This is a genomic window from Mesorhizobium sp. LMG17149 (assembly GCF_024518695.1).
In the GTDB taxonomy this organism is placed as follows: Bacteria; Pseudomonadota; Alphaproteobacteria; order Rhizobiales; family Rhizobiaceae; genus Mesorhizobium.
The window spans coordinates 112,724-168,246 of the sequence record NZ_JANIFL010000011.1 but is presented as its reverse complement, the minus strand read 5'-3'; the positions used below and the strand labels follow the sequence as shown (position 1 = coordinate 168,246).

Genomic DNA, 55,523 nt, shown 5'->3' with positions numbered 1-55,523 from the left:
GCCTCGTTGCGCTTGCCTTCGCCGAGCACCGGGACGTGGTCGATGAAAATGGTTGAGAAGCGCCCGGCGATCGCCAGGAAATCGCGCGCGCCAAGCGGCTTCTCGCAGAGATCGGCGAAGGAGAACCGCGCCGCATCGCCCGCCGCACGCGGCACGATCACCTGCCGTCCTTTGAGGGCAATCGATGTCTCGGCGGTCGGCGCGCCCCGCGTCATGGCTTGCCAGGCCTCGTCGAGTAGCTGGTCCGCCGCCGCATCGGCCGGCGTGACATAGACCGGTGTCCGGGCGAGCTTTTCCAGCCGGTAGTCTTTGTCGGCATCGAGCGCCAGCACCTGTGTGTGCCGCTCCAGTATGCCGATAAAGGGCAGGAAAAGCTGGCGGTTCAGCCCGTCGCTGTAGAGGTTTTCCGGCGCCACATTCGAGGTGGCGACCAGCACCACGCCGCTGGCAAACAGCGCCGAAAACAACCTGGACAGGATCATCGCGTCGGCAATGTCGGTGACCGAGAACTCGTCGAAGCACAGCACCCAGGCTTGCTCGGCAAGGGCCTTGGCCACCGGCGGGATCGGATCGTCTTCCCTGACGTCGCCATTCTTGCGCGCCTGCCGGTGCTTCTGGATACGGTCCTGCACGTCGGCCATGAAGTCGTTGAAGTGGACGCGGCGCTTGCGCCGCACCGGCAGCAAGTCGAAGAACATGTCCATCAGCATGGTCTTGCCGCGACCGACGCCGCCATGGATGTAGAGGCCTTTGACGGCCTCATGCGTCTCGCGCTTGCGGGCGAACAGCCAGCCCAGCGCGCTCGACTTATGCGCCAGCCGCTTGGCCGAAATCTCATCGGTCAGCCGGTCGAGTGCCGCAACGATCCGTTCCTGCGCCGGATCGCGGTCGATCGTACCGGTTTCCACCAGATGGTCGTAGCGCTGCCTGACGGTCGCATGGGTCTGGAGGCCGTCACGCAGATGCATCGGTCACGTCGTTCTGGAGCAATTCCGGGAACCGGAATTGCGTAAAACAAAAACTATCTCGTAAGCGAAATCGGCTGGCCGTTGGAAGTCTGGCCGTCGAATTTCGAGCCGCCCGAGGAATAGAGCCGCGCCAGCGCACCGCCGCTCTCGTCATAGAGCGTCAGCTGTTTGCCGGCGACGTTCCACGACTTGATGCCGTCCATCGGCGCCGGGCAATGCAGCGGCCCGGCGCGGAAGCCGGCGCCGAATTTGGTCTGCGGTGTCGCCACCTTGCAGCTCTGGCCCGCAACGCTGGCGTTCCAGACACCGGCGACGCTGGCGGCGGTCACGTCCGAAGCGCCGGCCGGCGCCGAGCCGTCCGAAGGCAGCGCGGCGACCTGGGTGTTCGCCGGCGCGGTCGGGAATTGCGAAGGGTCGGTGGTGCCGGGCGATGCCGGCGGCGGCAGTTGGTTCGCCGTCACCTTGCCGGCGGGCGCGGCCTCCAGCGGTGCCGGCTGCTGGTCATCCATCGAGGAAAAACGTGAGGTCGAACAGCCACTCGCAACGAGCGCCGCCAGCGATACGGCCACCAGACCGGTTTTCGAAAAAGTCATTCCAACCTCCGTCGGATCCGGCTGGGGGGAAGCCGTCCGCACAATCTCACCCCCACCAAGATGGAGAAGGTGGCGAAATTTCAACCCGATATGGTTAAAATACAGTTTGCAGCAAGAATTGTTGCAAATTTATCGCAATCACGACGGCTGAGCGTTTGTCGCGCGTCGCTTGGGAATTCCGGTCAACACTTCGTCGGTGGACGCTTGCGCGAACCGCCTCAGCGCCTATGTCTGGAAAGCGAAACCCTGCTGGAGCCGCAAATTGGCCGCGAGAAAGACTGCCGCCAATCGCTATTACAGCGGCCCGCCCAGCGACCATTTCGACGGCGCATTGTTCTTCAATCCCGACGGCCAGCCACCCGGCCGTTTCGCCGACCTGCTGAAATGGCAGTTGAATGGCCAGCGCTCGAAATGGCCGGCGAGCGATGCAAGCCCCTTTCCGCAGGTAAAACCGGCGACAAGGGTCGAGGGCGCCGCGCTGGAAGTGACGATGGTTGGTCATTCCACCTTGCTGGTCCAGACGGCCGGTCTGAACATCCTCACCGATCCGGTGTGGTCGCTGCGCGCATCGCCGCTTTCCTTCGCCGGACCAAAACGCATCAATGCGCCAGGCATCGCCTTTGCCGACCTGCCGCCGATCGACTTCGTGCTGGTCAGCCACAACCACTATGACCATCTCGACCTCGCCACGTTGAAGCGGCTGAAGGCCGGCCACGACCCGCTGGTGCTCACTCCGCTCGGCAACGACGCCATCATCGAAGCTGCCGTGCCCGGCATGCGACTGTCGGCGCATGACTGGGGCGACAGGGTCGAGATCGGCAATGGCGCCGCCGTCCATGTAGAGCCGGTGCATCACTGGTCGGCGCGTGGCGCCCGCGACCGGCGCATGGCGCTGTGGGCCGGCTTCGTCGTCGAAACGCCTGACAGCAAGCTCTATTTCGCCGGCGACACCGGCTTTCACAATGGCATCAACTACCGGCTGATGGCTGAGAAACATGGCGGTTTCCGCTTCGCCATCCTGCCGATCGGCGCCTATGAGCCGCGCTGGTTCATGGCGCCGCAGCACCAGAACCCCTGGGAAGCCGTGCAAGGCATGACACTGTGCAATGCCGCCCATGCCGCCGGCTGTCATTGGGGAACTTTCCAGCTCACTGACGAGCCGATCGACGAGCCGGCGCGCAAATTGACCGAGGCGCTTGACGATCAAGGCATCCCACGGCAGCGCTTTCGCGCCTTGCGGCCGGGCGAGGTATGGAATGTACCGGAGCACATAGTGCCCTGATCCGCATCGGTTTCGACGGAACCCCAGCGCGGCAACAGCGTTTCATGCGGTTGAAAAATCTGTCGAGTTGCGAGGCATCGCCATGCTCAAATGGATCATCATCCTCCTGATCGTCGCCGCGGCGGCGAGCCTGCTCGGCATGCCGGCGCTGGCAGGTGCTGCCGCCACCGGCGCGCGCATCCTTATCGGCATCGTTCTGATCATCTTCCTGCTGGTGGTGCTGGGCATTTTCGCCGTCACGTGAGTCCGGCGCTTTCGCCGTGACCAAGCGGCTGCGCACTGGTAATTCCTGCCCGTTTCCGCCATATAGCGCCAAACGGACACGGAATTTCCGGAGCAATGGCCAGCACTGCCCCTTTCGCCAAGATGAACGGCATCGGCAACGAGATCATCGTTGCCGATATGCGCGGCCGTGCCGATCGAGTGACGGGGGCGGCGGCGATTGCGCTGAACGCCGATGCCGCGACCAGCTTCGACCAGATCATGGCGATCCACGACGCAAGGACGCCGGGCACCGCCTTTTTCATCGACATATTGAATTCCGACGGAACTGGCGCGCAGGCCTGCGGCAATGGCATGCGCTGCGTCGTCCAGGCGCTCGCCGCCGAGACCGGCCAGAAGATCTTCACCTTCGAAACCGTGGCGGCCATCCTCAATGCGCGCGAACATGCCGACGGCTCGATCTCGGTCGATATGGGCACGCCACGCTTCGGCTGGCAGGATATCCCGCTGGCCGAGGAATTCCGCGACACCCGCATGATCGAGCTGCAGATCGGCCCGATCGACGCGCCGGTGCTGCATTCCCCCTCGGTCGTCTCGATGGGCAATCCGCACGCCATCTTCTGGGTCGACAATGACGTCTGGTCCTATGAGCTCGACCGCTTCGGCCCGCTGCTCGAGAACCATCCGATGTTCCCCGAGCGCGCCAACATCACCATCGCTCAGGTTACTTCGCCCGAAACCATGATCATCCGCACCTGGGAGCGCGGCGCCGGACTGACCAAGGCCTGCGGCTCGGCCGCCTGCGCGGCCGTGGTGGCCGCGGCCCGCACCAACCGGACCGGCCGCAGCGTTAGCCTGTTGACGCCAGGCGGCGGTACGCTGCATGTCGAATGGCGCGACGATGACCATGTGGTGCTGACCGGCGCCGCCGAATGGGAATTTTCCGGCAGCTTCGACCCGTCGAACGGGACATGGGCCCGCGACACCGAAAGCGCGGCCTGATGTCCGCTCTGCCCAAGAGCCCGGTGTCCAAGGGCATCGATGTCGTCACCTTCGGCTGCCGGCTCAACACCTATGAATCGCAGGTGATGCGGCGCGAGGCCGAAAGTGCCGGTCTGGGCGCGCTGGAAGGCGGCGCTTTGATCTTCAACACCTGCGCCGTGACAGGCGAAGCAGTGCGCCAGGCCAAGCAGGCGATCCGCAAGGCCCGCCGCGACAACCCACGGGCACGCATCATCGTCACCGGCTGCGCCGCGCAGACCGAGCCTGAAAAATTCGCCGCCATGGACGAGGTCGATCTCGTGCTTGGCAATGAAGAGAAGCTGAACGCCAATTCCTATCGCGCGCTGCCGGATTTCGGCGTCAACGACACCGAGAAGGCGCGCGTCAACGATATCTTTTCGGTGCGTGAGACCGCAGGCCACATGGTCGACGCCATCGAGGGCCGGGCGCGCGCCTTCGTCCAGGTGCAGAATGGCTGCGACCACCGCTGCACCTTCTGCATCATTCCCTACGGCCGCGGCAATTCGCGCTCGGTGCCGATGGGCGCCGTGGTCGAGCAGGTCAAGCGGCTCGCCGGCAACGGCTATGCCGAGATCGTGCTGACCGGCGTCGACATGACATCATTCGGCGCCGATCTGCCGGGGGCGCCGAAGCTCGGCAAACTGGTGAAAACAATCCTGAAACAGGTGCCCGACGTGAAGCGGCTGCGGCTGTCGTCGATCGATTCGATCGAAGCCGACGGCGATTTGCTCGATGCCATCGCCACCGAGCCCAGGCTGATGCCGCATTTGCATCTGTCGCTGCAATCGGGCGACGACATGATCCTGAAGCGGATGAAGCGAAGGCACCTACGCGATCAGTCGATCCGCTTCTGCGAGGATGTGCGCAAGCTGCGCCCCGGTATCGTCTTTGGAGCCGACATCATCGCCGGCTTCCCGACCGAGACCGACGAAATGTTCGAGAACTCGGAGAAAATCGTCGAGGAGTGTGGCCTGACCCATCTCCACGTCTTCCCCTTCAGCCCACGCGAAGGCACGCCCGCCGCGCGCATGCCGCAGCTGCGCCGCGAGGTGGTCAAACTGCGCGCCGCCCGGCTGCGTGCCGCCGGTGAAGCTGCCTATGTCAGGCATCTGTCGTCGCTCACCGGAACGCGCCAGTCGATCCTGATCGAGCGCGACGGCGTTGGCCGCACCGAGGGTTTTACGCTTGCCGCACTCGGCACGGGCGCACCGGGTGAGATCGTCGAGGCTGAGATATCAGGCCACGATGGCAGCAGGCTGATCGCGGCGCCCCTTGCCGCCCGCGCCGCCTGAGAAACGCAAAGCATGGCTGGTTTTTTCAAGAAGATATTTTCGTTCGGCAAGAAAGAGGTTGTCGAGGAGCGGATCGACGAGACCGCCCCGCTGCCGCCGATCAAATGGGAAGCACTCGATACGCTGAAGCCGGCGGCCGAACAGGTCGTTCCGGAGTTCTTGAAGCGCGACGAGCCGCGGCCCGAGGCGGGAACGACGCCCGCGCCGGTAGTCGAGCCGGAGGTAATTCCTGCGCCGCAACCGGCGCCTGTCGAGGAACCGGCGCCCGAGCCGGAGCCAACCATCCCGCCAGTACCGGAGCCGGCTGTTCCCTCAGAGCCAGAACCTCTGCCGGAGCCCGAGCCGGAAGAAGAACCAGCGCCCGAGACGCCAGCCGAGCCGCCGGCGCCCGAGGAGATACCAACACCTCCCGCCGTTCCGGAACCCACGCCCGAACCGCAGCCGCAAGAAGTCCCTGCTCCGGCGCCGGCCGAGCCGGAGATCGTCCCGTCGCGGCCGGAAAAGCAGCCGGAGCCGGCCCCGGTCGAAGTGCCGACGCCTGTCGAGGTTCCGGCAGAAACACCAGCGCCGATCGAGGTGCCGACACCGGCGCCGTCCCCTCTTCAGCCGTCTTCAGAGGCCGGCACCGCCCCTCATCCGCCTGCCGGCACCTTCTCCCCGTATAGAGACGAGGAGAAGGGGGCTAGCGGTGAAGCTGCGTCTCCTCTTGCAAACATCGAAGACGAAGCCTCAACGCTGACGCCCCCCTCTCCCCGTCCTTCACGGGGAGAGGGTAGGGGTGAGGGGCAGCACGAACTTGCGAAAGATTCGGCGCCACCCGTGGAAGCCATGCCGGCTGCTCTCGTGGCCGAAGCGCCCGCCGCCGAAATCGCACCTCCCATTCGCCAGCCTGCGCCGATCGAATCGCAGCCGGTCATTGCGGAAATCGCGCCCGAGCCGCAGTCTCTTCCACAACCCGCGCCGGAGCCAAAGCCCGCTCCCGGCAAGGTGACCGTCACCAAAAAGGTCGAGCAGAAGGCCGAGCCGCAGAAGGCGCCGGAGCCGGCACCGAGGCGCTCCTGGTTCCAGCGCATGAAGGACGGGCTTGCCCGCTCCTCCAAGGAGCTCACCGGCAACATTGCCGGCGTCTTCACCAAGCGCAAGCTGGACGAAGAGACTTTGCAGGACCTTGAGGATGTGCTGATCCGTGCCGATCTCGGCATGGAGACGGCCTTGCGCGTTACCGACGCGCTGGCCGCCAGCCGCTACGGCAAGGACGTCTCCGACACCGAGGTCCGCGCCATCATGGCGGCCGAGGTGGAAAAAGTGCTGACCCATGTCGCCATGCCGCTGGAGCTCGATCTCTCGCACAAGCCGCATGTCATCCTGGTGGTCGGCGTCAATGGCACCGGCAAGACCACCACGATCGGCAAGCTCGCCGCCAAGCTCACCGATGGCGGCCTGTCGGTGATGCTCGCCGCCGGCGACACCTTCCGCGCCGCTGCGATCGAGCAGCTGAAGATCTGGGGCGAGCGGACGAAATCGCCGGTCATCGCCTCCAAGATCGGCGCCGATGCCGCAGGGCTCGCCTATGACGCCTTCGAGAAGGCCAGGGAGGCCGGTTCCGACGTGCTGATCATCGACACCGCCGGCCGCCTGCAGAACAAGACCGAACTGATGGCGGAGCTCGAAAAGATCGTCCGCGTGCTTGGCAAACTCGACCCGGAAGCGCCGCACACCGTGCTGCAGACAGTCGACGCCACCACCGGCCAGAACGCGCTCAACCAGGTCGAGATCTTCCGCAATATCGCCGGTGTCAACGGCCTGGTGATGACCAAGCTGGACGGCACGGCACGCGGCGGTATTCTGGTGGCGATCGCGGCAAAGCACAAATTGCCGGTTTATTTCATCGGCGTCGGCGAACAGGTCGACGACCTCGAACCGTTCTCAGCAAGCGAATTCGCCAGGGCGATCGCTGGAGTAGCCTAACAAGCATGTCCCAAAAAGGTGCAGACTTTTTGGATCAGATCATGCGCAAGAAAGAGATTCCATGAACCCACCCATTCTCGAACGCGATCCGTCGGACCCGCAGAAGCAGAAGAAGGAAGGCGTCAATCCGCTGCTCAAGCTGGTGCTGGAGCTTGGGCCGTTGATGGTGTTCTTCTTCGCCAATGCGCGCAGCGGATGGCTGGTGCAGAAACTCCCTGTTCTGGCCGAGTTCGGCGGGCCGATCTTCGTTGCCACCGGGCTGTTCATGGCCGCCACGGCAATCGCGCTGATCGCCTCGTGGCTGCTCACCCGCACCTTGCCGATCATGCCGATGGTGTCGGGCGTCGTCGTCTTCATCTTCGGCGCGCTGACGCTCTATCTGCAGGACGACATCTTCATCAAGATGAAGCCGACCATCGTCAACACGCTGTTCGGCGGCGTGCTGCTCGGCGGCCTCTACTTCGGCAAGTCGCTGCTTGGCTATGTCTTCGATTCAGCCTTCAGCCTCGACGCCGATGGCTGGCGGAAACTGACCTTCCGCTGGGGCCTGTTCTTCCTGTTCCTGGCCATCGTCAATGAGGTGGTGTGGCGCAATTTTTCCACCGACGCCTGGGTTACTTTCAAGGTCTGGGGCATCATGCCGATCACGCTTCTGTTCACCTTCAGCCAGATGCCGCTGATCCTGCGTCATTCACTCGAGGACAAGGCCGGCAAAGAAGAGAAGGCCGGGAAATAGAGCAACTCCAGGAAAAGTGTCCGGAGCTGCGTCAAAACAAAGGGAAACAGCGGTTCTGCGTTCGTGAGACAATGAACCGTTCTGGGGAGAGGGACATGGAATTTATCACCACGCACGACCAGTTGAGGACGATCTACAAGACGCCACGGCCGACCGACGGTTCTATCCGCAAGGAGCTGAAAAAACTTGACGGCCATTGCCGCTCCTTCATCGGCAAGAGCCCGTTCGTGCTGATCGGCTCGTCCGACGGTGCCAGCAACGCCGACGTGACGCCGAAGGGCGACAAGCCGGGCTTTGCCACCGTTCTCGACGACACCACCATCGCCATTCCCGACCGGCCCGGCAACAACCGGCTCGACACGCTGGAGAACATCCTCCTCAATCCCTCGGTCGGGCTGCTCTTCCTCATTCCCGGCATGAACGAGACGCTGCGCGTCAACGGCGATGCCCGCATCACCGTCGACGCAAATTTGCGCGAACGGCTCGCCGTCGACGGCAGGGAGCCGCAAAGCGTCGTCGTGGTCAGCGTCAAGGCCGCCTACATGCACTGCGCAAAAGCCTTCATGCGCTCGGATTTGTGGAAGCCGGAAACCTGGTACGACCGCGCGACGCTGCCGACGCTCGGCCAGATCATGCGCGATCAGCTGGCGGTTGCCGATTCCGCCGAGGCGACCGATCGCTGGCTCGACGAGGAATACAGGAAGACGATGTGGTAGGTTTCCGAACGCGATTCGCGTCTGGACCGATTCCATACATTGCTGAACATCCTTGCCATTTCCGGCAGCCTGCGCGCGGCCTCCACAAATTCGGCGCTGATCGCCGCACTGGCGCGCGAAGCGCCGTCCGGCTGCCGCGTCACCGTCCGTGACGGGCTCGGCCGTCTACCGATCTTCAATCCCGACGATGAAGGCGAGCGGACACCGCTCGAAGCCTCCAAGCTGATCGATGCCGTCAGCCGAGCCGACGGCCTGATCGTTTCCTGTCCGGAATATGCCCATGGCGTGCCGGGCGGGCTGAAGAACGCGCTCGACTGGCTGGTCTCGCGCGATGCCGCTGTCGCCAAGCCCGCCATGCTGGCACACGCCTCGCCGCGCTCGCTGTTCGCCCGCGCCGCACTGGCCGAGATCATGCGCACCATGTCGTTCGCACTTTGCGACGACGTGCTGGAGATTGCCCTGCTCGGCAAGAAGCCGCCGGAGGTGGCGGGCATCCTCGACGAGCCGGGGAACCGGCAGGCGATGCATGATGCGCTGAATGCCTTCGCGGAGTTTATCCGCTCGCGTTGAGCGGCGGCCACCCCAGACCTTCGAGCTAGCCCTTTCGCAGCGTCTCCACATCAGTCTTCCCAACGTACCAATCGCGCGCGTTGACCTCTTCAAAAACCACCCAGACATCGTCGTTGCTCAGCCCGGTGGCGTCCATGATGGCCGCCGTCACCTTTTTGGCGATGTCCGCCTTCTTGCCTGCCGGATCGGCTGATATCACTTCCTTGACGATGCGGATGTTGACGAATGGCATTTTTGTCCTCCCGGGATGTTCGTGCGCGCGACCCGCTTCGATGAAACCGTCGAACGGCCGCCAGTGCTCCAGTCTCAGCCAGTGCTCCAGTCTCAGCCAGAGCTCCAGTCTCAGTATGTCTTGGCGCCGTTGACCATGAGCCGCACCATGTAGAGCGACGTGGTGCCGGCGATGTAGAGGCAATTCAGCTTGTTGCCGCCGAACACGCAGTTGGCGGTGACTTCCGGCACCTTGATCTTGCCGATCAGCGTGCCGTCCGGATCGTAGCAATGGATGCCGTCGGCGGCACTCGTCCAGATGCGGCCGTCCTCGTCGAGCCTGAAGCCGTCGAACAGGCCGGCCGTGCAGTCGGCGAAGACTTTCTCGCCCGAAACCTTCTTGCCGCCCTTGCCGACATTGAACACCCGCATATGTGCCGGATTCTGTGCGCCATGCGTGCGGCCGGTATCGACGACATAAAGCTTGCTCTCGTCGAGCGAGAAAGCCAGGCCGTTGGGCCGGACCATGTCGGTGATGACGGCTTCGACCTCGCCGGTGCCGGGATCGACCCGGTAGACATGGCAGGCGCCGATTTCGCTCTCGGCCCTGTCGCCCTCATAATCCGTATCGATGCCGTAGCTCGGATCGGTGAACCAGATCGAGCCGTCGGATTTCACCACCGCGTCGTTGGGCGAATTCAGCCGCTTGCCCTTCCATTTGGACGCGATCGTGGTGACCGAGCCGTCGAACTCGGTGCGGCTGACACGGCGGCCCGAATGCTCGCAGGTGATCAGCCGGCCCTGCCGGTCGACGCTGTTGCCGTTCGAATTGCCGGACGGCTGGCGGAAGACGCTGACATTGCCGTCGGTCTCGTCATAGCGCAGCATGCGGTTGTTGGGGATGTCGGACCAGATGACATAGCGGCCGGCGGCGAACCAGGCCGGCCCCTCCGCCCACTGGCATCCGGTGAACAGCTTCTCGACCTGCGCGTTGCCGTTGAACAGGCGCGCGAAGCGCGGATCGAGAATTTCATAATAGTCTGCGGCCGCCATGCTTTTCCTCCCGGCATCAATGACACCCGGATCAAGCCAGCCGGAGGGACAGAAGGCAATGTGGGTACGCACAGTGTCATGCAAAAGATCGCTTGCCGGCTCTGCGCATGACGTTAGCGCCGTATTAACCGGCTATGCGTCCAGCGCAATGGTGCATTGCAACATCTTCTTTTTGCAATGCACCATTACTATGTCATGCTTCGTATCGATCAAGGGAGGAAGAAACCGCCGCCGAAACGCGGCGCCAAAAAGGAACCTTGCTATGATCCTCGACAGTCTCATGACCCGCGCTCGCAACAGCATTGCCAAGCGCAAGCACTACAACCGCCTTGTCGCCGAAATCGACAGCTTTTCCAGCCGCGATCTGGCCGACATGCGCGCCGACCGCTCGGAAATGCTCTACCAGATCCACAAGCAGATCTACGGCTGATCTCGAGTCCGATAAGACGCACCGCCAAGGTGCGTTGAGATTCAGGTCAGGCCGAGACGAAAACGGTGGTTTCCGAGAACCGGAGCGGAGCGTACTTAAGTACGTGAGCACCGGAAGCGCAGGAAGCCGCCGTTTGCAGGCCGGCATCACCTGAATATCAACGTGCCGCCAGCGCCTTGTCGATCTGTGGCAGCAAGAGATCCCTCGCCGTCTCGGGCGTCAGCGGGCCGACATGCTTGTAGGCGATCTTGCCGTCCTTGCCGATGACGAAGGTCTCCGGCACGCCGTAGACGCCCCAGTCGATCGCCGCGCGGCCCGCTTCGTCGACCCCTATCGCCTGGAACGGATTGCCGAGATCGCCGAGGAACCGGCGTGCATTTTCCGGCCGGTCCTTGTAGTTCAGCGCCGTCATGGTGAAACGCTTATCCTGCGACAGCGCCAGAAGCACCGGGTGCTCTTCGCGGCATGGCGCGCACCACGACGCGAAGACGTTGACCAATGTGACCTTGCCGGCGAAGGTTTTCGAATCGAGCCCCGGCAGGTTGGACCCCTCCAGCGCAGGCAGGCTGGTTTGCGGCGCAGGCAGGCCGATCAGGGCCGACGGCACTTCCGAAGCATCGCGCCCCGACAGCAGCTGCGACAGGAACAGTCCGGCCAGGCCGAGGAAGATCAGCAACGGCAACAGCACGAACAGGCGACGAGTGCGTGGGGGCGGCGTTTCCGTTTCGGTGCTCATGGCTTTGCGGCCTTGTCGGAGCGCCGCCGCACGCCGGATGCCTCCAGTTCGGCGAGTTCGCGCTTGCGCGCCCGCTGGTCGAGCAGGATCCAGCCGATCAATCCGGCCAGCACCACGGCCGTAATGCCATAGGCGGCGGTCACGTAGAGTGCATGCGCGCTCATGCGACGGGCCTCGCTGAAGTGGGGGCTTCCAAGCCGATCATGTCGCCCAGTCTAGACATGCCTTTCCCTTAGCCTCGCTCCGTCGGCTTCGCAATCGGTCGCCGCGCCGCAGTCATACGCTGCGTCAATCCGTGCCATGACGCAGCGCCAGTGCCGCCGAGACCGGACCCAGCACGCTAAGAAACAAGGTCAGCGCGGCAAGAATGAGGAAGGGCTGCAGAAACGGATCGGGATTGGCGGTCGCCCCATAGCTCGCCGAAACACCGAAGATCAGCACCGGAATGGTCAGCGGCAGCACCAGTACCGAGATCAGCAGCCCGCCACGCGGCAGCGCCACTGCCACCGCAGCACCGGCGGCGCCGATGAACGTGATTGCCGGGGTGCCGACCAGCAGCGTCAGCGACGTGGCGCCGATGCCGAGCGGCTCCATGTTCATGAACAGCCCGAGCAGGGGCGCGGCGATGACCAGCGGCAGCACGCTGCCCGCCCAATGCGCCAGGCATTTCACCAGCACCGTCAAGGCCAGCATATGGCGATCATTGCCGAGCACCAGGAGATCGAGCGAGCCGTCCTCGCGGTCGGCCTGGAACAGCCGGTCGAGGCCGAGCAGGCAGGACAGCAGCGCGCCGATCCACAGGATGGCCGGTCCGATGCGGGCCAGCAGCTTCAGGTCCGGCCCTACTCCGAACGGGATGGTGGCGATGACGGCGAGGAAGAAGATGACCCCGGTCAGCGCCCCGCCGCCGGCACGGATGTTGAGGCGGATGTCGCGGGCGAAGAGCGCTAGCATGGTATGAGATGCTCGCGCGCCGTCATCAATCCGTTCCCCCCATCCTCAACTCCGTCCCCTCGATCCCCAGCGGCAGATGCGTCGCCGCAACAATCATCCCCCCGCCTTTGCAATGCTTCGCCATCAACCCCGCGAACCGTCCCTCCGACGCCTTGTCCAGCCCCGCTGTCGGCTCATCCAGCAACCACAATGGCCGGTGGCTGACCAGAAGTTTCGCGATCGCCGCGCGGCGGCGTTGCCCGGTCGACAGATAGCCGAACGGCAGGTGGCCGATGCCGCCGAGCCCGACCGTTTCCAGCGCCTCTTCGACGCCGAGCTGTCCGTCGCCATTGAAGTCGCGCCAGAAGCGCAAATTCTCCGCCACGCTGAGCGCCGGCTTCATTGCGTTCTGGTGGCCAAGGTAGTGACAGGCCGAGGCAACAGACGGGAACGCTTCGTCCCCGTCTTCAATCTCCATGGCACCCTCGATCCTCACGCTGCCTTGCGCCACCGGCAGCAGCCCGGCGATGACCCGCAGCAAGGTCGACTTGCCCGATCCGTTCGGCCCGGTGACGATGAGCGCCCGACACTCCTCCAAGGCAAAATCGATGCCGGAAAACACCGCCTCGCCGCCTCGCTCGCCGCCCAGATTTTCGGCGATCAGCCGCATTCCTCGCCTGCCCTGAAACCATGTGTCGCGGCCGCTGCCGCATCGCACAAATTTGCTTTCCAACTGTCTAGAACTATTCCAGAAAATTCTCTATATGCGGTGCATCCGTGCCAGCGGTCGGCACGGGAACAGAATTAGCGCCGAACCAGCGCACGCGCCGCCTTGAACGGCTCGGGTTGCTTGGGAACGGACAGCGGAAATGGCCGTACCCGCACCTTTGCGCGTGATTGCATGCCATCGGCGTCCGTTCCCTTTCAGGCTGAACAGACAAGGATCGCACGTGTCAAAATCCCTCGACAGTTTCAATTGCCGCCGCACGCTGACCGCAGGCGGCGCGGAGTATGCCTATTTCGACCTCATAGAGGCCGAGAAGAACGGTCTCACCGGCATCTCGCAGCTGCCCTATTCGATGAAGGTGCTGCTGGAAAACCTGCTGCGCAACGAAGACGGCCGCTCCGTCACCAAGGAATCGATCCAGGCGGTGGCCGGCTGGCTGACCGACAAGGGCACCGCCGGCGTCGAGATCGCCTATCGCCCGGCCCGCGTGCTGATGCAGGATTTCACCGGCGTTCCGGCCGTGGTCGACCTTGCCGCGATGCGCGACGCCATGGCCTCGCTCGGCGGCGATCCGCAGAAGATCAACCCGCTGGTGCCGGTCGACCTCGTCATCGACCATTCCGTCATCGTCGACGAATTCGGCACGCCGATGGCCTTCGCCCGCAATGTCGAGCTGGAATATGAGCGCAACGAGGAGCGCTACAAATTCCTGAAATGGGGCCAGCAGGCATTCCGCAACTTCCGCGTCGTGCCGCCCGGCACCGGCATCTGCCATCAGGTCAACCTCGAATATCTCGGCCAGGTGGTGTGGACCAACACCGAGGACGGCGAAACGACAGCCTATCCCGACACCTGCGTCGGCACCGATTCGCACACCACCATGATCAACGGCCTTGGCGTGCTCGGCTGGGGCGTCGGCGGCATCGAGGCCGAGGCGGCCATGCTCGGCCAGCCTGTCTCCATGCTTTTGCCTGAGGTGATCGGCTTCCGCCTCACCGGCAAGCTCAAAGAGGGCGTCACCGCCACCGACCTCGTGCTCACCGTCACCCAGATGCTGCGCAAGAAGGGCGTCGTCGGCAAGTTCGTCGAGTTCTTCGGGCCGGGCCTCTCCAACATGACGCTGGCCGACCGCGCCACCATCGGCAACATGGCGCCCGAATATGGCGCCACCTGCGGCTTCTTCCCCGTCGACTCGGAAACCATCCGCTACCTCACAATGTCCGGCCGCAGCGAGGACCGCATCGCGCTGGTCGAGGCCTATGCCAAAGCTCAAGGAATGTGGCGTGAGACCGGCTCGACCGATCCGGTGTTCACCGATCTGCTCGAGCTGGAACTTGGCTCCGTCGTGCCGTCGATGGCCGGACCCAAGCGGCCCGAGGGCCGCGTCGCCCTTGAAGGCATTCCGGAAGGTTTCGCCAAGGCGATGGAGACCGAATACAAGAAGGCCGCCGAAATCTCCAAGCGCTACGCAGTCGAAGGCACCGACCATGATCTCGGTCACGGCGATGTCGTCATTGCCGCCATCACTTCGTGCACCAACACCTCGAACCCGAGCGTGCTGATCGGCGCCGGCCTCCTGGCCCGCAACGCCAACCGCCTCGGTTTGAAGCAGAAGCCGTGGGTGAAGACCTCGCTGGCGCCGGGCAGCCAGGTGGTCGCCGAGTATCTGGAGAAATCCGGCCTGCAGAAGGAACTCGACCAGATCGGCTTCAACCTGGTCGGCTTCGGCTGCACCACCTGCATCGGCAATTCCGGCCCGCTGCCGGCGCCGATCTCGAAGACCATCAACGACAAGGGCCTGATCGCTGCCGCGGTCTTGTCCGGCAACCGCAACTTCGAAGGCCGCGTCTCGCCCGACGTGCAGGCCAACTATCTGGCGTCGCCGCCGCTGGTCGTCGCACACGCGCTGGCCGGCACCGTCACAAAGGACCTGACCACCGAGCCGCTCGGCGAGGACAAGAACGGCGAGCCGGTCTACCTCAAGGATATCTGGCCGAGCTCGGCCGAAATCCAGGAGTTCATCGAGAAGAACGTCACCCGCGAGCTGTTCGCCCGCAAATATGCCGATGTCTTCAAAGGCGACGAGTACTGGCAGAACGTCAAGGCGCCGGAAGGCCAGACCTATGCGTGGGACGACAACTCGACCTATGTGCAGAACCCGCCCTATTTCGCCGGCATGACGTCAGGTTTCGGCAAGATCGGCGATATCAAGGGCGCCCGCGTGCTCGGCCTGTTCGGCGACAAGATCACCACCGACCACATTTCGCCGGCCGGATCGATCAAGGCGGCCTCGCCGGCCGGCAAATACCTCACCGACCACGGCGTCGGCGTCGCCGACTTCAACCAGTACGGCACGCGGCGCGGCAACCACGAGGTGATGATGCGCGGCACCTTCGCCAACATCCGCATCCGCAACCACATGCTGGGCGAGAATGGCCGCGAGGGCGGCTACACCATCCACTACCCGTCGAAGGAAGAGGAATCGATCTACGACGCGGCGATGGAATACAAAAGAGAAGGCGTGCCGCTGGTTGTCTTCGCCGGCGTCGAATACGGCAACGGCTCGTCGCGCGACTGGGCCGCCAAGGGAACCAATCTCCTTGGTGTCCGCGCGGTCATCGCCCAGTCCTTCGAGCGCATCCATCGCTCGAACCTGGTCGGCATGGGCGTTATCCCCTTCGTCTTCGAGGAAGGCACCTCATGGGCATCGCTCAACCTCAAGGGAGACGAGCTGGTCGAGATCGACGGCTTGAGCACCATCAAACCGCGCCAGACGATGATCGCCAAGGTCACCTATGGCGACGGCACGGTGAAGAACGTGCCGATCATCTGCCGCATCGATACGCTGGATGAGCTCGATTACTTCAAGAACGGCGGCATCCTGCAATACGTGCTGCGCGATCTTGCAGCTTAGGGAATAGGGACTAGGCAGTAGGGAATAGAGGCCCCTACTGCCTACTGCCTACTGCCTACCTTAGGCTTCCCAAACCGCGCCGCTGCCGCCAAAAGCACGCCGAGCATCACGCCGTTGAGGATGTGCCAGAGGAAGTGCGTTCCGAGCGGAAAGCTGCCGCAGATCACCGGGTCGATCATCCGGCAGATGACGGACACGACGAAGATCGCCGATCCCGCCAGATTATACCAGCCGGCGCGATTGCCGCTCACCGTCACCCAGACACCGAAGAAGGCGAGCGCCAGGAACGGCGGCAGATAGCCCGTCGTGCCGTTCGACGCCTGGCGCAGCCAGTCCGGCACGGCCAGGGTTATCGCCCCGGCAATCACATAGAAGGCGATGAAGATGGCGATGGCTTTGCCCCATCGCATGCCGAGGAAGCGACGCAGATTGAACAGCGTGTAGGCCAGCGTGAAGCCGGCGATCGGCAGCACGTCGGCCCAGACCGTGCCCTTGGTGGCAAAGGTGTGGAAGATCGTCGAGCCGATGCCGATCGCCACCACCCACCAGGCCAGCACCTCGGCGAAGGCGCCGGTGCCCAGCCTTCGCACCTCGCGCACGCCCCACAGGCCGGCGGCGATGAAGGCGAGGTTGGTCAGGGCGTTTACCGGTTCGGACCAGAATTCCGGGCCGGTCCGCTCGCAATAGAGGTCGACTGGCGCCAAAAACGTTTGCCACATCGTGATTGTCGCCCGAATCGGTTTCTATCCTGAAGCGCAGATCCTTCCTATTGCGGGGTTGCGGTCGGCTGCAATGGCAAAATTTCACCGCAACGTGACTTCCCGTTGACTTCCGCTTCTGCCACATATTTTAGCAATCAAGATAAAGCCGGCACCACCGGCGGGAATCGGAATGGCCATGGCCTCGCGAAAATCATTGTGGCTGGCAGCTCTTGCGCTGGCCTTCTCGGCGTCTGCCGGCGCCGGGCATGCCGGCGAATCCGATCGCGCCCATGCCGACCGGGTCCAGATCGACAGGCCCCAGATCGACAGGCCATTGGGCGTGGTCGAACTGTTCACCAGCCAGGGCTGCAGTTCCTGCCCGCCGGCCGATACGCTGTTCTCCGAACTTGCCGCCAAGGAAGATATCGTCGCGCTCGCTTATCACGTCGACTATTGGGACTATCTCGGCTGGCAGGATACGCTGGGCCGCAAGGAGAACACCGAGCGGCAATACGACTACATGCGCGCCTTCGGCAGCCGCTCCGTCTATACGCCGCAGGCCGTTATCAATGGCCGTGTCCACGTCAACGGTGCCAGCCGCGGCGAGGTCGATGGCGCGCTCGCCCGCATGGCCAAGAGCGGCGAAGGCATGCGCGTCGCCGTCAAGGTCAGCCGCACCAGCGACCGTGTGACGATCGACGCTGGCGATGCCGGCAACGGCCCCAGCGACGCCCATGTCGTCATCGTCTATTTCGACCCGCCGCAGACGGTCAAGGTCGGCGAGGGCGAGAACACCGGCCGCAAGATGACCTACTGGAACGCAGTCACCGGGATACAGACCGCCGGCATGTGGCATGGCAAGGCACAACGCTACGAACTGCCGATGAGCGAGATTGCCAAAAAGGGCGGCTGCGCCGTGCTGCTGCAGTCGGTCGGCAAGGACGGCATGCCCGGTCCCATTCTCGGCGCCGCGTTCATCCACAAGCCTTAAGGCCTTCTTTCCTTCTCCCCTTGTGGGGCGAGCAGCCGGTTCGTCGAAGGCGAATTCATCGTGCCGGTGGCACGATGAAGGCCGGCGAACGCCGGGACGCTGCGAAGCAGCGCGGACCCGGCAGGGTGGATCGACTAACCACGCCCGGCCCTTCGCAGGCTCAGGGCGTTCGAAGCTCGAAAAGCCAAGCAATTGGCTTTTCGTTCGCTGCGCGAACCGCTTCTCACCCAATAAAAAACCGACGTCAGCTTGCTTCTGACGTCGGTCATTTAGGTTTTGGGATCGTCGCACCCGATTCTTCCGAAGAAGAACCGAGGTTGGTTCGATCCGACGCAGACCCGTGGGCGGGGGGCTTGGGGTTTACGAGCCGGTGCCGGACCGAACCGTCTCAGGCAACACCGGTAAATTCGTCGGACATTGGGGCATGAGCGCGGATAAAAAAAGGCAGAAATGTGGCGGAACATCACCAATTCCAACACGGCGTTTCATAAAAGTGACTGGACGTGACGGAAACAGCGCGGCGCGGGGCTTGGTTCGCCGGGCCTTGCAATTCAGTCGCGAACACGCCAACTTTGGTTGGCAAAGATTCATTTTGAAGGATCGAGGCATGACCGATGACAGCGGCGGGACGGGGGATGGGGACGCATCCGCGATATTGATCCCGCTGCACGAGGCGCGACGCGAACGTCTCGATCAGCCGGTGCGGTTCGACCGCCGCGAGTTGGACCAGATCCTCAGGCTCTACGGCCGCATGGTCGCCGCCAATGAATGGCGCGACTACGCCATCGATCATCTTGCGGATCGCGCTGTGTTTTCCGTATTCCGCCGCACCAGCGAAGTGCCGCTGTTCCAGATCGTCAAGGATCCGAAACTGGCCCGCAAGCAGGGCGCTTTTGCCGTCATCGCCGCCGGCGGCCGCATCTTGAAGCGTGGTCAGGAACTTGGCCGCGTGCTTGGTGTGTTCGACAGCAAGCTGAAGCTGGTCGAAGCCTGAGCTGGGGAATTAGAGCAGGGGAATTGAAGAACTGGAGAATTGAAGAATTGATGAAAAGGGCACTCGACGCCTGACGCTATCTTCTTCAATTCTTCAATTCTTCAATTCTTCAGTTCCCCCTAAGGCGAAACTTCCGCTCCGGCAGCGATTCGGGATCGGGCGGCAGCGTCGCACCGCCATTCAGCGACAGCTGCATGAACACCGTGTCCAGCCAGCGCCCATGCTTGTAGCCGGAACCTTCAAGGCGTCCCGAATGGCGAAAGCCGAGCTTTTCGTGCAACCGCACCGAGGCGCTGTCGGGACGGCCATCGCCGATCACCGCGATGATCTGGCGAAAGCCCGCCGTCGTCACTGCCTCGATCAGGCTTTGCATCAGCTTGAGCCCGACGCCCTGGCCCTTGGCCTCGGGCGCGACATAGACCGAATCCTCGACGATGAAGCGATAGGCCGGGCGTGGCCGGAAGGCGCCGGCATAGGCGTAGCCGAGAACGGTGCCGTCCTTCTCCGCCACCAGGTAAGGAAAGCCGCCGGCCGTCAGGCTGTCGAATCGAACACCCATCTCCGCACGGCTCGGCGGCTCCAGCTCATAGCTCGCCGTGCCTCGGGTCACCGCATCGGCATAGATGTCCGTGACGCTGTCGAGGTCGGCCACCGTGGCGGGCCGGATCGCAATATTGCTCATTGTTTATGCATGCCGTTTCTCTGCTCGCAATAACAGCAAGGGCAAAGACAAAAGAAAAGGGCGGCCGTTGGGCCGCCCTTCCGGAAGTTGATGGTCCAATGCCGCTTTAGCGGCGGTCGCCCATGAACTGCAGCAGGAACATGAACAGGTTGATGAAGTCGAGATAGAGCGTCAGAGCGCCCATGATCGCCTTGCGGCCGGCGACGTCGGAAGTGTCGCCCTCGAAATACATCTCCTTGATCTTCTGCGTGTCATAGGCGGTCAGGCCCGCGAAGACCAGCACGCCGATCGCCGACACGGCAAAGGACAGCGCCGACGACTGCAGGAAGATATTGATCACCGACGCGATGATGATGCCGAACACGCCCATGATCAGGAACGAGCCCATCGCCGTCAGGTCGCGCTTGGTGGTGTAGCCGAACAGCGACAGCGCACCGAAGGCGGCGGCCGTGGCGAAGAAGGTCTGTGAGATGCTGGCCGTGGTGTAGACCAGGAAGATCGAAGACAGCGACAGGCCGACGAGACCGGCATAGACCCAGAACGTCGTCTGCGCCGCCGAAACGCTCATCGACTGAACGCGGAACGACAGGAACAGCACGGCAGCCAGCGGCGCCAGCATCACCACCCAGCGCAGCGGCGAGCCGAAGATCGCGTAGCCGAAGGAGGTCAGCATCTCGCCGCTTGGCAGCGTCGCGACAGCCGAAGCCGGATCGGTGGTGGTGGCCAGCATGATCGTGCCGATCGCGGCAAGACCAGTGATGAGGAGGCCAAGCCCCATCAGATTGTAGACCCTGATCATATAGGCGCGCAGGCCCTGATCGATGTCGGCACCGACGCTGACGCCGGGCACGGCGCGCGTCTGGTAGTTGCGAATGGGATCAGCCATTGTAGTCCTCTATTGCTTCTGCCCCGTCGGGTGTCAGGTCCTTCCGGACCCAGGCGCCGCTGGCAGGGCTCCAGCATGCCTGTGGCGAAATATGATGGTTATTCGCGTCAAGAACAAGTCCGTAACCGGATGTAACGGTTCGTGAGAGGGCGAAGTGCCGATTCCTCGGCTTTTCGGAGGGCTTTCTTACCAAGATTTAATCCAGGATGCCCATTTCCGGGCCTGTCGTCACAAATTGCGCAGCACCGGTGCTGCCTTGTGGCCGAGCACCCGCCAGGTGCCGGCAAGACCAATGCCGACCGTGATCACCAGCGAAAACAGAATGGTCGCCACTGCCACCTCGGGCATGAAATGCGACGGCAATGTCATGATGCGCGCGACGACGAACCAGGCCGCCGCACTGCCCGCCGCCAGCGCGAAGATGGCGGTGGCCAGTCCGATCAGCATGTATTCGAGCGAGAAGGCCGATATCAGCGTCGTGCGTGTCGCCCCCAGCGTCTTCAGCACCACCGCATCATGGATGCGCGCCCGGTTGCCGGCGGCGAGCGCGCCGGCCAGCACCAGCACCGAAGCGATCAGCGCCACGCCGGCCGCGGCTCGGATCGCCGAGCCGAGCTGTCCGACCAGCCGGTTGACGACATCGAGCGCGTCCTTGACCCGCACCGTCGTCACCGCCGGGAAGGCGCGGGTGACGGCGTTGAGGATGCGGGCGTCGTCGGCCGTCGAGGTACTCTTTTCGGTCAGCGTCGCCATCCAGCCATGCGGGGCGCCCGCGAATGTGTTGGGCGAGAACACCATGACGAAATTGATGCCCATCGTCTCCCACTCGACCTGGCGGAAATTGGCGATCCTGGCGGTGACATTGCGTCCGAGCACGTTGACGGTGATGGTATCGCCGAGCTTCAGCCCGATCTCCTTGCCTTCTTGCGCCGAAAACGAAACCAGCGGCTCGCCGCTGTAATCTTCGGGCCACCAACTGCCCTCGGTCAACGTCGCGTTCTGCGGCTGCCTGGTGTCATAGGTCAGGCCGCGGTCGCCCCTCAGCACCCAGGCGCCTTCCGCCGGCACTTTCACCTTGTCGACATCGATACCGTTCAGCGCCATCACCCGGCCGCGCAGCATCGGCACCTTGGCCAGTACGCCCTGCGGCGCCTCCTTGCCGATCAGCGCCGAGAAAGACGCGACATCGGCGCTCTGGATGTCGACGAAGAAGAAGTTCGGCGCCCGTTCCGGCAGGCTGCCGGAGATCTGCCGCCTGAGATTGCCGTCGATCAGCGCCAGCGTCACCAGCAGCGTCAGGCCGAGCCCCAAGGACAGCACCACCGATGGCGTCAGCGCGCCTGGCCGATGGATGTTGCCGATAGCGAGCCTGAGCGCCACGAAGCGCACGCGCGGGCTCTTCCTGGCCGCCCATTGCACCAGTGCGCCGACCACGCGCAGCACCAGGAAGGCGAAGACGGTAGCGCCGACAAAGATCGAGGCGATGCGCTGGTCGCCGGAAAACAGAATGGCCAGCGCCGCCAGCAACAGCGCGATGCCTATGGCCGCCGCGACATAGGCGGGGCGCGGCAAGCCGCGGCCTTCCAGCCCCATCTCGCGAAACAGCGCGGTTGCCGGCACATCGCGGGCGCGGCCGAGCGGCAGCAGCGCGAAAGCCAACGTCACCAGCAGGCCGAATAGCGCCGCCATGCCGAGCGCGCCGGGATAGAAGCCGCCTGCGGCCGGCACCGGAATGACGGATTGCAAGGCCGCACTCGCTGCGAACGGCATCAGCGCGCCGAGCACAAGGCCCAGCACGATACCCAATGCGGCAATGATCAGGATCTGCACCAGATAGACGGCAAAGACGAAGCCGCCCGAAGCGCCCAGGCTCTTGAAGGTGGCGATCACGCCGCGCTTGCCGTCGAGATAGGCGCGCACCGCATTGGCGACGCCCACACCGCCGACCACCAGCGCCGTCAGCCCGACCAGGGTCAGGAACTGAGAGAAACGTTCAATGTTCGACGACAGCGCGGGCGCCGCGTTGCTGCGTGTGCGGATCGACCAGCCTGCTTCGGGGAAATCCGTGGCCGCCTGGTCCTGGACGCCCTTCAGTCGCGCCTCGTCGGCGTCTGCCGGTAGGCGGATCTTGTAGGCATTCTCGACCAGGCTGCCCGGCTGGATCAGTCCAGTGGCCGCCAGCCCGTCCGTCGAGATCATCAGCCTTGGCGCGAAGCCGAAACCGTCGGACACGGCGTCCGGTTCGGCGACCAGCCTGGCGCGCAGTTCGAAAGTGGCGGTACCAAGCTTCAGCCGGTCGCCGATCTTGACGTGCAGCCGCTCGAACAGAAGGTCGGGTGCCGCCGCACCGAAGACGCCGAACTCTTCGCCGAACAGTTCCTGTTTCGACAGTGCCGGCTCGGTCTCCAGCGTGCCATAGAGAGGATAGGCATGGTCGACCGCCTTGGCCTCGACCAGCGCCTGGTCGGATCCGTCGGCCAGACGCGCCATCGAACGCATGCTGGCGGTCCGGGAAACTGTGCCGAGCCCGTCAAGGAAGCTGCGCTCCGCCTGGCTGGCGTCACGCTGATTGATCTCGAAGCGAAGGTCGCCGCCCAGCAGCGTCTGGCCCTGATTTGCGACACCGGCGGTGATCGAACGCGCCACCGAGTTGACGCCGCCGATGGCTGCGACGCCGAGCGCGATGCAGGCGAGAAAGATCAGGAAGCCGGACAGGCCGCCGCGCATCTCGCGCAACGAGAAGCGGACCGCGAGCCTCAACGTCCGGGACAGCGGCATCAGGCCGTCACCTTGACGGGCGCCGGCGCCTCGATCCGGCCCGAGCGCATCGATACCTGGCGCGAACAGCGTGCCGCGAGCGCCGGATCATGGGTCACCAGCACCAGTGTCATGCCGCGCTCGGCCGCCTTGGCAAACAGGAGGTCGGCGACCTGCCGCCCGGTCGCCTGGTCGAGATTGCCGGTCGGCTCGTCGGCGATCAAGATGCGCGGCGACGGCGCCAATGCGCGGGCGATCGCCACGCGCTGCTGCTCGCCACCCGACAATTCGCCGGGATAGTGGGTGACGCGGTCGCTGAGGCCAACCGCCTCCAGCTCGCGCGCCGCCACCGAAAACGGATCGGCATGGCCGGCCAGCTCCAGCGGCACCGCGACATTTTCGAGCGCCGTCATGTTGGGAATGAGATGGAAGGACTGGAACACGATGCCAATGTTTCGGCCACGAAACGAAGCAATCTGGTCCTCGCTTTTGCCGTTGAGCAACTCGCCGGCGATTCGGACCGTACCCGAATCGACCCTTTCCAGGCCTGCCAGGACCATCAGCAATGTCGACTTGCCGGAGCCCGAAGGCCCGACGATGCCGGTCGCCTCCCCGGTCGCCACATCAAGGCTGACACCCTTCAGCACATGGACCGATGAAGCGCCCTCGCCAAGGGTCAGGGATACATCTTTCAGCGCGATGACGGCTTCTGTCAAAATGAAATCGTCCTATAATCTGGGAAGGCTCTGCTTGCCGGAAGCCGTCGACTGAAGAATTCCTAGCTCATATGGGGCCTGCCGCATGTCTTTCAAACGCAGTATTGCCGCAGGCCTCATGGTTTTCCTCGCCATTTGCGGCGCCATGCCGTCAGCGCGTGCCGAGCCGTTCAAAATCGTCGGCTTCGGCGACAGCCTGACGGCGGGCTATGGCCTTGGGCCTGACCAGGGCTTTACCGACAGGCTGCAGGCTGCCCTTCGCGCCAAAGGCCATGATGTGAGCGTCGCCAATGCCGGCGTTTCCGGCGACACGACGAGCGGTGGCCTGGCGCGGCTCGACTGGTCGGTGCCCGACGGCACGCAACTGGTCATCCTCGAACTCGGCGCCAACGACATGCTGCGCGGCGTTTCGCCCGACATCACCAGGAAGAACCTCGACGAGATGCTGAGCAAGCTGAAGCAGCGCAAGATTGCCGTGCTTCTGGCCGGCATGCGTGCCGCACCCAATCTTGGCCCCGACTACCAGAATGCGTTCGACGCCATTTTTCCGGACCTGGCGAAGAAATACGACGTCGTACTCTACCCGTTCTTTCTCGACGGCGTCGCCGGCCAGCCCGGCATGCAACTCGAGGACGGCCTGCATCCGAGCGTTGAAGGCGTCGACCAGATAGTCGAACGCATCCTGCCGACGGTCGAGAAGGTGATCGCGGCAGTGCCGGGCGATTCCTAGCGGATTGGAACTGTTTCCGCGCAGGGGGCTTTTAACAGGGACTGTGACCAACAAACCTCTTGCTCCGTTTGACTATCGATGATTCGCTGGGGATGACAGTTCGATTCGAGGAAGGGAGGCTCTTCATGCCGCGTCTTTTCACCGCCCTCGAAATTCCGCGTGACGCTGCCCTTTCGCTGTCCCTGCTGCGGGGCGGCTTGCCGGGAGCCCGCTGGATCGATGTCGAAAACTACCATCTGACGCTGCGCTTCATCGGCGATGTCCCCGGCCATGTCGCCGACGAGATCGCCAACGCGCTCGACCGCGTCCACCGCCCTTCCTTCTCGCTGGCGCTGTCCGGCGTCGGCGCTTTCGGCCAGAAGAAGCCACATGCGGTGTGGGCAGGCGCTTCCGCCTCGCCCGGTCTGGCCGCCCTTCAGGGCGAGATCGACCGCATCTGCCAGCGGCTCGGCATCCCGGCCGATCCCCGCAAGTTCATGCCGCATGTCACGCTGGCACGCTTACGCAATTCGACCCCGCTGGACGTCGCCCAATATCTGTCGGCGCGCGGCAATTTCTCGACGCTGCCGTTCCGCGTCGGCCGTTTCGTGCTGATGTCGTCGCGCGATTCGGTCGGCGGTGGACCCTACATCGTCGAGGAAGCCTGGCCGCTGTCAGGCACGGACGCCCGCGCGTCCAGCCTTGTCGCCAGCGCCTCCGACGCCTCGCGGATCATGCGATAGGCGGAAGCGAAGGCTTCTGCCTCGTCATGATAAGGATCCGGCACGTCGCGTGCCTTTCCCTGCGCGAACTCCAGGAACAGATGGATGCGGTCCTGCACGGCTGCCGGCGCCAGCGCCTTCAGGTCGGCGACATTCGACCGGTCCATGCCGAGGATCAGGTCGAAACGGTGGAGGTCCTGCGGCGTGACCTTGCGCGCCCTTTGCCCGGAAATGTCAACGCCGTGCCGCACCGCGACCGCGATCGCGCGTCGATCGGGGGCAGAGCCGGCCTCCCAGTCACTGGTTCCCGCTGAATCGAGCAGGATATCCCGGGCCGACCCGCGCTCGGCCCAAACCGCGCGGAAGACACCTTCCGCCAGCGGCGACCGGCAGATATTGCCGAGGCAGACGAAGAGAATGGAGTTTATGGGCTTCGCGCTCATCGATCCGTCGCTATGGTAAGGGTCGTTTTCGAATATCACAGGATATGGACATGGCGAGAGAGAAACTGGGCAGGCAAGCCGCTGAAGCCGCATTGACCGGTCTTGACGGCTGGGCGCTGGCGGAAGACGGCGCTTCCATCAAGCGCACATTCACCTTCGCGAATTTCTCCGAGGCTTTCGCCTTCATGACCCGCGTCGCGCTTGCCGCCGAGACGATGGACCATCATCCCGACTGGTCGAATGTCTACAAGACCGTCGATGTGACGCTGAACACTCACGACGCCGGCGGCGTCACCGCGCTCGATATCGATCTGGCCAAGAAAATGAACCGTTTTGCCGGCGCCTGAGGCCTGGTATCGCCTCGACAAGCCCAAATCGGCACCGGCATCTTGTAGCCGGGGTCGGGTTTCACCACATTTTCCCCCGCGGGCATGCGCCGGATGCGCATGGGCGCTCGCAAGGAGACACTGATGGCGCAACAATCCGGTTTTGATTTCTTCGGCTTTGGCGGCAAGCTGGCAAACGAGAGCGAAGTGCGCGAGAAATTCTGGCGCACAGCCAAGAAGGCCGCGCGGCAGATCCCCTACATGGAAGAGGTCGTGGCCGCCTACTACTGCGCCATGGACAAGAACACCCCGCTGCGCGCCAAAGGCATTCTGCTCGCGGCGCTCGGTTATTTCGTGCTGCCGGTGGATGTCATCCCCGACTTCGTCTTCGGGCTTGGCTTCACCGACGACATCGCCGTGCTCACCGCCGCGATCACCGCCGTCAGTGCCCACATCACCACTGCGCACCGGCAAGCCGCCAGGGACGCCATGGCCGACAAGGGCTGAACTCACGCACGGAACGCCGTTGAAGCCGGCTTTCTGCGGCAGCGTAAAAAGTCAAACTCTTGCCGCTTTCGTGGCCTCCAAGTCGCCAAAGGGATGTCGCGCCAGCCGCTCGCAAGGCGGCGGCGCGGGAATGGCGGCGGTTTCCTCGGGTAAGGATCCTTTTCTCTTCGGAAATTCACCGTTTGGTAACCCAGATTAAATCAAAATGAAGCGACGGGCAGGACGCCAAGCCGGCCTGCCTCCGCACCATTTGGAATACGGGAAAAGCGATGCGCGGATTAATTGCACTAGTTTCGAGCCTGGTCCTGGTGGCCGTGGCAGCGCCGGCGCTGGCGCAGTCGGCGACCAAGATCGGCCAGCACAATGCCTGGGGCACCTACAGTTACCAGGCATCGGGCGGCAAGGTCTGCTATGTCCTGACCGTGCCGACCGACAAGCAGCCGCCTACGCTCGATCATGGCGACATGTTCTTCTTCGTCAGCCAGCGGCCCGGCCAGCAAGTGTCCTACGAGCCGCAATTCATTGCCGGCTACAACTTCCAGGACGGCTCCAAGGCCACCGTGACCATCGACAAGAAGACGTTTTCGATGTTCACCCGCGGAAAATCGGCCTGGGTCGAGAATGCCGCCGAGGAGCCGGTGCTGATCGCCGCCATGAAGACCGGCACCGACATGAAGGTGACGGCGAAGTCCGGCCGCGGCAATCCCACCTCCTATGTCTTCTCGCTGAAAGGTATTTCGGCGGCGCTGACGTCGATTGCCAAGTGCAAATAGGCAAGGAGTGCAGGCACGCACTTCGCTTTGAATGAAAGGCCGGGCCGCGAAGCCCGGCCTTTTTGCTTTCAGCCTTGCGCCGATCCCGGCCCGGCCTCCGCCCGCCGCCGCCGGATCGCCTCGGCGATGAAAACACGCGACAGCGCGTGGTAGAGCGGCTCGTGCGAGATCATCCGCGCCGTACCGTAGCCCAGCATCGAGGCCAGCATCAGCGCGATGACATTGTCGTGATTGCCGGTCATCTCCAGGATGATGACGAAGGCCGTCATCGGCGCCTGCACCACCCCGGCGAAATAGCCGGCCATGCCGAGCAGTGCCGCAGCCCCCGTGCTGGCGCCGAAGAGGAGGCCGAGCGAACTGCCGATGCCGGCGCCGACCGCCAGCGAGGGCGCGAAGATGCCGCCCGGAATGCCCGAGATCATCGACAGCAGTCCCGCCAGGAACTTTTCGGCAAAGAAGAACCATGGCAGCGGCGTGCCTTCGACGGCGCCCCGTGCCTGCACGTAACCGGTGCCGAAGGTCAGCCCGCCCGAGGCGATGCCGATCACTGCAACCAGCAGCCCGCAGACGGCCGCGACCAGCAAAGCGCGCTGCAAAGGCTGCCCAGTGTTCCAGCGCCGGATCCGGCGTGTCGCCTTCAACGCCAGCAGCGAAAACAGCGCGCCGAGCCCGCCGCCGATGACGCCGCAGGCGATCACCAGCGGCCACTCGGCGGCAAACGAGATCGTGTCCTTGGCGACGCCGAAATAGGTGTAGTTGCCGAGCAGGCCGAGCGAGGCGAGGCCGGCCAGGATCACCGCCGTCAGCACCAGCCCGTTGGTACGCGCCTCGTAGGTGCGGCCCATCTCCTCGATGGCGAAGACGATGCCGGCCAGCGGCGTGTTGAAGGCGGCGGCGATACCGGCGGCCGACCCGGCCAGGATCAGGCCCCGCGCCTGCGCCATGCCGCCCCAGCGCGCCGCCTGCAGCATCAGCGACGCGCCGACCTGCACGGTCGGACCCTCGCGGCCGATCGAGGCGCCGCAGAACAGGCCGACGATGGTGAGCATGATTTTGCCGACCACCAGCTTGAGGGACAGGATATGACTTCGGTCCTCGTCGTCGCGAAGATGGCGGGCGGCGATCGCCTGCGGAATGCCGCTGCCTTGCGAGCCGGGAAAGAAGGTGTGGGCAAGCCAGGCGCACAGCACGAAACCCAACGGCGTAACGGCAAGCGGCAGATAGAAACGCCAGCCGCCTCCGTCTCCTGTCATCAGGTGAAACAGTTCCTGCGCCCTGTCCGCCAGCACCGCGAACAGCACGCTGATCACACCGATGCCAAGCGCCCCGGCCCAGAACACCAGGCGCGGCTGCCACACCCGCCGTGAGCCCCACATCGCGCGCGAACGCCGCAGCATGGGATATCTTCGCGATGTGCCGGCCATGTCTGTCCTCGAGCGGGGAGTATCGAGCCCTAACACGTGCAGGCCAGAGGTTAAACCGGCACAACCCATGACTCTGCCCTCAACCTGTGCTATGCGCCGCGCTTCCTTTCCGGCACGATGCGTGAAATCGGCCGCAAACCGCTTATATCAGTGCAACCATGACCCTTTCATTCGATCTCACCACTGACGGCGCCCGCGACGCGTTGCGCGCCCGCGCGGCACAGCCCGAAAAGCCGTCGCTGATCGGCCTGACGCGGGTCGAGCTCGCCGAGGCTCTGGTTGCATCAGGCACTGTGCCCGAGCGCCAGGCGAAAATGCGCGCCCAGCAGCTGTGGCACTGGATGTATGTGCGCGGCGTCTCCGATTTCGCCGGCATGTTCAACATTTCCAAGGATCTGCGCGCCGAACTGGACAAGCACTTCACCGTCGCCAGGCCCGAGATCGTCGAGGAGCAGATTTCCGCCGACGGCACGCGCAAATGGCTGTTCCGCTTTCCGCCGCGCGGCGCCGGCCGGCCGGTCGAGATCGAGACTGTCTACATTCCCGAAGAGGGTCGCGGCACGCTGTGCATCTCCTCGCAGGTGGGCTGCACGCTGACCTGCTCGTTTTGCCACACCGGCACGCAGAAGCTGGTGCGCAATCTGACGGCTGAGGAGATCCTCGCCCAGCTGCTCACCGCCCGCGACCGGCTCGGCGATTTTCCCGACCGCGACACGCCCGACGGCGCCATCGTGCCGGCCGAGGGCCGCAAAGTGTCCAACATCGTCATGATGGGAATGGGCGAACCGCTTTACAATTTCGAAGCGGTCAAGAAGGCGCTGCTGATCGCTTCCGACGGTGACGGCCTTTCCTTGTCGAAGCGCCGCATCACGCTGTCGACCTCCGGCGTCGTGCCGGAAATCTTCCGCACCGGCGAGGAGATCGGCGTCATGCTGGCGATCTCGCTGCATGCCACCAATGACGATCTGCGCGACCTGCTTGTGCCGATCAACAAGAAGTATCCGCTCAACGAGCTGATCGCCGCCTGCCGCGCCTATCCCGGCTTGTCGAACGCCAGGCGCATCACCTTCGAATATGTGATGCTGAAGGACGTCAACGATTCCATCGAGGACGCCAAGGGCCTGATCAAGCTGCTCAAGGGCATTCCGGCCAAGATCAATTTGATCCCGTTCAACCCGTGGCCGGGCACCAACTACCAGTGCTCGGACTGGGAGACGATCGAGAAATTCGCCGATTACATCAACAATGCCGGCTATGCCTCGCCGATCCGCACGCCGCGCGGCCGCGACATCCTCGCCGCCTGCGGCCAGCTCAAATCCGACTCCGAGCGCATGCGCAAGGTCGACCGGCTGGCGCTGGAAGCGATGATGATAGCGGGGCACGGCGAGGCGTGAGCCGCCCCGTCGCCTGGCTAAGACGCTTCGCCATCATGGCGGTCGGCTATGTCGCCGCGGTGCTGACTTCGATCCTGGTGCCGGTGCTGCTGATCGCTCTTCTGGAAGGCATCGAGGACGGCAATTGGTCCATCATTTTCGCCTTCGACTGGCTGGGCTCGTTCCCGCTCGCCGTGTTGACCGTGATGATCGGCGCGCTGTTGATCGTCGGTCCGGCGCTCTTCGTCGCCGAACGGTTTTCGCTGCGGGGATGGTTCTACTTCGCCGCCACGGGTGCGATCACGTCCATCGCCTTTGGCGTATCCATGCCGCGCTCGGCCAGCAGCTTTGTCTTCAATCCGGGCTTTCTGGGTTTTCTCGCCACCGCCGGCATCGCCGCCGGTTCGGTCTACTGGCTTCTGGCTGGACGCAGATCCGGCACGCGACAGACTCTGGGCCGGGATTGATGGCGCGTCTCGTCGGCTATCTCATCCGTTTCACCGTCATCCTGTTCGGCTATGCCGTCGCCTCGCTGGCGGCGAGCGCCTTCCTCAACATCCTGTTGCTGGCATCGCTCGGCTACACGCCGGAGCATGCGCACCCGACGGCGACGGCTTCCCTGTATTTCTCAATTCCCTTCGCCGCCCTGTTCGTCGCCTATTTCGCCCTGATGCCGGCCTCTGTCGTCATCCTGCTTGCCGAAATCCTCGGCCGGCGCGACTGGCTGTTCTATGCGCTGGCGGGCGCGGTGGTTGCCGGTGTTTTCCTCGGGCTTGCCGACCACAGCGGTGACACCGCCTTCGCCGTCAGGGACACCAGCGCCATCATGGCCGTGATCGGCAGCGGCATGGTCGGTGGTATCTTTTATTGGCTCAGCGCCGGGCGCTGGGCCGCAAGCTGGTGGCAAGGCGAACCAGACTCAAAAGAAGATGGCCAGACAGGATGACGGCGCCTACTTCGCCTGGGCCGTCAGGATCTTGAGGGCGAAGGCGGAGAACACGCCGGCGAAGAGATAGTCGACCACCCGCGTGACGCGCGGGCTGGCCTTCATCGCCGCCGAAAACTTTTCCGCCGCCAGCACCATCGGTACCGTCACCGGCACCGACAGCACGATGAACATCAGCCCAAGGAAAAACAGCTTTCCCGGTGCGTTCGGATCATGCGCAGAGACGAACTGCGGCAGGAAGGTCATGAAGAACAGGATGATCTTCGGATTGAGCAGATTGACGCCAAGGCCCGCCGCCCAGCTGCGCAACAGCGAAATCTCGGGGCCTGTCTTCTTCTCCGGCGAAAAGGCCGAGCCCCTGGTGATTGCCTGCCAGGCCAGGAAGACGAGATAGCCCGCGCCGAAGATCTTCAGCACGAAGAAAGCCATCGGCGAGGCGACGATCAGCGCCGAGACACCGACAACCACCAGCGTGGTGTGGATCAGCGTGCCGCACAGCGCGCCGGCCATCGAGGCAAAGCCGGTGGCACGGCCCTGGTTGAGCGTGCGCGAGACGAACAGCGTCATGTCCGGACCCGGCGTGATCGCCAGGATGACCGTGGCGATGGCGAACTGGATCAGCGTGGCGGTGTCTGGAATGAACGACATGAGCGGCCCCAGGGAATTGGGAGGCCTATACAGGATGCGCCATGACGATGCCAGACACAGCAGCCACCCGATGTCGATCCAGAAGGCGTCCGCAAGGCATTCGCTGGACGGCCGGCCGCGGCGTCCTATGCCTGCCTGCTCAGCCGCATCCTCGCCGGCTCCTCCGCGACGAGTTGATCGTTGCGGTGATCGGCGTCCCCGGTGATCTGGTCGATCGGCTTGGGCCGGCCGAGGAAATAGCCTTGCGCCTCGTTGCAGCCTTCGACCTGCAGGATGGTGAGCTGGACATGCGTCTCGACGCCTTCGGCAAGCACCGGAATGTCGAGGCTGCGGCCCAGCGTCAGCACCGCCCGGATGATGGCCTTGGCCTGCGGGCTTCGCTCGACGTCAGCCATGAACGAGCGGTCGAGTTTGATCTTGTCGAAGGGAAACGAGCGCAGCGTATCGAGCGATGAATAGCCGGTGCCGAAATCGTCGATCGCGATCGTCACCCCCAGCGCCTTGATCTGGCGCAGGACATGCAGCGTGCGCACCTTGTCGGCGACGATCGTCGATTCGGTGAGCTCCAGCTCCAACCGTTTCGGCGACAGCCCGGTCTCGATCAGGATTTGATGGATGAGCTTGGCGAGATCGGCATGGGCGAACTGTACCGGTGACAGATTGACCGCGATCTTGTGGCCATTGCCCCACGAGGCCGCCTGGCGGCACGCGGTCCGCAGCACCCATTCGCCGATCGCCATGATCGAGCCGTTCTCTTCGGCAATCGGGATGAATTCAGCGGGCGGAATCATGCCGTGCACGGGATGGGTCCAGCGCAGCAGCGCCTCGTAGCCGCAGGTGGCGCCGGTCGGGACCGAGGTCTGCACCTGATAGTGCAGCGAAAGCTCGCCGCGGTCGATCGCCTGGCGAAGGTCGGAGGCCAAGGCACGGCGCGCCCGCGCCGTCTCGTCCATGGCGGATTCGTAGAAGCAGACGGCTCGCGTGACGTCGTTCTTCGCCCGGTACATGGCAAGATCGGCATTGCTGACCAGCCGCTCGCGGTCGGCTCCGTCGCGTGGATAGACCGCGACGCCGATGCTGGCGCCCGCGGCGATTTCGAAATCGTCGAGCCGCAACGGCTCGAACAGCGACTTCTCCAGCCGCGAGACCAGCCCGAGAAGGTCCTTCTGATCCTTGAAGCGCTTGATCGCGGCGAACTCGTCACCGCCGAGCCGGGCGACGAACTCGCCGTCGCCGGTGAGTTTCGCCAGCCTGCGGGCGACGATCTTGAGCGCCTGGTCGCCGGCCGCATGCCCCCTGAGGTCGTTGATCTCCTTGAAGCGGTCGAGATCGATGACGATGACCGCCGTCATTGTGTCCTCGCCCTCGCGTGCCCGGTCGATCTCATGGTCGAGGCGGTCGTTGAAGGAGACCCGGTTGGGAAGGCCGGTAAGGGCGTCGTTGAGGGCGAGATGCTGAAGCCGCTCGAAACTCTCCAGACGGCCACGCTCATCGATCAGATAGCTGGCGAAGCCGGTGGCCGCGACGATCAGGCCCACCACGGCGACGGCGACCGCCATTGCCACCAGAATATCGGGATTGGTGCCTGTGCTGATGAAGGACAGCGGCGTCACCGCCACCGCGGCCATAGCCGTGAAATGCAGGCCGACGATCGCCAGCACCAGCAGCCCGATAGCGAGATAATGCGACCAGCGGTATGGCCGGCGCACGGCATGGCCGACGGCCAAGGCGGAGAACACCGCCGAGATGACCAGTGAGGCCACGACATAGGAGCCGTCCCATTCGACGATGCCGGCAACGTGATAAGCCATCATGCCGGTGTAGTGCATGGCCGAGATCGCCAGGCCAACGACGATGCCGCCCCATTCCGGAGCCAGGCGCCGGCTCTTGCCGGATGCGAGGGTGAAGCCCAGCCCGGTGCCGATGATGGCGATGACCAGGGATGCCATGGTCAGGACCGGATCGAAGGTGATCGGCGCGCCGGGCTGGTAGGCCAGCATGGCGATGAAATGGGTGCACCAGATCGACGAGCCGGCGGCAACCGCGGTCAGGAACAGCCAGCCCTTCATCTGCACGCCGGTGGTTTTCCTCGAACGGTCGAAGAGGCCGATCGTTACCCAGCAGCCGGTGACGCACATCAGCGCCGCCAGCAGGACAAGCCACAGATTATGCTCCATGGCGATGCATGATATAACGCGCATCAAGAACGGCCCGAGTCCGAGGACACCCACGACAAAGCAGGCAAGAAGCCGCCCGGAACGTGGTCAAGGCGGCTTTGTCGTAAGTGTTAGCGGCACGGCGTGAAAACTTGATTAAGTCCCTCCAGCAAATGCAGCCTTTGATTGCAGCAGATTGTTTTCGCTGCCGGCCGCCCCCGGCCATGCGCTGGACCAGAAGCCGTGCATGCACGCGTGCTTGCTCGCTCTGCCGTTCCTGCTAAAAGGCGCTGCGACAATCCGTGACGCCCAGGCTGGGGCGTCCGCCATCGACGGAGTAGAAATGTCCAAGGCCAAAGACGTCAAAAAAGTCGTGCTTGCCTATTCAGGCGGTCTCGACACATCCATCATCCTGAAATGGCTGCAGACTGAACTCGGCGCCGAAGTCGTGACTTTCACCGCCGATCTCGGCCAGGGCGGCGAACTCGAGCCGGCCCGTCGCAAGGCCGAGATGATGGGCATCAAGGACATCCGCGTCGTCGACGTGCGCGAGGAATTCGTGTCCGACTTCGTCTTCCCGATGTTCCGCGCCAACACCGTCTATGAAGGCACCTATCTGCTTGGCACCTCGATCGCGCGGCCGCTGATCTCCAAGCATCTGGTCGATATAGCGCGGGAAACCGGCGCCGACGCGATCGCGCATGGCGCCACCGGCAAGGGCAACGATCAGGTGCGCTTCGAGCTTTCGGCTTACGCATTGAACCCCGACATCAAGGTCATCGCGCCGTGGCGCGACTGGTCGTTCAAGTCGCGCACCGACCTGATGAATTTCGCCGAGCAGCACCAGATCCCGGTGCCGAAGGACAAGAAGGGCGACGCACCGTTCTCGGTCGACGCCAACCTTTTGCATTCGTCCTCCGAGGGCAAGGTGCTGGAAGACCCGTGGGTGGAGCCGCCCGAATTCGTCCACCAGCGCACCGTTTCGCCGATGGACGCACCTGATACCGTCACCGAGATCGAGATCGAGTTCCTGAAGGGCGATCCGATCGCGCTGAACGGCAAGAAGCTGTCGCCGGCGACCATGCTGGCGGCACTCAACGATCTTGGCCGCGACAATGGCATCGGCCGGCTCGACCTGGTCGAGAACCGCTTCGTCGGCATGAAATCGCGTGGCGTCTACGAAACACCAGGCGGCACGATCCTGATTGCCGCCCACCGCGCCATCGAATCGATCACGCTCGACCGTGGGGCCGCCCATCTCAAGGACGAGTTCATGCCGCGTTACGCTGAGCTGATCTACAACGGCTTCTGGTTCGCGCCCGAACGGCTGATGCTGCAGGCGATGATCGACAAGAGCCAGGAAGAGGTCGAGGGCACGGTGCGCCTCAAGCTCTACAAGGGCAACGTCATGGTCACCGGCCGCAAGTCGAAGAAGACGCTCTATTCGGATGCGCTGGTCACCTTCGAGGACGACCGCGGCGCCTACGACCAGAAGGACGCCGCCGGCTTCATCCGTCTCAATGCGCTGCGGCTGAGGACGCTGGCCGCGCGCAACCGCAAGGGTTGACAGCTCTGTTGATCGCCAAGGGCGACACGCGCCAAGAAACCCGAGGGAGCCGCCAGGTTTATAGTTTGACCTTCTCGCAACTTCATCTTACGTCTCTTGTGGGATGATGGGGTTTGACAATGAAAACTGGTATTGTTCTTCTGTTTCTGGCGACGGCCGTCTTTGCAGGGAGCCAGTCTTCGCAGGCAGCCGGCAAGCGCGAGCCGAAGGCGGACTTGAGCAGCTGCGTCACCTCCGTCCAGGCGGCATGGGGCCTCACGTTCAAGCATGACATCGCCTCTTTCATGGGCGTCTCGCAGGAGCGGATGCCGGCTCTGTTTTGCCAGCGCATTGCCGAAGGGCTGCACAGCGGGCGGATAAGCTACTCCGACATAAACAACCTGCAGCTCGACCAACCTACCGAAATCTGGATGGTCATCAAGGGCAAGGCAAAGGCGGCTACGCAAGCCCCGGCGCCGCGGAACCCCAAATTCCGTACCTGCAACGGTACCACTGGTACCTTCCAGATTCCCGTTTCCCGGAAATGCCCGTTGAGCGGCTACGCGAATTATTGAGAGTAATGTGACCCTGCGCTCGGCCACTCTTGGAACCGGTTTTCTGCCCGCGTTGACCGTCCTGGCGAACGTGGCTGTCGCCAAAGCCGACGACTATGACCCCGCCTCTCTCGACCTTCCGGCGCTGATCGAGTGCAGGGCGGACGTTCCGACCTACAACGACTTTGCCCTGTGGCTGTCCAGCGCACCGGGCGCCGTTGAAACGCTTGGCTGGAAGGAGGTTGCCTCGGGCAATCCGTTTCTCAGCCAATACGAACTGCCGGCCAAAATCCGCGTGTTCAACCGCGAGACAGGATCGATCGTGTTTACCGCTGCGGGGCCGATGGCCGTGCTCGACGGCGTTGCCGCGCCGGAGCTTGCCGAAGAACTCAACGTCATGGCCGTTTTTTCCACGCCGCAAAAATTCCTTGGCGAGAAGGTCGTTGTCCAAAACACCGAAGACTCGGAAGGATTGACCTTCTCAACGGACGTCAAGCTCAACGTCTCGACCGTCGAGTCGCACCCCGGCAAGACCCTGGCCGGCTGCTCCTACACGCTCGAAATCAAATAAAAACCCGGCATTCGCGCCGGGTTTTTGATCAAGTCAGAAATGGCCGGGGCCTTCTGCCCGGTGCATGGTCCGTCAATCGCCGTCGATCGCCGTGGCAATGCGGGCGATGGCCTGCTGATAGACGCTCGCGGAATTCCAGCCGGCAATCGCGCCCATATTCGCACTCGCGCTCGCGCCCGCCCGCCAGCCATGGCCCTTGAGGAAGTTGGCGGTGGAAGCCAGCGCCGTGCCCTTGTCGCGCAGGTTTCCGCCGCCGACGCCATATTTCAGGACGTTTCCTGGCAGGAACTGCGTGTGTCCGATCTCGCCATGCGCGGCGCCGACCGACGAGGCTGACAGCGCCCCGCGATCAACCAGCTTCAGGGCTGCAATGGCATGCGGGTAGAAGAACCCCGGGCGGCGGCAATCATAGGCAAGCGTCAAAATGGCAGAGACGGTGTTCTGGTTGCCCATGGCCGAACCGAAGCCGGTTTCCATACCCCAGATGGCGAGCAACACGCCCGGCGACACGCCGTAATTCGCTTCGATCTTGGCGAACAGCGCCGCATTCGACTTTTTCAGCGACCGGCCCTTGGAAATAATCGCCGCGCCGCCGCGCCGCCGCATGAAATCGTCCACCGAGCCGCTGAAAGCCTTGTGAATGCCGCGGTCGACGGAGATCGTCTTGGTCGCGTAGTTCGCCCCGGCCAGAGCGGCCAGCCCCTTGGCGCCTACACCTTCCGACCTGGCCTGCGCGGCAAAATCCTGCTTCCAGGCCTCGAAGCCGGCGCCGGTCTTGCCGCAGCTGGCCGCTGCCTGTGCGCCCGTCGCCAGCGCAAGCACCGCCACCACGGCCGCTGCAAACATCTTTCCCTTGGCAAGAATTGCCATGTTGATCTCCTGGTTGCCTGAATCACGTCCCAATTGCGAACTTGCCAGCGAAACGCGCACTTGTCACTGTCACCGCTGCAATGCTGGCGAATGCCGTGGAATTTGCCTAGGATCAAGTGATTATTGTGGCAAGGGGGCTGCATGCAAGACGTTGATGTCGTCATCATCGGTGCCGGCTCGGCGGGTCTTGCCGCCGCCAGGACCCTGCAGGCCGCGGGGCTTTCCTTCACGCTGCTCGAAGCGATGGACCGAATCGGCGGGCGAGCCTGGACCAGCGACCAGCATTTCGGCGTGCCTTTCGACATCGGCTGCGCCTGGCTGCATGCCGCCGACCGCAATCCCTATTTTCCCGAAGCCCAGGCGGCAGGCTGGACGTTGCATCATCACGACATGAACGTCGATCATCTCTACTACCGCGAGCGCAAGGCGAGCGAAGCGGAAGAAGCCGACATGAAGGCCGCCGACGCAAAGCTGTTCGAACTGCTGGCCAGGCATGAAGTGAAAGACGGAGATGACGATCGTCTTTCGGCGCTTTTGGCAAAAGGCCATGCGCCGCGCGCCGCCGCCACCTTCGCCGGGCCGATGGATTTCGGTGCCGACGAGGACGAAATCTCGATCCTGGACTTCCAGGCCGCGGCCGATCTCGACCCGAACTACTTCAGCAAGGAGGGCCTTGGCGCGCTGGTGGCGCGTTTCGGCGCCGGCGTGCCGGTCGAACTGTCGACGCCGGTGCGCAAGATCCTGTGGGACGTGCCCGGCGTCGCCTGCGTCACCGATCGCGGCACCGTCCGCGCCAAAGCGGTGATCGTAACCGCTTCGCCGGCGGTGCTCGCCTTCGAGGAGATCGCGTTCTCGCCGGCCCTGCCCGACACGCATTTCGGCGCCTTCTTCGACCTGCCGATGGGCATGCTGACCAAATTGCCAGTCGAAATATCGGGCACCAGGCTCGGGCTGCAGCCCTTCGACGACCTGCTGATCGAACGGATGGCCAGGCACGACATCTACTTCCTCTGCTTCCCGTTCGACCTTGACTTGATGGTCGGCTTCGTCGGCGGCGATTTCGCCTGGGAAATGTCGGCGGCCGGCGAGGCGGCCGGCATCGACTTCGTCGTCGACCGGCTGTGTGGCATCTTCGGCGGCGATACGCGCAAGCATGTCGGACGCGCAATGATGACCAATTGGGGCGGCGAGCGCTTCGTGCGCGGCGCCTATGCCGCGGCCCGCCCCGGCCGTTCACTGGCGCGCATGGCCCTTATGCAGCCGGTGGCCGACAAGATTTTCTTTGCCGGCGAGCATCTGGCCGGCTCGCTGGTCCAGACCTGCGGCGGCGCGCGGCTGTCGGGCGAAGCGGTGGCAAGAGAGGTTGTCGCCCAGCTTGCGGCCAAATAGCTTCAGGCAATGTGGAACACCGCGCGGCTGTTCGCGTTGGGCACGGGCCGCCGTGAACATTTGTGTCACCTCCGGTGAATTGAGACCGACATGAAACTCTTCGACTGTCCGCATTGCGGCCATCGCATCTATTTCGAGAACGCCCAGTGCCTGAACTGCGGGAACCCCGTGCTCTACGATCCCGAGCACGCCTGTTTCGCGCTGGCGGGCGTCGATGGCGTCTTCCAGTGCACCAACGCCGATGAATGCGCCTGCAACTGGATGGCGGAACCGGGTCACGCTTTTTGCCGCGCCTGCGTGCTGAATCAGCTGATCCCGGATCTCTCCGTCGACGGCAACCGCCGCCGCTGGATCCGTGTCGAAGCGGCGAAGAAGCGCGCCATCTACTCGCTGCTGGCCTTCGGGCTGCCGGTGGCGCCCAAGCAGAACCCGGCCGACGAGATCGGCCTGGCCTTCGACTTCCTCGGCGATCCGATCGGCGGCGGCCCCGGCGGCGAGCGGATTCTTACTGGCCACGACAATGGTTTGATCACGCTCAATGTCGCCGAGGCGGATTCGGCCGAGCGCGAGAAGCGGCGCGTCGAGATGGGCGAGAACTACCGCACCTTGCTCGGTCATTTCCGCCACGAGCTCGGGCACTATTACTGGGACCGCCTCATCCGCGACGATCCGCACAGGCTCGAAGCTTTCCGCGCACTGTTCGGCGACGACCGCGCCGATTACGAACAGGCACTGAAGGCCTATTATGCCAATGGTGCGCCGCCCGACTGGCAGCAAGGCCACATCTCGGCCTATGCAACCTCGCATCCATGGGAGGACTGGGCCGAGACCTGGGCTCATCACCTGCACATCACCGACACGCTGGAAATGGTGCACGCGCTGAACTTTCCGCTCGGCCGGCTGGAGACGGTGGAGGCCAACGACTTGCCGCGCGGCGACACAGGCGGCGGGTTGCAGGCCGCACCCTCGGAGCCGGCGACCGCGCCCGAGCCTTTCGAGAAGATCCTTGCCCGCTGGCTGGTGCTGTCGGAAGCCTCCAATTCGATCAACCGCTGCATGGGCCTGCCCGACCTCTACCCCTTTGTCATTTCGGACGTCACGGCACGGAAATTGGAATTCGTTCACGAACTTCTGACCGATTTGCCTGGAGAACACGGAACAAATCGTGAGTTGGCGCAGGCGCTTTAGCGGGAACGCATGAGCTGCTGCCCCGTTTTCGCTGGCGAGGGACCATGAAACGGAGAGAAACCATGAAATCCCTGTTGTTTCCTGCGGTAGCCGGAATGCTGACCGTGATGTCGGGCGCCGCGTTTGCCGATACCGCCGTCTCAGCCGTCACCGATCTTAACGTGCGCGCCGGACCCGGCCCGCAATATCCCGTGATCGGCGTGCTCGCCGCCGGCCAGTCGGCAACGCTCAATGGCTGCATCGAAAACAGCAAATGGTGCACCATAGCCGAGGCCGGCGGCCAGGGCTGGGTCTATTCCGACTATGTCACGGCCGATATCGGCGGCAGCCGCGTGGTGCTGACGGAACGGCGCTCCAGCGTTGCTGTCGTCTCGCCGCCGGAGGACATCGGCAACTACTCGACCGATTATACCGGCGCGATCATCGCCAGCGATCCGGTCGTGGATGACTTCCCGCCGCCTCCGGCTGAAATCCGCACCTATGTCGACACGCATCGCCTCGATCCCAACTATCTCGAAGGCGAAGTGGTGACCGGCGCGACCCTGCCCGACACCGTCGAGCTACGCGAGATTCCGGACTACAATTACCGCTATGTCTATGTGAACGGCCAGCGGGCGCTGATCGATCCGCAGACCCGGCGCATCATGTACGTCGTTCGCTGACGACAATCGGCACAAGCGGCCGCTGCGACTGCAGCGGCCGCCAGCAGGCGGCGCCGCCGCGCGGCGCTCTCCTGCGCTCTGGCCTAGTCCTTTGCGGAAAACCATTCCGATTTTCCCGGCCATCGGTTAGTCAAATAGGCGATGACTTTGGCAAGGGAGCCCGCGTGACCATCGATCCGTCCGCCTTCGAGCGTTACAGGCATTCGCCGAACGCCAGGACGACCTTACCGCGCCTGTTGCTCGGAACGGGCATCGTGGTCCTTTTTTGGGCAGCAACCACTGTGGCCGTGCTGGTCGGCGGCACCTATGCCTTCATCGCCTGGCAGGCGACCCCATCATCCGGCATTCAGGGCTTCCTCGCTTCGCCCCTCGGCATCCTCACCGCGCTCGTCTCGTTCGCCGGCATCTGGATCGGCCTGTGGGTCGCGATGCGCTGGGTGCATGGCGAGAAGCTGTCGGCGCTGCTCGGCAACAGCCGACGAGTTTCATGGCCCGACTTCCTCAAAGGGCTGATCGCGGTGCTGATCACGTCGTTCATATCCGAGGTCCTGCTCTATCTGCTGCAGCCGCAGATCACGCGTGGCCCGATCAGCCTGTCGTCCTGGCTGCTGTTTGCGATCCCGATCGCCGCGCTCACTTTGCTGCAGACATCCTCTGAAGAGGTGCTGTTTCGCGGCTATCTGCTGCGCGGTCTCGCCAACCGGTTCACGAGCCCGTTCGTCTGGGCCCTGCCGCCGGCCCTGCTGTTCACCTCGCTGCATTGGAGCGAGTTCGTCGCCAGCCATCAATGCTTGCGTGCTGGCGTCGATCGCCGCTTTCGCGCTGCTGCTGACACTTGTCGTCTACGCAACCGGCAATCTCGGCGCCGCCCTGGGTGCTCATCTCGGCAACAACCTGACCGGGTTTCTCTTGATCTCGCATCAGGAAAGCTACAATTCCTTCGCCCTGTTCAACGCCAAGCCGCTCGAAGGGCCGGGCTGGGCGACGTCGGATGCGGTTCTCATCGCCTTCATCGGCATCGCCTGCAGCCTGCTGACCATCGTGCTGCTTCTACATCCGCGTTCGCCGCTCAGGGTCGCCGCCGAGCTTCCGGACCGGACGAGCACGGCGTGGTCGCAGGCCGGGATCGACGCAATACGGTCTTTGTCTTGACTCTGCGGCCGATTTCCTGTCTACACGCCCCGAATTCCGCGACGAGTATCCCTCCGAGCAAGCCGACCAGGACGCCGAAACCTCTTTGAGGTGAAGTGCTGTAAATCGATCCTGGAGGCCAACACCCGGCAGCGCTGAGCGCCCCCGGGTGCTTTTTGGTTTTGGCTTTTGGTTGGACACTGGGCGCGAACGCATTACCTCTCGGGCATCATCCGGATGCCAGGGAAAAGGAAAACGAATGTTTGAATCGCTACAGGAACGTCTTGGTTCGATCCTGAACGGCCTGACCGGCCGCGGCGCGCTGTCGGAGGCTGATGTCTCGGCGGCGCTGCGCGAGGTGCGCCGTGCACTGCTCGAAGCAGACGTGGCGCTGGAAGTGGTGCGCTCCTTCACCGACAAGGTGCGCGAGAAGGCCGTCGGCGCTGCCGTGGTCAAGTCGATCAAGCCCGGCCAGATGGTCGTCAAGATCGTTCATGACGAACTGGTCGAGATGCTCGGCGCTGAAGGCGTCGCCATCGATCTCAATGCCCCGGCGCCGGTCGTCATCATGATGGTCGGCCTGCAGGGTTCGGGCAAGACGACCACTTCGGCCAAGATCGCCAAGCGTCTTTCCGAGCGTCAGAACAAGAAGGTCCTGATGGCCTCGCTCGACACGCGGCGCCCCGCCGCGCAGGAGCAGCTTCGCCAGCTCGGCGAACAGGTCAAGGTCGCCACGCTGCCGATCATCGACGGCCAGTCGCCGGTCGACATCGCCCGCCGCGCCGTGCAGGCGGCCAAGCTCGGCGGCCACGACATCGTCATCCTCGACACCGCCGGCCGCACCCATATCGACGAGCCGCTGATGGTCGAGATGGCCGACATCAAGAAGGTGTCGAGCCCGCACGAAATCCTGCTGGTCGCCGATTCGCTGACCGGCCAGGACGCCGTCAACCTGGCCAAGAGCTTCGACGAGCGCGTCGGCATCACCGGCCTCGTCCTGACCCGCATGGACGGCGACGGCCGTGGCGGTGCGGCTCTTTCGATGCGCGCCGTCACCGGCAAGCCGATCAAGCTGATCGGCACTGGCGAGAAGATGGACGGGCTGGAGGAATTCCACCCCAAGCGCATCGCCGACCGCATCCTCGGCATGGGCGACATTGTCTCGCTCGTCGAAAAGGCCGCCGAGAACATCGACGCCGAACAGGCGGCGGCGATGGCCAAGAAGATGCAGTCGGGCAAGTTCGACCTGAACGATCTCGCCGGTCAGCTTCAGCAGATGTCGAAGATGGGCGGCATGGGCGGCATCATGGGCATGATGCCCGGCATGGGCAAGATGAAGGACCAGATGGCCGCCGCCGGTCTCGACGACAAGATGTTCGGCCGCCAGCTCGCCATCATCTCGTCGATGACCAAGGCCGAGCGCGCCAATCCCGATTTGCTCAAGCATTCGCGCAAGAAGCGCATCGCCGCCGGTTCCGGCACCGACGCGGCCGAAATCAACAAGCTGCTCAAGATGCACCGCGGCATGGCCGACATGATGAAGGCGATGGGCGGCAAGGGCAAAGGCGGCGGCCTGATGCGCGGCATGATGGGCGGCCTCGCCTCCAAGATGGGCCTCGGCGGCATGATGCCCGGCGGTATGGGCGGCATGATGGGCGGCGGCATGCCGGACCTGTCGAAGATGGACCCCAAGCAGCTCGAAGCTTTGCAGAAGCAGGCACAGGCAGCCGGCCTCGGCGGCGGCATGAAAGGCCTTCATGGCGGCGGTGGCCTGCCCAGCGGAATGCCCGGTCTGCCCGGCGGCATGAAACTCCCCGGGCTCCCCGGCCTCGGCGGTGGCGGGCTGCCCGGCCTTGGCAAGAAGAAGTGAGGACGCCATGAACGAAGAGAAGGACATGGCCGACGCCCGCGCTCTCCTGGCCGATTACCGCGCCTCGATCGACAACATCGACGCGGCCCTCATCCACATGCTGGCCGAGCGCTTCCGCTGCACCAAGGCGGTCGGTGTGCTGAAGGCGACGCATGGCCTGCCCCCGGCCGACCCGGCACGCGAGCAGCAGCAGATCGCCCGGCTTCGCCAGCTGGCGAAGGATGCCCATCTCGACCCGGATTTCGCGGAAAAATTCCTCAACTTCGTCGTCCGCGAAGTGATCCGCCACCACGAACAGATCGCCGCTTCCAACGGCGTGATGAAAGCCGGCTGAGAAACCAGCCACCAACCGACCAACCAAATCAGCCTTTTTAGGAGAAAATAAATGCCCTTGAAGATCCGACTGGCCCGTGCGGGCTCGAAGAAGCGTCCTTACTACCACGTCGTCATTGCCGACGCCCGTTCACCGCGTGACGGCCGGTTCATCGAGTCGATCGGCTCATGGAACCCGCTACTGCCCAAGGACGGCGAACGCGTCAAGGTCGACGCCGACCGCGTCAAGCATTGGCTGGCGCATGGCGCCCAGCCGACCGACCGCGTGCTGCGCTTCCTCGACGAAGCCGGCCTCGTCAAGCGCGACGCCCGTTCCAACCCGAAGAAGGCCGAGCCGGGCAAGAAGGCGCAGGAACGCGCTGCCCTTCTGAAGAAGGCGCAGGAAGATGCCGCTGCTGCTGTTGCGGCCGCCGCCGCTGCACCGGCCGAGGCGGAAGCCGCCACCGCCGAATAATTGCTCTATTCGCATCCAGGAAAACGGCGGGCCAAGGCCCGCCGTTTTGCTGTCCGGTTCTGTCTGTAAGAGCTGCCGATCAATAACCGCTCGGGCAGCGGTCGATGTAGACGCGGCCACGACGATCACGGTAGCGGCATTCGCCACGCTCGCTCGCCCGGCCGATCAGCGCGCCGGCCACGGCGCCGACAGCACCACCGACGACGGCGCCTTCAACCGGATCGCCGGCGACCGCCGCACCGACGGCAGCGCCACCGAGGCCGCCTACGGCCGCGCCTTTTTCCGTTTGCGAACAAGCGGCGAGCGGCACCAGCAGCGCCATCAAAAGCATCATTTTCTTCATCATCGTTCCTCTCCGATAGGAGCCGCCTCCGCCGCCAGGCGAATCTCTAACTCGCAACTCCGCGATTCGATCCCTGAGACATTGCCCGGCAAAGGGTTCAGGCTTTCAGCGGAAAGCGATGCTTCGATCTGGATCTAACGGCTGAACGGGATCAGCGCGCGGACCCTGGCATCGCGCAGATACAGGCCGCCCCACAGGATAATGCCGAGATAGACGCCGAACAGCATGTGCGAGAACAGCGGGTTGTCGACACGGACATTCGTGGCGATGGCGCCGCCCATATAGGCGGTGAGCAGGATGGCGCCGAGCACCGAGGTGCGCGGCAGTGCATAGAGAGCGGTCGAGATCAGGCCGATGACGCCCAGCATGCGCGCGACATTGGCATCGGCCGGCCAGCCGAGCGGCACCATCGTCTGGGTGACGACATCGAGCGGCGGCAGCTTGATGACGCCATCGAAAATCATGAACAGCACGATGATGCCGCTGAGCGCGCGGCCGGTCCATAAAGCGCCCGGCGAGACGGGCGCGATTTCGGAAATGCTCATGGTGGTCCCTCCTAGTGGTTCGAGCCCTTTTCGCTGGGGTCGAACCAAGGACGTGGCATGGGGCTGCGATCCGACAGAGGTCCGGATTGTTTTAAGCCCGCGCGCCTTCGCCTAGGAAAAATAAAACTTTTCCGCGGGGATCATCTTCGGCGGCGTTTCGCCCAGCGCTTCGAACACCGAGATTTCGCAGACACGGCAGAGGCCGTCGAGTGCAAGGTCGTTGGCCTCGGTGCCGAACGGATCCTCGAGCTCTTCCGACAGCGCGTCGAGGCCGAAGAAGGTGTAGGCGATCAACGCCGTGAACAGCGGCGTCGCCCAACCGGTGGTCGAGATCAGGCCGATCGGCAGCAGCAGGCAGACGATGTAGGCCGTGCGATGCACCAGCAGCGTGTAGGCGAAAGGTAACGGCGTACCGGCGATCCGCTCGCAGCCGGCCTGGATGGCGGCGATCGACGCGAGCCTCTCATCGAGGATACGAAAGCCGATCGAGTCGACGTCGCCCGCCCGGCGTTGCGCATTGGCACGCCGGCCCATGCGCCTGACCATCTCATCCGCCGGATTGGAGAAGGCTGCTGCCTTGTCCGCCTCGGCGTCGATGAAGGCACGGGCATCCTTCATGCTGTCGATCTTGCGCAACTGCCCGCGCAGGAAATGACAGAAGGCGAGCGCTTCCATCAGCAAGGCGCGCTGCTCGGTCTGGTCCGGGATGAGGCTGGTGGTGGCGCGGGCCAGGTTGCGCATTTCGAAGACCAGCGCGCCCCACAGCTTGCGCGCCTCCCACCAACGGTCGTAGGCGGCGTTGTTGCGGAACGAGAGATAGATCGACAATGTCACGCCGACCAGGCCGAAAGGCGTGATGTTGAAGACGCTGAAATCAAGCTGGAACCGGCGCGCCACGGCCAGGATGATCGCGGAATAAAGCGCGAAGCCCAATATCTGCGGCAGGATGCGTGGCACGACCGAACCGCGCATGATGAAGAACAGCTGCAGGAATGTGGGGCGCGGGCGAACGATCATCGAAGGCCTTTCACGGGCCGGCATCGGCCCTCAGCTCCTCTATTGTGCGATGCGACAGGTCCGCAAGCCCAGCCGCCAGCGACATCGCCATGTCGTCCTTGCAGCGCCAGGACTATCGGCACGGGCCGGTCGCGGATATTGAAGAGCACGTGGGCTGCGGCCCATTTCTGCAGGCGAGAGAAACGAATGACCGGCGAGACCGATCTGAAGACACTGCTGGCATCGATGACGCCGGAACTGCTCGCCGGCACCTATGTCTTCGCCACACTGGCGCCCGGCGTCGCCCAGCCGGAGGGCCTCGAGCCGGTGATGGTGTTTCGCGAGCGCGAGGGCGTGACGCTGATCGTAACCGAGGAGAAGGCCATCGCTGCGGCACTGACCGCGTCATTCCGCTGCCGGATGGTCACGCTGAACATCCATTCGTCGCTGGAGGCCGTCGGCTTCCTCGCCGCCATCACCACGCGCCTCGCCGCCGCCGGCATGGGCGTGAACCCGGTTTCGGCCTTCTACCACGACCATCTGTTCGTCCCGGCCGACAGGGCGGAGGAAGCACTGGAGCTGTTGGTTGGGTTGGCGGCTGAGAATCGAAGCTGAGGCTGGTGCTGCCCCTCATCCCCCTGCCGGGATCCTCTCCCCGTGAACGGGGAGAAGGGAGCTAACGGCCAAAGGCCGAGCACGCGACTGCGGGCCGCCGATCGTTCGGCGCCCCCGCGGAGGGCCCGCCGCGGCAGCGGCGATACGGCCCGTGAGCGAAAACTAAGCCGCCTTCTTCTTCGGCTGGATCAGGCCGCGCTCGACCAGCAACTCGGCGATCTGCACCGCGTTGAGTGCGGCACCCTTGCGCAGATTGTCGGAGACGATCCACATCGACAGGCCGTTGTCGATGGTCGAATCCTCGCGGATGCGCGAGATGAAGGTGGCGTCCTCGCCGGCCGATTCCAGCGGCGTGATGTAGCCGCCGTCCTCGCGCTTGTCCAAGACCTGGCAGCCTGGGGCTTCACGCAGGATATCCCGCGCCTCGTCGGCGGTGATCGGCTTTTCGAACTCGATATTGACCGCTTCCGAATGGCCGATGAACACCGGCACGCGCACGCAGGTCGCCGTCAGCTTGATCTTGGGGTCGAGCATCTTCTTGGTCTCGGCGACCATCTTCCACTCTTCCTTGGTGGAGCCGTCATCAAGGAAGACGTCGATGTGCGGGATGACGTTGAAGGCGATGCGCTTGGTGAACTTCTTGACCTCGACGCCATCGGCGACGAAGACCGCGCGGGTCTGGGTAAAGAGTTCGTCCATGCCTTCCTTGCCGGCGCCGGATACCGATTGATAGGTGGCGACGACGACACGCTTGATGGTGGCGAAGTCATGCAGTGGCTTCAATGCCACCACCAGCTGCGCCGTCGAGCAGTTCGGATTGGCGATGATGTTCTTGCGCGTGAACAGCGAGATCGCGTCCGGGTTCACTTCCGGCACGATCAGCGGCACGTCCTGATCGTAGCGGAAGGCCGACGAATTATCGATGACGACGCAGCCCTGCTTGCCGATCTTCGGCGACCATTCCTTGGAGACGTTGCCGCCGGCCGACATGATGCAGATGTCGGTGTCGGAAAAATCATACTGGTCGAGCGTCTTCACCTTCAGCGTGCGGTCGCCGAACGACACTTCCGTGCCCTGGCTGCGCCGCGACGCCAGCGCCACGACTTCGCTTACCGGAAAGCCGCGCTCTTCCAGTATGTTGAGCATTTCCCGGCCCACATTGCCCGTGGCGCCGACGATCGCTACCTTGAAACTCATCGAAAAATCTCCTGTCCCTCTCCGCTTGGTTTTTGGAGAAACCCGCTGGCCGATGCGGGTTCCGTCCCCCGGGCCGAACCCGGGAGAGGGTGGTTAGGCCAAGGGAGTCACACCGTTTTGGTGGTGGTTTTGGCCATAGTTTTGCTGGAACGAGGGGACGCGCCGACGCGCCCGGCCCAATGATGTGCATTGAGGCTGGGGGCATCGAATGCAAGAAGAGCCATCAAAAGGCCGCGCATCGAAAAACGATCCCGTTCAAAGCGGGCTTTTACGCGGTTTGCGTCAAGAGTCAATTGCGATGAGCGTCCTGTTGCCCTGTACAATGGCGGCGGCACGAAGTACGAACGGCATGACCATCCGGCTCATGGAGCGTCCCGACGCCCGCCGAAGACAGGCCCATTGCTGGGCATATAAGAATCCGAATTCCGAAAGAGTAAGATGTCCAACTTCGATGCACTCGTTCCCGCGCTGGCAAGGGCGCTGGAAAAACGCGGCTATTCCGAGCTGACGCCCGTCCAGAAGGCGGTTGTGGCGCCGGAACTCGGCGAGGCCGATGCGCTGGTTTCGGCGCAGACAGGCTCCGGCAAGACGGTGGCCTTCGGCCTCGCTCTGGCGCCGACCCTGCTTGAGGGCGCGGAGCGCTTCGGCCACGCCGCCGCACCGCTGGCGCTGGCGGTGGCGCCGACGCGCGAACTCGCCTTGCAGGTGACGCGCGAGCTGGAATGGCTCTACGAACTAACCGGCGCAACCGTGGCGTCCTGCGTCGGCGGCATGGACATGCGCTCGGAGCGGCGTGTGCTGGAGCGTGGCGCCCATATCGTCGTCGGCACGCCCGGCCGGCTGCGCGACCACATCACCCGGCGCTCGCTCGACATGTCGGCGCTGAAGGCGGTGGTGCTCGACGAGGCCGACGAGATGCTCGATCTCGGCTTTCGCGAGGACCTCGAATTCATCCTCGACGCGGCTCCGGCCGAACGCCGCACGCTGATGTTCTCGGCCACCGTGCCGCGCTCGATCGCCACGCTCGCGCAGGGCTACCAGCGCGATGCGGTGCGCATTTCGGCGGCCGGCGAGGAGAAGCAGCATCTCGACATCGAATACCGGGCGCTGAGCGTCGCCCAGCCCGACCGCGAGAACGCCATCATCAACGTGCTGCGCTATTACGAAGCCAAGAACGCGCTGGTGTTCTGCAACACGCGTGCCGCCGTCAATCATCTGACCGCACGCTTCAACAACCGCAACTTCTCCGTCGTGGCGCTTTCGGGCGAGCTCAGCCAGAACGAGCGCAGCCATGCCTTGCAGGCAATGCGCGACGGCCGCGCAAAAGTCTGCATCGCCACCGATGTCGCGGCGCGCGGCATCGATCTGCCCAATCTCGAGCTGGTCATCCACGCCGATCTGCCGACCAATCCGGAAACGCTGCTACACCGCAGCGGCCGCACCGGCCGCGCCGGGCGCAAGGGCGTCAGCGCGCTGATCGTGCCCAACAGCGCCCGCAAGCGCACCGAGCGGCTGTTGCAGAACGCCGGCCTCAAGGCGACATGGGCGAGCCCGCCCTCGGCCGACGACGTGATGCGGCGCGACGACGAGCGCATCCTGGCCGACCCGGTTTTCGACGAGCCGGTGAAGGACGACGAACGCGGTTTCATCGACGCGCTGCTCGCCAGACATGGCGCCGAACAGGTGGCCGCTGCCTTCGTGCGCCAGTGCCGCGCCAGCCGCTCGGCGCCCGAGGACCTCATGGAGATCGCGCCCTTCACGCCGTCGCGTGAAAGACCGGCGGGCGAAGGTTTCGCGCGCCGCGACGAGGCGCCCAGCCGCCGCGACGATTTCGGTGACAGCGTCTGGTTCTCGCTGTCGATCGGGCGCCGGCAGAATGCCGAGCCGCGCTGGCTGATCCCGATGCTGTGCCGCACCGGCAGCATCTCGAAGCGCGAGATCGGCGCCATCAAGATGCAGCCGGAAGAGACCTACGTGCAGATATCAGCCGACTGGGCCGACCGCTTCCTGGCCGCGATCGGTCCCGACCGCAAGCTGCAAGGCAACATCCTGGTGAAGCGGCTCGATGGTACGCCCGATCTTTCACGCGCCGGCTATCAGCCGCCAAGCCCCGACAAGAAGCCGCATCGCGGCAAGGCGCCGTTCGACCCCAACGCGCCGAAGCGCAAATTCGAAAAACGTGCACCGGCAGCAGTCGATCAGCGCCCGGCCGCCGCGCATGAGGCAAAGCCATGGGCGAAAAAGCCGGGCAAGCCGAAATTCGACACCACCGGCGCGCCCAAGCACAAGAAGGCGAAGAAACGGCCCACCTAGAGCATTTCACCGTTTCACGGAAACGGCGATCTGCTCTAACTCTTTGTTTTGACGCAATTCCCAAGGGGAAAACGCTATGCGTTTTCCCGGGAAAACCGCTTCACACTTTTCCTAGAATTGCACTAGGACTTCGGCCGGAGGGACGCGCTTGCCTGCAGGCCAGCCTTGATAGCAGCCCAGCTGGCCGATGCCGGCGTCGGGCGATGCTGCTTTGCGATGCGTTCCGTCAGCGATGAGCGCCAGTCCGGGTCTTCCGCCATCCTGCGGATCGCAGCGTACCAGCCTTGCTGATCCTGCGAATCGATCGCCGGCATCAGGCCGCCGGACGCCTCGATCAATGACGGCGCGGTCGAGACGATGACGGGAATGCCAAAATCGAGACATTCCGAGGCGCCGTAGCCCCAGCCCTCGATATGCGAGGGAAAGACGCCAAAGGAAGCGCTGCGATAATATCGGATGAGCTCCTCATCGCTGATCGCTCCGGTGAACGTAACCCGCTCGAGCAGTCTCGGATGAGCCTTGAGATAGGCGCGCAGCGGATCGATCATCCAGCCCCAGCGCCCGGCGCAGACGAGCCGCGGCAGCTTGACGTCCTCGTCGAGCGCCTGCTGCCATATCCGTGCCAGCAGGATGTGGTTCTTGCGCACTTCGATGGTCGAGCAATAGAGCACGAACGGCTCGTCGGCCTCGATGCGCGAAGTCTGGCCGATGCGCGAAGCCGTCTCGTACAGGATGGACGGCATCGGAAACCGGTATACCACCGGCTGCGTGACGCCTGCCTGTTGCATATGATCGGTCAGCGTCGCACCAACTTCGTCGGATGCACAAAATGCCGGCGCGCCGGAACGCACGAGGTGCTCGAGATATGACCCGTAGCGAGCCTCGCCAGGGCTCATACCAACCATGTCGGGGCGCAGTGTCGGGATGAGGTCGTGGCAAAGAAACGCGAGGCCGCCGGCGCGCCCGGAGACGGCGGTTCGGTCATCCCCGGTCAGAATGTGATGGCTGATCAGGACAAAGCCGCGTTCGGTCTCGTTCGGTTGGCTTGGAACCTGACGCGGGGCCGACTGGATCCGCGCCCGCTGGTACAGACGATAGGCCCTGATCAGCAGCCTCGTCGCCTGATAGGCAATCCCTTTGCGGCCATGGGTCACCGTCTTGGCGAGATGGCGGTCGGCGTCGCGCTTGCCCCATGGCTGCTGCCTCACCGCTTCGAAGGCCTGCGACATCGCCGTGCGTCTCCCAGGCCATCGTTTGAGGCGCCAGGGTGAAATCTCGCCCGTCGCGACATGGTCCTGCTCGAAAGGAGCGAGGGGGCGAAACCGGCCTTCCCACGGTCGGAACGCCACCACCTCCACGCTAGCGTCGGGATCGGCCAGGGCTGCGCTGACGAGAAAGCTTTCCACCCGTGGGATGCCGACAAGTCCCTGGCCGGACGGCCAGAACGTCAGGCCGGTGGCGTCGATGGCCAGCCTGGGAGGTCTTCTTTCCCCTCCATCTTCAATCACGGTTTTACTGTCAGGACTCTCGACTGTCATGTTCTGCTTCTGTCGAAGGCGGTTGCACTCGATGCCTTATGCTTCATTTGCCGCGAAGACGGTAGCCATGCCGGCTTGCCCATCGGCTCGGCCCTGTGCCACCTTCGGCCGGGACATGGCGAGCGGGGGTGGCAAATGCGCGGCGAAGTGCTTCACTATGACGAGATCCAGGGCTTCGGCTTCATATCCGGGGCCGACGGCAACCGTTACACCTTCACCCGCGAGAACCTGCGCCGGCAGACCGCCATGCCCAACGGCACGGCCGTCGAGTTCCAGCCGGGCGGCGGCCAGGCGCGCGACGTCTTTTCGATCGCTGCTGCGACCGCCCCTCCGGCGGCCGCAGACCCCGGCATCAAGGCCGCACCGGCCCAGGCCAGCGTTCCGCCTGCAGCGGCCCCGTCTCCTGCGCAGCATTTCGGTCGATCTTCCGAGATAGCGGAGCCCAGTGATCTCTGGGGCTATTTCTGGCGCGGCGTGACGCAGAACTATTTCAATTTCGCCGGACGCGCCCGCCGCAAGGAGTATTGGGGCTACTGCCTGTTCTGGACGGTTTGCCTGCTGATCATCGGCGGCATCGGCCTGTACACCGATATGGATATGGGCGGTTTCGACAGTGATATCTCGGGCGCGATAACGGTCGGGTTGTGCGGCACGTTCCTGCTGGCGACAATTCTTCCCAGCCTCGGCATGATCGTGCGCCGGCTGCACGACATCGGCCTGTCGGGCTGGCTCTGCCTGCTGATCCTGATCCCGACCATCGGCAGCCTGATCATCCTGGTCTTCGCGCTGATCCCGACACAGGCCAGGGAAAACCAGTGGGGGCCGGTGCCTGCGGGCGTCAGAATATAGTTTGCGTGCATATTGCAATCGTACCCAACCTTGGGTAGCATTCGCCGTCGCTAGCGTGAATGGGGGGCTGGTTATGCGCGGTGCGGTGCTTCACTACGACCAGGATCAGGATTACGGATACATCAACGGTATCGACGGCAAGCGCTATATCTTCACCCATAACGATCTGAATCAGGGGGTGACCCTCGCCAGGGGCGCCCTTGTCGAGTTTCAACCGGATGACGGTACGGCGCACGATATAGTCGCCGTCACCCCGACAGCGCCATCGCCAAGCACGGGCCAGCCACGGCAGCCACGCCGTTCGGCCGAGAGCAGGCCCGCCTATTCCACGGGTCTGTGGGCTTACTTCTGGCGCGCGATAATTGCAGACTATAGCAATTTCAAAGGTCGCGCCCGCCGCAAGGAATTCTGGGCCTTCTGGCTATTCTACACCCTCGGGATATTGGCGCTTCTAGGCTTCGGAATACTCGTTGACCTGGCGTTCAATGGCTTCAAAACCAATGCGGACAGGACGCCGATGAGGGCCATAGGGCTCATACCCTTGCTGGTTTTCTTTTCGGGATTGATCCTGCCGTCGATTGCCCTCGTCGTGCGGCGTGTGCATGACGCGGGTCTGAGCGACTGGTTTGCACTGCTGGGCTTCATCACTCCCATTGGCAGCATTGCCTTGCTGGTCTTCGGACTTCTGCCGTCCCAGGTGGGCGAAAACCCTTGGGGACCAGTGCCGGCAGGCGTCAGGAGCTAGCCGCTTTTCAGCGCCTCGCCCGAAAGCCTGAGAAAGACCTTCTGGCCATGGCGTTCGGCGCCAAGCCGGTCGTAGAAGCGCAGTGCGCCCTCGTTCCAGTCCTCGGTGGTCAGGTCGATCCGACCGATGCCTTCGCGCAGGCAATGATCGGCGAGAAAGCCGATCAGCGCCCGGCCGACGCCGGCGTTGCGAACCTTCTCGCACACGAACAGATCCTTGAGGAACAGCAGCCGCTCAAGATCGATGCCGGGATGCGCGATCGCCACCGACGCCAGGCCGCCGACCTCGCCGTCGACGAAGGCGAGCGCAAAATGCGGATAGGCCGGGCTTTCCTCGCCAAGCCATTTTCGTGCGGCAGACAGGGCCCGGTCGGCATCGAGAGGTGGCTGCCGGTAGTGAACAGCCATCTCGCACAATATGGCCGCGAGCGCCGTCGCGTCCTCGATCGTCGCCCAGCGGACGTCGACCGTCACGGTATCAGCCCAGGAATTTGGCGATGATCGCGTCGCCCATCTGAACCGTACCGACCTCGGTCATGCCATCGGACATGATGTCTTTCGTCCGCAGGCCCGCGTCGAGCACGGCGGCGATCCCGCTTTCGACGCGGTCGGCTTCCTCGACCATGCCGAAGGAATAGCGCAGGCACATGGCGAAGGACGCGATCATGGCGATCGGGTTGGCGATGCCCTTGCCGGCAATGTCGGGCGCCGAGCCGTGGACCGGTTCGTAGAGCGCCTTGCGCTTCTTGGTCTTCACATCAGGCGCGCCGAGCGAGGCCGACGGCAGCATGCCGATCGAGCCGGTCAGCATGGCGGCGATGTCGGACAGCATGTCGCCGAACAGATTGTCGGTGACGATGACGTCGAACTGTTTTGGCCAGCGCACCAGCTGCATGCCGCCGGCATCGGCCAGCATGTGGTCGAGCTTGACGTCGGAATAGCGCGCCTTGTGGGTCTGGGTGACGACCTCGTTCCACAGCACGCCCGACTTCATCACATTGCGCTTTTCCATCGAAGTGACGTGGTTCTTGCGGGTGCGCGCCAGCTCGAAGGCGACGCCGGAAATGCGCTCGATCTCGAACGTGTCGTAGACCTGCGTGTCGATGCCGCGCTTCTGGCCGTTGCCGAGATCGATGATCTGCTTGGGCTCGCCGAAATAGACGCCGCCGGTCAGCTCGCGCACGATCAATATGTCGAGGCCTTCGACCACCTCCTGCTTGAGCGAGGAGGACGCCGCCAGCGCCGGGTAGCAGATGGCCGGGCGAAGGTTGGCAAACAGCTCCATGTCCTTGCGCAGGCGCAGCAGGCCGGCCTCAGGGCGCACCTCGTAGGGTACAGCATCCCATTTCGGACCGCCGACGGCGCCGAACAGCACCGCGTCGGCCGCCATCGCCTTTTCCATGTCGGCATCGGAGATCGCCGCGCCATGCGCGTCATAGGCACAGCCGCCGACCAGACCGTCATCGGTGGCAAAACCGCTGCCGAGCTTGTCGTTCATGACCGCGATCAGTTTCTTGACCTCGGCCATGGCCTCGGGACCGATGCCGTCACCGGGGAGCAGGAAAAGATGCTTCGTTGCCATGGAGAAACCGTCCTGGAAAGAATTTGAACCGCGGCCTTGCTAAACGCCAAGCCGGTTGTGCGCAAGGAGTAACGCAGCGATCAAGAACAACCTCGTTCGTTTGCGA

General features: G+C 63.8%; 59 protein-coding genes (1 of these 59 cut by a window edge). 34 read left to right on the top strand and 25 right to left on the bottom strand.

From position 1 onward, the window contains the following. Together zapE and NP945_RS24655 are read right to left on the bottom strand one after the other, a co-directional pair. Positions 1–968: the 5' portion of a cell division protein ZapE gene (gene zapE / locus NP945_RS24660; protein ID WP_127330165.1), read on the bottom strand. It extends 232 nt beyond the left edge of the window; 968 of the gene's 1,200 nt are visible here — the first part of the coding sequence; its start codon is at positions 966–968; its stop codon lies beyond the left edge, outside the window. Between the two features lie 53 nt (positions 969–1,021). Further along, on the bottom strand, positions 1,022–1,561 hold the full coding sequence (locus tag NP945_RS24655; RefSeq protein ID WP_023811288.1) for a protease inhibitor Inh/omp19 family protein: 540 nt from the start codon (positions 1,559–1,561) through the stop codon (positions 1,022–1,024). 262 nt (positions 1,562–1,823) lie between these two features. On the opposite strand from NP945_RS24655, the gene NP945_RS24650 reads away from it, so the two are divergent. The 8 genes from NP945_RS24650 (at position 1,824) to NP945_RS24615 (ending at position 9,370) form a co-directional block, all read left to right on the top strand. Then, positions 1,824–2,843, top strand: a complete 1,020-nt coding sequence (locus NP945_RS24650; RefSeq protein ID WP_256747789.1) for an MBL fold metallo-hydrolase — start codon at positions 1,824–1,826, stop codon at positions 2,841–2,843. A gap of 82 nt (positions 2,844–2,925) precedes the next feature. Next, positions 2,926–3,087 carry a DUF1328 family protein gene (locus NP945_RS24645; protein WP_013528842.1) on the top strand — a complete coding sequence of 54 codons (162 nt, stop codon included), beginning with the start codon at positions 2,926–2,928 and terminating at the stop codon, positions 3,085–3,087. Between the two features lie 95 nt (positions 3,088–3,182). After that, positions 3,183–4,067: a diaminopimelate epimerase gene (gene dapF, locus NP945_RS24640; RefSeq protein ID WP_256747788.1), complete on the top strand. Its 885-nt coding sequence runs from the start codon at positions 3,183–3,185 to the stop codon at positions 4,065–4,067. Then, the gene (gene mtaB, locus NP945_RS24635) at positions 4,067–5,380 is read left to right on the top strand and encodes a tRNA (N(6)-L-threonylcarbamoyladenosine(37)-C(2))-methylthiotransferase MtaB (RefSeq protein ID WP_256747787.1); all 1,314 of its coding nucleotides are present in this window, start codon (positions 4,067–4,069) and stop codon (positions 5,378–5,380) included. Before dapF ends, mtaB begins: the two co-directional genes overlap by 1 nt. A 12-nt stretch (positions 5,381–5,392) precedes the next feature. Continuing rightward, positions 5,393–7,348 (top strand): signal recognition particle-docking protein FtsY, encoded by a 1,956-nt coding sequence (gene ftsY / locus NP945_RS24630; RefSeq protein WP_256747786.1) that lies wholly within the window; start codon positions 5,393–5,395, stop codon positions 7,346–7,348. Positions 7,349–7,409: 61 nt separating this feature from the next. Beyond that, the gene (locus NP945_RS24625; RefSeq protein WP_256747785.1) at positions 7,410–8,084 is read left to right on the top strand and encodes a septation protein A; all 675 of its coding nucleotides are present in this window, start codon (positions 7,410–7,412) and stop codon (positions 8,082–8,084) included. A gap of 95 nt (positions 8,085–8,179) precedes the next feature. Then, positions 8,180–8,800, top strand: a complete 621-nt coding sequence (locus tag NP945_RS24620) for a pyridoxamine 5'-phosphate oxidase family protein (RefSeq protein ID WP_256747784.1) — start codon at positions 8,180–8,182, stop codon at positions 8,798–8,800. 39 nt (positions 8,801–8,839) lie between these two features. Then, the gene (locus NP945_RS24615) at positions 8,840–9,370 is read left to right on the top strand and encodes an NADPH-dependent FMN reductase (RefSeq protein WP_256747783.1); all 531 of its coding nucleotides are present in this window, start codon (positions 8,840–8,842) and stop codon (positions 9,368–9,370) included. Positions 9,371–9,395: 25 nt separating this feature from the next. Here NP945_RS24615 and NP945_RS24610 read toward each other — a convergent pair whose 3' ends face one another. Continuing rightward, positions 9,396–9,602: a 4-oxalocrotonate tautomerase family protein gene (locus NP945_RS24610; RefSeq protein WP_023811297.1), complete on the bottom strand. Its 207-nt coding sequence runs from the start codon at positions 9,600–9,602 to the stop codon at positions 9,396–9,398. A gap of 110 nt (positions 9,603–9,712) precedes the next feature. After that, positions 9,713–10,633 (bottom strand): SMP-30/gluconolactonase/LRE family protein, encoded by a 921-nt coding sequence (locus NP945_RS24605; RefSeq protein WP_256747782.1) that lies wholly within the window; start codon positions 10,631–10,633, stop codon positions 9,713–9,715. A 262-nt stretch (positions 10,634–10,895) separates the two neighbouring features. On the opposite strand from NP945_RS24605, the gene NP945_RS24600 reads away from it, so the two are divergent. Further along, on the top strand, positions 10,896–11,063 hold the full coding sequence (locus NP945_RS24600) for a hypothetical protein (RefSeq protein ID WP_013528833.1): 168 nt from the start codon (positions 10,896–10,898) through the stop codon (positions 11,061–11,063). A 157-nt stretch (positions 11,064–11,220) separates the two neighbouring features. Here the strand turns inward: NP945_RS24600 and NP945_RS24595 are convergent, their stop codons facing one another. The 4 genes from NP945_RS24595 to ccmA form a co-directional block, all read right to left on the bottom strand. Continuing rightward, a complete protein-coding gene (locus NP945_RS24595) occupies positions 11,221–11,799 on the bottom strand; it encodes a DsbE family thiol:disulfide interchange protein (protein ID WP_256747781.1) in 579 nt (192 codons plus the stop codon). Next, entirely contained in the window at positions 11,796–11,963 is a 168-nt protein-coding gene (gene ccmD, locus NP945_RS24590; RefSeq protein WP_127268184.1) for a heme exporter protein CcmD, read from the bottom strand. Before ccmD ends, NP945_RS24595 begins: the two co-directional genes overlap by 4 nt. A gap of 124 nt (positions 11,964–12,087) precedes the next feature. Continuing rightward, complete coding sequence (gene ccmB / locus NP945_RS24585) at positions 12,088–12,753, bottom strand: heme exporter protein CcmB (RefSeq protein WP_256747780.1); 666 nt, start codon at positions 12,751–12,753, stop codon at positions 12,088–12,090. 25 nt (positions 12,754–12,778) lie between these two features. Further along, positions 12,779–13,402, bottom strand: coding sequence for a heme ABC exporter ATP-binding protein CcmA (gene ccmA, locus NP945_RS24580; protein ID WP_256747779.1), 624 nt, complete (start codon positions 13,400–13,402; stop codon positions 12,779–12,781). 280 nt (positions 13,403–13,682) lie between these two features. Between ccmA and acnA the strand changes: the two genes are divergently transcribed. Continuing rightward, entirely contained in the window at positions 13,683–16,373 is a 2,691-nt protein-coding gene (gene acnA, locus NP945_RS24575) for an aconitate hydratase AcnA (RefSeq protein WP_127273510.1), read from the top strand. A 41-nt stretch (positions 16,374–16,414) separates the two neighbouring features. On the opposite strand, the gene NP945_RS24570 is transcribed toward acnA, so the two are convergent. Next, positions 16,415–17,092, bottom strand: coding sequence for a ceramidase domain-containing protein (locus tag NP945_RS24570; RefSeq protein WP_256747778.1), 678 nt, complete (start codon positions 17,090–17,092; stop codon positions 16,415–16,417). 172 nt (positions 17,093–17,264) lie between these two features. Between NP945_RS24570 and NP945_RS24565 the strand changes: the two genes are divergently transcribed. Together NP945_RS24565 and NP945_RS24560 are read left to right on the top strand one after the other, a co-directional pair. After that, positions 17,265–18,065, top strand: coding sequence for a thioredoxin family protein (locus NP945_RS24565; protein WP_127269003.1), 801 nt, complete (start codon positions 17,265–17,267; stop codon positions 18,063–18,065). A 607-nt stretch (positions 18,066–18,672) separates the two neighbouring features. Further along, the gene (locus NP945_RS24560) at positions 18,673–19,059 is read left to right on the top strand and encodes a DUF2794 domain-containing protein (RefSeq protein ID WP_127269004.1); all 387 of its coding nucleotides are present in this window, start codon (positions 18,673–18,675) and stop codon (positions 19,057–19,059) included. Between the two features lie 109 nt (positions 19,060–19,168). Here NP945_RS24560 and NP945_RS24555 read toward each other — a convergent pair whose 3' ends face one another. The 4 genes from NP945_RS24555 to NP945_RS24540 form a co-directional block, all read right to left on the bottom strand. Then, complete coding sequence (locus NP945_RS24555; RefSeq protein WP_256747777.1) at positions 19,169–19,741, bottom strand: GNAT family N-acetyltransferase; 573 nt, start codon at positions 19,739–19,741, stop codon at positions 19,169–19,171. 106 nt (positions 19,742–19,847) lie between these two features. Further along, positions 19,848–20,627, bottom strand: coding sequence for a Bax inhibitor-1/YccA family protein (locus NP945_RS24550; RefSeq protein ID WP_127271172.1), 780 nt, complete (start codon positions 20,625–20,627; stop codon positions 19,848–19,850). 228 nt (positions 20,628–20,855) lie between these two features. Next, the gene (locus NP945_RS24545) at positions 20,856–23,405 is read right to left on the bottom strand and encodes an ABC transporter permease (RefSeq protein ID WP_127329349.1); all 2,550 of its coding nucleotides are present in this window, start codon (positions 23,403–23,405) and stop codon (positions 20,856–20,858) included. After that, complete coding sequence (locus NP945_RS24540; RefSeq protein ID WP_127296344.1) at positions 23,405–24,100, bottom strand: ABC transporter ATP-binding protein; 696 nt, start codon at positions 24,098–24,100, stop codon at positions 23,405–23,407. Before NP945_RS24540 ends, NP945_RS24545 begins: the two co-directional genes overlap by 1 nt. A gap of 85 nt (positions 24,101–24,185) precedes the next feature. On the opposite strand from NP945_RS24540, the gene NP945_RS24535 reads away from it, so the two are divergent. Together NP945_RS24535 and thpR are read left to right on the top strand one after the other, a co-directional pair. Beyond that, positions 24,186–24,830, top strand: coding sequence for an arylesterase (locus NP945_RS24535; RefSeq protein ID WP_127268358.1), 645 nt, complete (start codon positions 24,186–24,188; stop codon positions 24,828–24,830). Between the two features lie 125 nt (positions 24,831–24,955). Continuing rightward, positions 24,956–25,552 (top strand): RNA 2',3'-cyclic phosphodiesterase, encoded by a 597-nt coding sequence (gene thpR, locus NP945_RS24530; RefSeq protein ID WP_127268359.1) that lies wholly within the window; start codon positions 24,956–24,958, stop codon positions 25,550–25,552. On the opposite strand, the gene NP945_RS24525 is transcribed toward thpR, so the two are convergent. Continuing rightward, complete coding sequence (locus NP945_RS24525; RefSeq protein WP_256747776.1) at positions 25,456–25,974, bottom strand: low molecular weight protein-tyrosine-phosphatase; 519 nt, start codon at positions 25,972–25,974, stop codon at positions 25,456–25,458. The genes thpR and NP945_RS24525 overlap by 97 nt on opposite strands. A 50-nt stretch (positions 25,975–26,024) precedes the next feature. On the opposite strand from NP945_RS24525, the gene NP945_RS24520 reads away from it, so the two are divergent. From NP945_RS24520 to NP945_RS24510, 3 genes are all read left to right on the top strand, one after another. After that, positions 26,025–26,321 carry a 4a-hydroxytetrahydrobiopterin dehydratase gene (locus tag NP945_RS24520; protein ID WP_023811314.1) on the top strand — a complete coding sequence of 99 codons (297 nt, stop codon included), beginning with the start codon at positions 26,025–26,027 and terminating at the stop codon, positions 26,319–26,321. A 123-nt stretch (positions 26,322–26,444) separates the two neighbouring features. After that, on the top strand, positions 26,445–26,807 hold the full coding sequence (locus NP945_RS24515; RefSeq protein WP_128307367.1) for a YkvA family protein: 363 nt from the start codon (positions 26,445–26,447) through the stop codon (positions 26,805–26,807). A gap of 269 nt (positions 26,808–27,076) precedes the next feature. Continuing rightward, positions 27,077–27,580 carry an invasion associated locus B family protein gene (locus NP945_RS24510; RefSeq protein WP_127268363.1) on the top strand — a complete coding sequence of 168 codons (504 nt, stop codon included), beginning with the start codon at positions 27,077–27,079 and terminating at the stop codon, positions 27,578–27,580. A 68-nt stretch (positions 27,581–27,648) separates the two neighbouring features. Here the strand turns inward: NP945_RS24510 and NP945_RS24505 are convergent, their stop codons facing one another. After that, a complete protein-coding gene (locus tag NP945_RS24505) occupies positions 27,649–29,004 on the bottom strand; it encodes a chloride channel protein (protein WP_256747775.1) in 1,356 nt (451 codons plus the stop codon). A 158-nt stretch (positions 29,005–29,162) separates the two neighbouring features. On the opposite strand from NP945_RS24505, the gene rlmN reads away from it, so the two are divergent. The 3 genes from rlmN to NP945_RS24490 are packed head-to-tail and all read left to right on the top strand — an operon-like array spanning position 29,163 to position 31,323. After that, positions 29,163–30,398, top strand: a complete 1,236-nt coding sequence (rlmN, locus tag NP945_RS24500; RefSeq protein ID WP_256747774.1) for a 23S rRNA (adenine(2503)-C(2))-methyltransferase RlmN — start codon at positions 29,163–29,165, stop codon at positions 30,396–30,398. Then, on the top strand, positions 30,395–30,844 hold the full coding sequence (locus NP945_RS24495; RefSeq protein ID WP_127321011.1) for a hypothetical protein: 450 nt from the start codon (positions 30,395–30,397) through the stop codon (positions 30,842–30,844). Before rlmN ends, NP945_RS24495 begins: the two co-directional genes overlap by 4 nt. Beyond that, on the top strand, positions 30,844–31,323 hold the full coding sequence (locus NP945_RS24490; RefSeq protein ID WP_256747773.1) for a hypothetical protein: 480 nt from the start codon (positions 30,844–30,846) through the stop codon (positions 31,321–31,323). Before NP945_RS24495 ends, NP945_RS24490 begins: the two co-directional genes overlap by 1 nt. 6 nt (positions 31,324–31,329) lie before the next feature. Here NP945_RS24490 and NP945_RS24485 read toward each other — a convergent pair whose 3' ends face one another. Next, on the bottom strand, positions 31,330–31,971 hold the full coding sequence (locus NP945_RS24485; protein ID WP_127271180.1) for a LysE family translocator: 642 nt from the start codon (positions 31,969–31,971) through the stop codon (positions 31,330–31,332). A gap of 125 nt (positions 31,972–32,096) precedes the next feature. Further along, positions 32,097–34,172, bottom strand: a complete 2,076-nt coding sequence (locus tag NP945_RS24480; protein ID WP_256747772.1) for a bifunctional diguanylate cyclase/phosphodiesterase — start codon at positions 34,170–34,172, stop codon at positions 32,097–32,099. A gap of 298 nt (positions 34,173–34,470) precedes the next feature. On the opposite strand from NP945_RS24480, the gene NP945_RS24475 reads away from it, so the two are divergent. From NP945_RS24475 to NP945_RS24465, 3 genes are all read left to right on the top strand, one after another. Next, the gene (locus NP945_RS24475) at positions 34,471–35,694 is read left to right on the top strand and encodes an argininosuccinate synthase (protein WP_256747771.1); all 1,224 of its coding nucleotides are present in this window, start codon (positions 34,471–34,473) and stop codon (positions 35,692–35,694) included. 119 nt (positions 35,695–35,813) lie between these two features. Further along, positions 35,814–36,248, top strand: a complete 435-nt coding sequence (locus NP945_RS24470) for a hypothetical protein (RefSeq protein WP_256747770.1) — start codon at positions 35,814–35,816, stop codon at positions 36,246–36,248. 7 nt (positions 36,249–36,255) lie between these two features. After that, positions 36,256–36,798 (top strand): hypothetical protein, encoded by a 543-nt coding sequence (locus tag NP945_RS24465; protein WP_256747769.1) that lies wholly within the window; start codon positions 36,256–36,258, stop codon positions 36,796–36,798. A 72-nt stretch (positions 36,799–36,870) separates the two neighbouring features. Here NP945_RS24465 and NP945_RS24460 read toward each other — a convergent pair whose 3' ends face one another. Further along, positions 36,871–37,668 (bottom strand): lytic transglycosylase domain-containing protein, encoded by a 798-nt coding sequence (locus NP945_RS24460; RefSeq protein ID WP_127271186.1) that lies wholly within the window; start codon positions 37,666–37,668, stop codon positions 36,871–36,873. Between the two features lie 141 nt (positions 37,669–37,809). Between NP945_RS24460 and NP945_RS24455 the strand changes: the two genes are divergently transcribed. The 7 genes from NP945_RS24455 to rpsP all read left to right on the top strand — a co-directional run bounded on the left by NP945_RS24455 (position 37,810) and on the right by rpsP (position 44,695). Continuing rightward, positions 37,810–39,057, top strand: coding sequence for an NAD(P)/FAD-dependent oxidoreductase (locus tag NP945_RS24455; protein WP_256747768.1), 1,248 nt, complete (start codon positions 37,810–37,812; stop codon positions 39,055–39,057). Positions 39,058–39,147: 90 nt separating this feature from the next. Next, positions 39,148–40,245, top strand: a complete 1,098-nt coding sequence (locus NP945_RS24450; RefSeq protein WP_256747767.1) for a putative zinc-binding metallopeptidase — start codon at positions 39,148–39,150, stop codon at positions 40,243–40,245. 62 nt (positions 40,246–40,307) lie between these two features. Beyond that, positions 40,308–40,907, top strand: a complete 600-nt coding sequence (locus NP945_RS24445) for a DUF1236 domain-containing protein (protein WP_256747766.1) — start codon at positions 40,308–40,310, stop codon at positions 40,905–40,907. A 164-nt stretch (positions 40,908–41,071) separates the two neighbouring features. Beyond that, positions 41,072–42,148 (top strand): CPBP family intramembrane glutamic endopeptidase, encoded by a 1,077-nt coding sequence (locus NP945_RS24440; RefSeq protein WP_256747765.1) that lies wholly within the window; start codon positions 41,072–41,074, stop codon positions 42,146–42,148. Positions 42,149–42,297: 149 nt separating this feature from the next. Beyond that, complete coding sequence (gene ffh / locus NP945_RS24435) at positions 42,298–43,908, top strand: signal recognition particle protein (RefSeq protein ID WP_256747764.1); 1,611 nt, start codon at positions 42,298–42,300, stop codon at positions 43,906–43,908. Positions 43,909–43,915: 7 nt separating this feature from the next. Beyond that, on the top strand, positions 43,916–44,242 hold the full coding sequence (locus NP945_RS24430) for a chorismate mutase (protein ID WP_023811329.1): 327 nt from the start codon (positions 43,916–43,918) through the stop codon (positions 44,240–44,242). A 51-nt stretch (positions 44,243–44,293) separates the two neighbouring features. Then, entirely contained in the window at positions 44,294–44,695 is a 402-nt protein-coding gene (gene rpsP / locus NP945_RS24425) for a 30S ribosomal protein S16 (RefSeq protein ID WP_013528800.1), read from the top strand. A gap of 79 nt (positions 44,696–44,774) precedes the next feature. On the opposite strand, the gene NP945_RS24420 is transcribed toward rpsP, so the two are convergent. The 3 genes from NP945_RS24420 to NP945_RS24410 form a co-directional block, all read right to left on the bottom strand. Beyond that, a complete protein-coding gene (locus NP945_RS24420) occupies positions 44,775–45,038 on the bottom strand; it encodes a YMGG-like glycine zipper-containing protein (protein ID WP_127382303.1) in 264 nt (87 codons plus the stop codon). 134 nt (positions 45,039–45,172) lie between these two features. After that, positions 45,173–45,583, bottom strand: coding sequence for a DoxX family protein (locus NP945_RS24415; protein ID WP_256747763.1), 411 nt, complete (start codon positions 45,581–45,583; stop codon positions 45,173–45,175). A 111-nt stretch (positions 45,584–45,694) separates the two neighbouring features. Then, positions 45,695–46,624 (bottom strand): bestrophin family protein, encoded by a 930-nt coding sequence (locus NP945_RS24410; protein WP_245482884.1) that lies wholly within the window; start codon positions 46,622–46,624, stop codon positions 45,695–45,697. A gap of 162 nt (positions 46,625–46,786) precedes the next feature. Between NP945_RS24410 and NP945_RS24405 the strand changes: the two genes are divergently transcribed. Next, complete coding sequence (locus NP945_RS24405; RefSeq protein WP_127268219.1) at positions 46,787–47,194, top strand: ACT domain-containing protein; 408 nt, start codon at positions 46,787–46,789, stop codon at positions 47,192–47,194. Positions 47,195–47,356: 162 nt separating this feature from the next. Here NP945_RS24405 and NP945_RS24400 read toward each other — a convergent pair whose 3' ends face one another. After that, complete coding sequence (locus NP945_RS24400) at positions 47,357–48,391, bottom strand: aspartate-semialdehyde dehydrogenase (protein WP_256747762.1); 1,035 nt, start codon at positions 48,389–48,391, stop codon at positions 47,357–47,359. Between the two features lie 438 nt (positions 48,392–48,829). Between NP945_RS24400 and NP945_RS24395 the strand changes: the two genes are divergently transcribed. Beyond that, entirely contained in the window at positions 48,830–50,704 is a 1,875-nt protein-coding gene (locus tag NP945_RS24395; protein ID WP_256747761.1) for a DEAD/DEAH box helicase, read from the top strand. 122 nt (positions 50,705–50,826) lie between these two features. On the opposite strand, the gene NP945_RS24390 is transcribed toward NP945_RS24395, so the two are convergent. After that, entirely contained in the window at positions 50,827–52,242 is a 1,416-nt protein-coding gene (locus NP945_RS24390) for a glycosyltransferase (protein WP_256747760.1), read from the bottom strand. 135 nt (positions 52,243–52,377) lie between these two features. On the opposite strand from NP945_RS24390, the gene NP945_RS24385 reads away from it, so the two are divergent. Beyond that, positions 52,378–53,091 carry a DUF805 domain-containing protein gene (locus NP945_RS24385; protein WP_256747759.1) on the top strand — a complete coding sequence of 238 codons (714 nt, stop codon included), beginning with the start codon at positions 52,378–52,380 and terminating at the stop codon, positions 53,089–53,091. A 73-nt stretch (positions 53,092–53,164) separates the two neighbouring features. Continuing rightward, positions 53,165–53,836 carry a DUF805 domain-containing protein gene (locus NP945_RS24380; RefSeq protein ID WP_256747758.1) on the top strand — a complete coding sequence of 224 codons (672 nt, stop codon included), beginning with the start codon at positions 53,165–53,167 and terminating at the stop codon, positions 53,834–53,836. On the opposite strand, the gene NP945_RS24375 is transcribed toward NP945_RS24380, so the two are convergent. After that, complete coding sequence (locus tag NP945_RS24375; protein ID WP_256747757.1) at positions 53,833–54,309, bottom strand: GNAT family N-acetyltransferase; 477 nt, start codon at positions 54,307–54,309, stop codon at positions 53,833–53,835. The two genes, NP945_RS24380 and NP945_RS24375, sit on opposite strands and share 4 nt — an antisense overlap. Before the next feature lie 4 nt (positions 54,310–54,313). Next, positions 54,314–55,417, bottom strand: a complete 1,104-nt coding sequence (leuB, locus tag NP945_RS24370; RefSeq protein ID WP_256747756.1) for a 3-isopropylmalate dehydrogenase — start codon at positions 55,415–55,417, stop codon at positions 54,314–54,316. Positions 55,418–55,523: the final 106 nt, after the last annotated feature.

Coding starts and splice junctions, on each gene's coding strand:
- NP945_RS24655 (WP_023811288.1), bottom strand. CDS start 1,561: ATGACTTTTTCGAAAACCGGTCTGGTGGCCGTATCGCTGGCGGCGCTC.
- NP945_RS24645 (WP_013528842.1), top strand. CDS start 2,926: ATGCTCAAATGGATCATCATCCTCCTGATCGTCGCCGCGGCGGCGAGC.
- dapF (WP_256747788.1), top strand. CDS start 3,183: ATGGCCAGCACTGCCCCTTTCGCCAAGATGAACGGCATCGGCAACGAG.
- mtaB (WP_256747787.1), top strand. CDS start 4,067: ATGTCCGCTCTGCCCAAGAGCCCGGTGTCCAAGGGCATCGATGTCGTC.
- ftsY (WP_256747786.1), top strand. CDS start 5,393: ATGGCTGGTTTTTTCAAGAAGATATTTTCGTTCGGCAAGAAAGAGGTT.
- NP945_RS24625 (WP_256747785.1), top strand. CDS start 7,410: ATGAACCCACCCATTCTCGAACGCGATCCGTCGGACCCGCAGAAGCAG.
- NP945_RS24620 (WP_256747784.1), top strand. CDS start 8,180: ATGGAATTTATCACCACGCACGACCAGTTGAGGACGATCTACAAGACG.
- NP945_RS24610 (WP_023811297.1), bottom strand. CDS start 9,602: ATGCCATTCGTCAACATCCGCATCGTCAAGGAAGTGATATCAGCCGAT.
- NP945_RS24605 (WP_256747782.1), bottom strand. CDS start 10,633: ATGGCGGCCGCAGACTATTATGAAATTCTCGATCCGCGCTTCGCGCGC.
- NP945_RS24600 (WP_013528833.1), top strand. CDS start 10,896: ATGATCCTCGACAGTCTCATGACCCGCGCTCGCAACAGCATTGCCAAG.
- NP945_RS24595 (WP_256747781.1), bottom strand. CDS start 11,799: ATGAGCACCGAAACGGAAACGCCGCCCCCACGCACTCGTCGCCTGTTC.
- ccmD (WP_127268184.1), bottom strand. CDS start 11,963: ATGAGCGCGCATGCACTCTACGTGACCGCCGCCTATGGCATTACGGCC.
- ccmB (WP_256747780.1), bottom strand. CDS start 12,753: ATGCTAGCGCTCTTCGCCCGCGACATCCGCCTCAACATCCGTGCCGGC.
- ccmA (WP_256747779.1), bottom strand. CDS start 13,402: ATGCGGCTGATCGCCGAAAATCTGGGCGGCGAGCGAGGCGGCGAGGCG.
- NP945_RS24570 (WP_256747778.1), bottom strand. CDS start 17,092: ATGTGGCAAACGTTTTTGGCGCCAGTCGACCTCTATTGCGAGCGGACC.
- NP945_RS24565 (WP_127269003.1), top strand. CDS start 17,265: ATGGCCATGGCCTCGCGAAAATCATTGTGGCTGGCAGCTCTTGCGCTG.
- NP945_RS24560 (WP_127269004.1), top strand. CDS start 18,673: ATGACCGATGACAGCGGCGGGACGGGGGATGGGGACGCATCCGCGATA.
- NP945_RS24555 (WP_256747777.1), bottom strand. CDS start 19,741: ATGAGCAATATTGCGATCCGGCCCGCCACGGTGGCCGACCTCGACAGC.
- NP945_RS24550 (WP_127271172.1), bottom strand. CDS start 20,627: ATGGCTGATCCCATTCGCAACTACCAGACGCGCGCCGTGCCCGGCGTC.
- NP945_RS24545 (WP_127329349.1), bottom strand. CDS start 23,405: ATGCCGCTGTCCCGGACGTTGAGGCTCGCGGTCCGCTTCTCGTTGCGC.
- NP945_RS24535 (WP_127268358.1), top strand. CDS start 24,186: ATGTCTTTCAAACGCAGTATTGCCGCAGGCCTCATGGTTTTCCTCGCC.
- thpR (WP_127268359.1), top strand. CDS start 24,956: ATGCCGCGTCTTTTCACCGCCCTCGAAATTCCGCGTGACGCTGCCCTT.
- NP945_RS24525 (WP_256747776.1), bottom strand. CDS start 25,974: ATGAGCGCGAAGCCCATAAACTCCATTCTCTTCGTCTGCCTCGGCAAT.
- NP945_RS24520 (WP_023811314.1), top strand. CDS start 26,025: ATGGCGAGAGAGAAACTGGGCAGGCAAGCCGCTGAAGCCGCATTGACC.
- NP945_RS24515 (WP_128307367.1), top strand. CDS start 26,445: ATGGCGCAACAATCCGGTTTTGATTTCTTCGGCTTTGGCGGCAAGCTG.
- NP945_RS24510 (WP_127268363.1), top strand. CDS start 27,077: ATGCGCGGATTAATTGCACTAGTTTCGAGCCTGGTCCTGGTGGCCGTG.
- NP945_RS24505 (WP_256747775.1), bottom strand. CDS start 29,004: ATGGCCGGCACATCGCGAAGATATCCCATGCTGCGGCGTTCGCGCGCG.
- rlmN (WP_256747774.1), top strand. CDS start 29,163: ATGACCCTTTCATTCGATCTCACCACTGACGGCGCCCGCGACGCGTTG.
- NP945_RS24490 (WP_256747773.1), top strand. CDS start 30,844: ATGGCGCGTCTCGTCGGCTATCTCATCCGTTTCACCGTCATCCTGTTC.
- NP945_RS24485 (WP_127271180.1), bottom strand. CDS start 31,971: ATGTCGTTCATTCCAGACACCGCCACGCTGATCCAGTTCGCCATCGCC.
- NP945_RS24480 (WP_256747772.1), bottom strand. CDS start 34,172: ATGCGCGTTATATCATGCATCGCCATGGAGCATAATCTGTGGCTTGTC.
- NP945_RS24475 (WP_256747771.1), top strand. CDS start 34,471: ATGTCCAAGGCCAAAGACGTCAAAAAAGTCGTGCTTGCCTATTCAGGC.
- NP945_RS24470 (WP_256747770.1), top strand. CDS start 35,814: ATGAAAACTGGTATTGTTCTTCTGTTTCTGGCGACGGCCGTCTTTGCA.
- NP945_RS24460 (WP_127271186.1), bottom strand. CDS start 37,668: ATGGCAATTCTTGCCAAGGGAAAGATGTTTGCAGCGGCCGTGGTGGCG.
- NP945_RS24455 (WP_256747768.1), top strand. CDS start 37,810: ATGCAAGACGTTGATGTCGTCATCATCGGTGCCGGCTCGGCGGGTCTT.
- NP945_RS24450 (WP_256747767.1), top strand. CDS start 39,148: ATGAAACTCTTCGACTGTCCGCATTGCGGCCATCGCATCTATTTCGAG.
- NP945_RS24445 (WP_256747766.1), top strand. CDS start 40,308: ATGAAATCCCTGTTGTTTCCTGCGGTAGCCGGAATGCTGACCGTGATG.
- ffh (WP_256747764.1), top strand. CDS start 42,298: ATGTTTGAATCGCTACAGGAACGTCTTGGTTCGATCCTGAACGGCCTG.
- NP945_RS24430 (WP_023811329.1), top strand. CDS start 43,916: ATGAACGAAGAGAAGGACATGGCCGACGCCCGCGCTCTCCTGGCCGAT.
- rpsP (WP_013528800.1), top strand. CDS start 44,294: ATGCCCTTGAAGATCCGACTGGCCCGTGCGGGCTCGAAGAAGCGTCCT.
- NP945_RS24420 (WP_127382303.1), bottom strand. CDS start 45,038: ATGAAGAAAATGATGCTTTTGATGGCGCTGCTGGTGCCGCTCGCCGCT.
- NP945_RS24415 (WP_256747763.1), bottom strand. CDS start 45,583: ATGAGCATTTCCGAAATCGCGCCCGTCTCGCCGGGCGCTTTATGGACC.
- NP945_RS24410 (WP_245482884.1), bottom strand. CDS start 46,624: ATGCCGGCCCGTGAAAGGCCTTCGATGATCGTTCGCCCGCGCCCCACA.
- NP945_RS24405 (WP_127268219.1), top strand. CDS start 46,787: ATGACCGGCGAGACCGATCTGAAGACACTGCTGGCATCGATGACGCCG.
- NP945_RS24400 (WP_256747762.1), bottom strand. CDS start 48,391: ATGAGTTTCAAGGTAGCGATCGTCGGCGCCACGGGCAATGTGGGCCGG.
- NP945_RS24395 (WP_256747761.1), top strand. CDS start 48,830: ATGTCCAACTTCGATGCACTCGTTCCCGCGCTGGCAAGGGCGCTGGAA.
- NP945_RS24390 (WP_256747760.1), bottom strand. CDS start 52,242: ATGACAGTCGAGAGTCCTGACAGTAAAACCGTGATTGAAGATGGAGGG.
- NP945_RS24385 (WP_256747759.1), top strand. CDS start 52,378: ATGCGCGGCGAAGTGCTTCACTATGACGAGATCCAGGGCTTCGGCTTC.
- NP945_RS24380 (WP_256747758.1), top strand. CDS start 53,165: ATGCGCGGTGCGGTGCTTCACTACGACCAGGATCAGGATTACGGATAC.
- leuB (WP_256747756.1), bottom strand. CDS start 55,417: ATGGCAACGAAGCATCTTTTCCTGCTCCCCGGTGACGGCATCGGTCCC.